The organism is Pseudomonas sp. D1-1, from assembly GCF_051132225.1.
In the GTDB taxonomy this organism is placed as follows: Bacteria; Pseudomonadota; Gammaproteobacteria; order Pseudomonadales; family Pseudomonadaceae; genus Aquipseudomonas.
This window is the reverse complement of sequence record NZ_CP071676.1, coordinates 3642182-3698881: the sequence shown is the minus strand read 5'-3', so window position 1 is coordinate 3698881 and position 56700 is coordinate 3642182. Positions and strand designations below refer to the sequence as shown.

At 62.9% G+C, this 56700-nt stretch carries 52 protein-coding genes, 1 pseudogene and 1 riboswitch (1 of these 54 running past the window's edge); of the genes and pseudogenes, 32 read left to right on the top strand and 21 right to left on the bottom strand.

Translation table 11 applies throughout. The annotated features are described in order from the left end of the window. The first annotated feature begins 23 nt into the window (after positions 1 to 23). Entirely contained in the window at positions 24 to 1043 is a 1020-nt protein-coding gene (locus J3P86_RS16535) for a hypothetical protein (protein WP_434698447.1), read from the top strand. A gap of 6 nt (positions 1044 to 1049) precedes the next feature. On the opposite strand, the gene J3P86_RS16530 is transcribed toward J3P86_RS16535, so the two are convergent. Then, positions 1050 to 1244, bottom strand: a complete 195-nt coding sequence (locus J3P86_RS16530) for a hypothetical protein (RefSeq protein ID WP_434573346.1) — start codon at positions 1242 to 1244, stop codon at positions 1050 to 1052. 173 nt (positions 1245 to 1417) lie between these two features. Here J3P86_RS16530 and glsB point away from each other — a divergent pair, with 173 nt between their 5' ends. Then, on the top strand, positions 1418 to 2326 hold the full coding sequence (gene glsB / locus J3P86_RS16525) for a glutaminase B (RefSeq protein ID WP_434573347.1): 909 nt from the start codon (positions 1418 to 1420) through the stop codon (positions 2324 to 2326). Positions 2327 to 2382: 56 nt separating this feature from the next. Here the strand turns inward: glsB and J3P86_RS16520 are convergent, their stop codons facing one another. Then, positions 2383 to 2712 (bottom strand): hypothetical protein, encoded by a 330-nt coding sequence (locus tag J3P86_RS16520; protein WP_305500244.1) that lies wholly within the window; start codon positions 2710 to 2712, stop codon positions 2383 to 2385. Positions 2713 to 3392: 680 nt separating this feature from the next. Continuing rightward, on the bottom strand, positions 3393 to 5345 hold the full coding sequence (locus J3P86_RS16515) for a DNA topoisomerase III (RefSeq protein WP_434630102.1): 1953 nt from the start codon (positions 5343 to 5345) through the stop codon (positions 3393 to 3395). Between the two features lie 241 nt (positions 5346 to 5586). Between J3P86_RS16515 and J3P86_RS16510 the strand changes: the two genes are divergently transcribed. The 4 genes from J3P86_RS16510 to J3P86_RS16495 all read left to right on the top strand — a co-directional run bounded on the left by J3P86_RS16510 (position 5587) and on the right by J3P86_RS16495 (position 10159). Beyond that, complete coding sequence (locus J3P86_RS16510) at positions 5587 to 5994, top strand: response regulator (RefSeq protein WP_305500247.1); 408 nt, start codon at positions 5587 to 5589, stop codon at positions 5992 to 5994. A 105-nt stretch (positions 5995 to 6099) separates the two neighbouring features. Further along, positions 6100 to 6621 (top strand): sigma-70 family RNA polymerase sigma factor, encoded by a 522-nt coding sequence (locus tag J3P86_RS16505; RefSeq protein ID WP_434698446.1) that lies wholly within the window; start codon positions 6100 to 6102, stop codon positions 6619 to 6621. Then, positions 6618 to 7568 (top strand): FecR domain-containing protein, encoded by a 951-nt coding sequence (locus J3P86_RS16500; protein ID WP_434698445.1) that lies wholly within the window; start codon positions 6618 to 6620, stop codon positions 7566 to 7568. The genes J3P86_RS16505 and J3P86_RS16500 overlap by 4 nt, the downstream gene beginning before the upstream one ends. Before the next feature lie 113 nt (positions 7569 to 7681). Next, positions 7682 to 10159, top strand: coding sequence for a TonB-dependent siderophore receptor (locus J3P86_RS16495; RefSeq protein WP_434630108.1), 2478 nt, complete (start codon positions 7682 to 7684; stop codon positions 10157 to 10159). A gap of 41 nt (positions 10160 to 10200) precedes the next feature. Here J3P86_RS16495 and J3P86_RS16490 read toward each other — a convergent pair whose 3' ends face one another. Both J3P86_RS16490 and J3P86_RS16485 read right to left on the bottom strand, forming a co-directional pair. Beyond that, on the bottom strand, positions 10201 to 11823 hold the full coding sequence (locus J3P86_RS16490; RefSeq protein ID WP_434601197.1) for an MFS transporter: 1623 nt from the start codon (positions 11821 to 11823) through the stop codon (positions 10201 to 10203). Positions 11824 to 12030: 207 nt separating this feature from the next. Continuing rightward, entirely contained in the window at positions 12031 to 13674 is a 1644-nt protein-coding gene (locus tag J3P86_RS16485) for a GMC family oxidoreductase (protein WP_434698444.1), read from the bottom strand. A 129-nt stretch (positions 13675 to 13803) separates the two neighbouring features. Here J3P86_RS16485 and J3P86_RS16480 point away from each other — a divergent pair, with 129 nt between their 5' ends. From J3P86_RS16480 to J3P86_RS16410, 15 genes are all read left to right on the top strand, one after another. Continuing rightward, a complete protein-coding gene (locus J3P86_RS16480) occupies positions 13804 to 14688 on the top strand; it encodes a LysR family transcriptional regulator (RefSeq protein WP_434656987.1) in 885 nt (294 codons plus the stop codon). Positions 14689 to 14785: 97 nt separating this feature from the next. Continuing rightward, the gene (locus tag J3P86_RS16475; RefSeq protein ID WP_434697410.1) at positions 14786 to 15538 is read left to right on the top strand and encodes a GntR family transcriptional regulator; all 753 of its coding nucleotides are present in this window, start codon (positions 14786 to 14788) and stop codon (positions 15536 to 15538) included. Then, positions 15535 to 17274: a fumarate reductase/succinate dehydrogenase flavoprotein subunit gene (locus J3P86_RS16470; RefSeq protein WP_434698443.1), complete on the top strand. Its 1740-nt coding sequence runs from the start codon at positions 15535 to 15537 to the stop codon at positions 17272 to 17274. The genes J3P86_RS16475 and J3P86_RS16470 overlap by 4 nt, the downstream gene beginning before the upstream one ends. A 24-nt stretch (positions 17275 to 17298) precedes the next feature. Then, positions 17299 to 17544, top strand: a complete 246-nt coding sequence (locus J3P86_RS16465) for a 4Fe-4S dicluster domain-containing protein (protein ID WP_003180418.1) — start codon at positions 17299 to 17301, stop codon at positions 17542 to 17544. Positions 17545 to 17761: 217 nt separating this feature from the next. Continuing rightward, on the top strand, positions 17762 to 19168 hold the full coding sequence (locus J3P86_RS16460) for an ABC transporter substrate-binding protein (protein ID WP_434630116.1): 1407 nt from the start codon (positions 17762 to 17764) through the stop codon (positions 19166 to 19168). A 140-nt stretch (positions 19169 to 19308) separates the two neighbouring features. Beyond that, the gene (locus J3P86_RS16455) at positions 19309 to 20091 is read left to right on the top strand and encodes an ABC transporter permease (RefSeq protein ID WP_434630118.1); all 783 of its coding nucleotides are present in this window, start codon (positions 19309 to 19311) and stop codon (positions 20089 to 20091) included. After that, positions 20091 to 20939, top strand: coding sequence for an ABC transporter ATP-binding protein (locus J3P86_RS16450; RefSeq protein WP_434698442.1), 849 nt, complete (start codon positions 20091 to 20093; stop codon positions 20937 to 20939). The genes J3P86_RS16455 and J3P86_RS16450 overlap by 1 nt, the downstream gene beginning before the upstream one ends. After that, entirely contained in the window at positions 20936 to 21898 is a 963-nt protein-coding gene (locus J3P86_RS16445) for a HEAT repeat domain-containing protein (RefSeq protein WP_434630122.1), read from the top strand. Before J3P86_RS16450 ends, J3P86_RS16445 begins: the two co-directional genes overlap by 4 nt. Further along, positions 21895 to 22167 carry a DUF971 domain-containing protein gene (locus J3P86_RS16440; protein WP_434630124.1) on the top strand — a complete coding sequence of 91 codons (273 nt, stop codon included), beginning with the start codon at positions 21895 to 21897 and terminating at the stop codon, positions 22165 to 22167. The genes J3P86_RS16445 and J3P86_RS16440 overlap by 4 nt, the downstream gene beginning before the upstream one ends. A 403-nt stretch (positions 22168 to 22570) precedes the next feature. Next, positions 22571 to 23188 (top strand): transcriptional repressor LexA, encoded by a 618-nt coding sequence (gene lexA, locus J3P86_RS16435; protein WP_305500270.1) that lies wholly within the window; start codon positions 22571 to 22573, stop codon positions 23186 to 23188. After that, a complete protein-coding gene (imuA, locus tag J3P86_RS16430; protein WP_434573376.1) occupies positions 23188 to 23811 on the top strand; it encodes a translesion DNA synthesis-associated protein ImuA in 624 nt (207 codons plus the stop codon). The genes lexA and imuA overlap by 1 nt, the downstream gene beginning before the upstream one ends. A gap of 7 nt (positions 23812 to 23818) precedes the next feature. Further along, positions 23819 to 25240, top strand: a complete 1422-nt coding sequence (locus J3P86_RS16425; RefSeq protein ID WP_434698441.1) for a Y-family DNA polymerase — start codon at positions 23819 to 23821, stop codon at positions 25238 to 25240. After that, entirely contained in the window at positions 25237 to 28314 is a 3078-nt protein-coding gene (locus J3P86_RS16420) for an error-prone DNA polymerase (protein WP_434698440.1), read from the top strand. The genes J3P86_RS16425 and J3P86_RS16420 overlap by 4 nt, the downstream gene beginning before the upstream one ends. A 164-nt stretch (positions 28315 to 28478) precedes the next feature. Then, entirely contained in the window at positions 28479 to 30590 is a 2112-nt protein-coding gene (locus J3P86_RS16415; protein ID WP_434698439.1) for an ATP-binding protein, read from the top strand. Between the two features lie 93 nt (positions 30591 to 30683). Further along, positions 30684 to 30950 carry a hypothetical protein gene (locus J3P86_RS16410; protein ID WP_434573395.1) on the top strand — a complete coding sequence of 89 codons (267 nt, stop codon included), beginning with the start codon at positions 30684 to 30686 and terminating at the stop codon, positions 30948 to 30950. A gap of 51 nt (positions 30951 to 31001) precedes the next feature. Here J3P86_RS16410 and J3P86_RS16405 read toward each other — a convergent pair whose 3' ends face one another. Then, positions 31002 to 31523 carry a DUF4142 domain-containing protein gene (locus J3P86_RS16405; RefSeq protein WP_434573397.1) on the bottom strand — a complete coding sequence of 174 codons (522 nt, stop codon included), beginning with the start codon at positions 31521 to 31523 and terminating at the stop codon, positions 31002 to 31004. Between the two features lie 217 nt (positions 31524 to 31740). Here J3P86_RS16405 and J3P86_RS16400 point away from each other — a divergent pair, with 217 nt between their 5' ends. After that, the gene (locus tag J3P86_RS16400) at positions 31741 to 31968 is read left to right on the top strand and encodes a YdcH family protein (protein WP_305500279.1); all 228 of its coding nucleotides are present in this window, start codon (positions 31741 to 31743) and stop codon (positions 31966 to 31968) included. Positions 31969 to 32110: 142 nt separating this feature from the next. Here the strand turns inward: J3P86_RS16400 and J3P86_RS16395 are convergent, their stop codons facing one another. The 3 genes from J3P86_RS16395 to J3P86_RS16385 form a co-directional block, all read right to left on the bottom strand. Continuing rightward, on the bottom strand, positions 32111 to 32974 hold the full coding sequence (locus J3P86_RS16395) for a LysR family transcriptional regulator (protein ID WP_434700652.1): 864 nt from the start codon (positions 32972 to 32974) through the stop codon (positions 32111 to 32113). A 150-nt stretch (positions 32975 to 33124) separates the two neighbouring features. Then, entirely contained in the window at positions 33125 to 33442 is a 318-nt protein-coding gene (locus J3P86_RS16390; RefSeq protein ID WP_434573401.1) for an SCP2 sterol-binding domain-containing protein, read from the bottom strand. Between the two features lie 52 nt (positions 33443 to 33494). Then, positions 33495 to 34205 (bottom strand): histidine phosphatase family protein, encoded by a 711-nt coding sequence (locus J3P86_RS16385; protein WP_434630134.1) that lies wholly within the window; start codon positions 34203 to 34205, stop codon positions 33495 to 33497. A 226-nt stretch (positions 34206 to 34431) separates the two neighbouring features. Between J3P86_RS16385 and sohB the strand changes: the two genes are divergently transcribed. Continuing rightward, positions 34432 to 35463: a protease SohB gene (sohB, locus tag J3P86_RS16380; protein ID WP_434698438.1), complete on the top strand. Its 1032-nt coding sequence runs from the start codon at positions 34432 to 34434 to the stop codon at positions 35461 to 35463. A gap of 194 nt (positions 35464 to 35657) precedes the next feature. On the opposite strand, the gene J3P86_RS16375 is transcribed toward sohB, so the two are convergent. The 4 genes from J3P86_RS16375 to metH all read right to left on the bottom strand — a co-directional run bounded on the left by J3P86_RS16375 (position 35658) and on the right by metH (position 42365). Beyond that, positions 35658 to 36152, bottom strand: coding sequence for a DUF934 domain-containing protein (locus J3P86_RS16375; RefSeq protein WP_305500286.1), 495 nt, complete (start codon positions 36150 to 36152; stop codon positions 35658 to 35660). Next, positions 36136 to 37794 (bottom strand): nitrite/sulfite reductase, encoded by a 1659-nt coding sequence (locus J3P86_RS16370; RefSeq protein ID WP_434698437.1) that lies wholly within the window; start codon positions 37792 to 37794, stop codon positions 36136 to 36138. Before J3P86_RS16370 ends, J3P86_RS16375 begins: the two co-directional genes overlap by 17 nt. A gap of 546 nt (positions 37795 to 38340) precedes the next feature. Continuing rightward, positions 38341 to 38559, bottom strand: a complete 219-nt coding sequence (locus tag J3P86_RS16365; RefSeq protein WP_024781254.1) for a DUF2970 domain-containing protein — start codon at positions 38557 to 38559, stop codon at positions 38341 to 38343. Between the two features lie 95 nt (positions 38560 to 38654). Next, positions 38655 to 42365 carry a methionine synthase gene (gene metH, locus J3P86_RS16360; RefSeq protein WP_305500288.1) on the bottom strand — a complete coding sequence of 1237 codons (3711 nt, stop codon included), beginning with the start codon at positions 42363 to 42365 and terminating at the stop codon, positions 38655 to 38657. A gap of 81 nt (positions 42366 to 42446) precedes the next feature. Here metH and J3P86_RS16355 point away from each other — a divergent pair, with 81 nt between their 5' ends. Then, positions 42447 to 42665, top strand: coding sequence for a hypothetical protein (locus tag J3P86_RS16355; RefSeq protein WP_434698436.1), 219 nt, complete (start codon positions 42447 to 42449; stop codon positions 42663 to 42665). 37 nt (positions 42666 to 42702) lie between these two features. Continuing rightward, positions 42703 to 43287 carry a Fe-S biogenesis protein NfuA gene (gene nfuA / locus J3P86_RS16350; RefSeq protein ID WP_003182850.1) on the top strand — a complete coding sequence of 195 codons (585 nt, stop codon included), beginning with the start codon at positions 42703 to 42705 and terminating at the stop codon, positions 43285 to 43287. A gap of 432 nt (positions 43288 to 43719) precedes the next feature. On the opposite strand, the gene cobM is transcribed toward nfuA, so the two are convergent. The 4 genes from cobM to J3P86_RS16330 all read right to left on the bottom strand — a co-directional run bounded on the left by cobM (position 43720) and on the right by J3P86_RS16330 (position 45830). Then, the gene (gene cobM / locus J3P86_RS16345; RefSeq protein WP_434698435.1) at positions 43720 to 44466 is read right to left on the bottom strand and encodes a precorrin-4 C(11)-methyltransferase; all 747 of its coding nucleotides are present in this window, start codon (positions 44464 to 44466) and stop codon (positions 43720 to 43722) included. A gap of 67 nt (positions 44467 to 44533) precedes the next feature. Next, a complete protein-coding gene (locus J3P86_RS16340; protein WP_434630144.1) occupies positions 44534 to 44938 on the bottom strand; it encodes a cobalamin biosynthesis protein in 405 nt (134 codons plus the stop codon). Further along, positions 44935 to 45630 carry a CbtA family protein gene (locus J3P86_RS16335; RefSeq protein WP_434630146.1) on the bottom strand — a complete coding sequence of 232 codons (696 nt, stop codon included), beginning with the start codon at positions 45628 to 45630 and terminating at the stop codon, positions 44935 to 44937. Before J3P86_RS16335 ends, J3P86_RS16340 begins: the two co-directional genes overlap by 4 nt. A gap of 11 nt (positions 45631 to 45641) precedes the next feature. Continuing rightward, positions 45642 to 45830: a CbtB domain-containing protein gene (locus J3P86_RS16330; RefSeq protein ID WP_420764493.1), complete on the bottom strand. Its 189-nt coding sequence runs from the start codon at positions 45828 to 45830 to the stop codon at positions 45642 to 45644. A gap of 97 nt (positions 45831 to 45927) precedes the next feature. Then, positions 45928 to 46148, bottom strand: a riboswitch (cobalamin riboswitch). A gap of 178 nt (positions 46149 to 46326) precedes the next feature. Between J3P86_RS16330 and J3P86_RS16325 the strand changes: the two are divergent. From J3P86_RS16325 to J3P86_RS16305, 5 genes and pseudogenes are all read left to right on the top strand, one after another. Next, positions 46327 to 47049, top strand: a pseudogene (locus J3P86_RS16325) (MCP four helix bundle domain-containing protein); the annotation flags it as partial. A 39-nt stretch (positions 47050 to 47088) separates the two neighbouring features. Next, positions 47089 to 47952: a methyl-accepting chemotaxis protein gene (locus J3P86_RS16320; RefSeq protein WP_434700651.1), complete on the top strand. Its 864-nt coding sequence runs from the start codon at positions 47089 to 47091 to the stop codon at positions 47950 to 47952. A 41-nt stretch (positions 47953 to 47993) separates the two neighbouring features. Beyond that, positions 47994 to 49178, top strand: coding sequence for a pyridoxal phosphate-dependent aminotransferase (locus tag J3P86_RS16315; protein ID WP_434630148.1), 1185 nt, complete (start codon positions 47994 to 47996; stop codon positions 49176 to 49178). A 217-nt stretch (positions 49179 to 49395) separates the two neighbouring features. Continuing rightward, the gene (locus J3P86_RS16310) at positions 49396 to 50097 is read left to right on the top strand and encodes a response regulator transcription factor (RefSeq protein ID WP_305500301.1); all 702 of its coding nucleotides are present in this window, start codon (positions 49396 to 49398) and stop codon (positions 50095 to 50097) included. Positions 50098 to 50100: 3 nt separating this feature from the next. Then, positions 50101 to 51402: an ATP-binding protein gene (locus J3P86_RS16305; protein WP_434630151.1), complete on the top strand. Its 1302-nt coding sequence runs from the start codon at positions 50101 to 50103 to the stop codon at positions 51400 to 51402. Positions 51403 to 51455: 53 nt separating this feature from the next. On the opposite strand, the gene J3P86_RS16300 is transcribed toward J3P86_RS16305, so the two are convergent. Then, on the bottom strand, positions 51456 to 52097 hold the full coding sequence (locus J3P86_RS16300) for a DUF1345 domain-containing protein (protein WP_305500305.1): 642 nt from the start codon (positions 52095 to 52097) through the stop codon (positions 51456 to 51458). Positions 52098 to 52393: 296 nt separating this feature from the next. On the opposite strand from J3P86_RS16300, the gene J3P86_RS16295 reads away from it, so the two are divergent. Then, on the top strand, positions 52394 to 54472 hold the full coding sequence (locus tag J3P86_RS16295; protein ID WP_434630153.1) for a putative bifunctional diguanylate cyclase/phosphodiesterase: 2079 nt from the start codon (positions 52394 to 52396) through the stop codon (positions 54470 to 54472). Positions 54473 to 54482: 10 nt separating this feature from the next. Here the strand turns inward: J3P86_RS16295 and J3P86_RS16290 are convergent, their stop codons facing one another. Beyond that, complete coding sequence (locus tag J3P86_RS16290) at positions 54483 to 55577, bottom strand: DNA alkylation repair protein (RefSeq protein ID WP_434698434.1); 1095 nt, start codon at positions 55575 to 55577, stop codon at positions 54483 to 54485. Between the two features lie 258 nt (positions 55578 to 55835). Here J3P86_RS16290 and J3P86_RS16285 point away from each other — a divergent pair, with 258 nt between their 5' ends. Beyond that, on the top strand, positions 55836 to 56144 hold the full coding sequence (locus tag J3P86_RS16285; RefSeq protein ID WP_434573428.1) for an RcnB family protein: 309 nt from the start codon (positions 55836 to 55838) through the stop codon (positions 56142 to 56144). 4 nt (positions 56145 to 56148) lie between these two features. Here the strand turns inward: J3P86_RS16285 and J3P86_RS16280 are convergent, their stop codons facing one another. Continuing rightward, positions 56149 to 56472 (bottom strand): protealysin inhibitor emfourin, encoded by a 324-nt coding sequence (locus tag J3P86_RS16280; protein WP_305500309.1) that lies wholly within the window; start codon positions 56470 to 56472, stop codon positions 56149 to 56151. Further along, a protein-coding gene (locus tag J3P86_RS16275) for a M4 family metallopeptidase (RefSeq protein WP_434630158.1) crosses the window boundary here: on the bottom strand, positions 56469 to 56700 show its end. The gene runs 833 nt beyond the window's last position; only the last 232 of its 1065 coding nucleotides appear in the window; its start codon lies off the right edge, out of view; it ends in the stop codon at positions 56469 to 56471. The genes J3P86_RS16280 and J3P86_RS16275 overlap by 4 nt, the downstream gene beginning before the upstream one ends.

Sequence of the window (56700 nt, the reverse complement as noted above, 5' to 3'; positions counted from 1 at the left end):
GAAAAATCCAAGGTGGCGCAATCGTGCGGCGTTCGCTGATGCTGGCCGTGATGCTCGTTCTGGCGGGGTGCGCCACGTCGCAGCGCGGCCAACAGGTCGCCCCGGTGGTGATTGCGCCGGACACCTGGCGGCAGGCGGACCGGCAGATCATCGCCGCGTCGAAAAGCGCCACCGAGCAAGCCGAACTCTATGCGCGCGGATCGATGGAACATTGGCGAGTGCTGGTCTACGAGCGCACCGAGGCTGCATTCATCCCCTGGTTCAGTAGCTACTGGACCCAGGAGTGGCTGGCAGTGAAGGTCAGTTGGTATTCGGCAAGCGCCAAGGGCGATGCGGACTCGTCGTCCAGGCGCCTGGCGGGTTACCTGCAGGAGCAATATCGCGAGCAAGTGCTGGAGCCGGTGGCGGTGGAAATCGATCCCGAGGCGATCCGGGCCAACGCGACGGGGTATTACCTGCGCCTGCTCAACCAACAGGTCCAGGTCATTGCGCAACGGCACCGAATCCCGACCGAACTGATGAATCGACGTCTGCACGCGATTACGGCCGTCAACCTGGGACCGCCAGCGACGCGCAACGCAACGTTGTACGAAATGGTCCACACCGAACCGCTCAATACACTGCCGGCCTATGCGGCGCTGATCGATCATGTCGACAAAGCCGCCGACACCGGTTCCGGTCCGTCGGACGCCGTGATTGCCACGGTGGCGCAACGTACCAGTGAAAAAATCGAGGCGCAGTTCGCCACGCGAGGAGCGACCGGTGCGGCGGCGGCCGTCGCCGGGAAGGCGGCAGGGGCGCTGATTTCGGTAGGCGTGGCGGGCATCCGGGCGATCATCCATGAGGGCGAACGGCCGGAAATGGAAGCGCAGATCCGTAAAAGCCTGAGTGCGGCGTTCGACGAAGCGTGGTTCAAGTCGCTCAGGCATCCCCTCAGCGGCGTCATGGCGGCGGTCTACTACCTGGCCGGGCAAATCGACGATAGCCTGGTGGCGGCAGACCTGAGCAACCGACCGGTGTTCCTGCCTGTCATCGAACCATGAGCGCGGTCACTCGGACCCGAGCGTGACCCGGCAGCCTTTGCGCTGACGGATCTGTTCGTCCGTGGGGCGCTCCTTGATGAACTCGAAACGCGGCTCGCCTTCGCTGTAGACCACCAGCCAGCCCCATTCCAATTCACTTTCATCCTGCCCAGGCCGGGGCGGCGCGGCCCACCAGGGTTCCTTTTGCATGATCTGGCGCATCGGTTACCTCCTGCGGGTTGATCCTTGACTATAGACCGCAGGATTTCACGACAAGCGCCCACGCTCCTGGCCACGGTTTTTTTCGGGCAACTCAGTGTGCTCTGACCCCACCCACCAGCGTCTAGCGTCTGTATCCCCGCACTCGAACGGGGAATGACCGGACCCCTGCGCACATGCAAGCACTGTTGAACGAGATCCTCGATGCGGTTCGCCCCCTGATTGGTCAGGGCAAGGTGGCCGACTATATTCCTGCCCTCGGCACCGTGGCGGCCAATCAACTCGGCATTGCCGTGTACAGCAACGATGGCGAGATCTATTGCGCGGGCGATGCCGAGACGCCGTTCTCGGTGCAGAGTATTTCCAAGGTTTTCAGCCTGGTGCAGGCCATCGAGCATTCCGGCGAAGCCATCTGGGAGCGCTTGGGCCATGAGCCCTCTGGCCAGCCCTTCAATTCCCTGGTGCAACTGGAATTCGAGCGCGGCCGGCCGCGTAATCCGTTCATCAACGCCGGTGCCTTGGTGATTTGCGATATCAACCAGTCACGCTTCGCCGCTCCGGCGTTGTCGATGCGCGATTTCGTCCGACGGTTGTCGGGCAATCCCCAGGTGATGGTAGACGGCAAGGTTGCCGAGTCGGAATACCAGCACCGCGCGCGCAACGCGGCGATGGCTTATCTGATGCAGTCCTTCGGCAATTTCCATAACGACGTGGAAGCGGTATTGCGCAGCTATTTTAGCCATTGCGCGCTGCGAATGAACTGCATCGACCTGGCCCGCGCGTTCTGCTTCCTGGCCAACGATGGTTTTTGCAAGCACAGCGGTGAGCAGATCCTTAGCGCTCGCCAGACCCAGCAAGTCAACTCCATCATGGCCACCAGCGGCTTGTACGATGAGGCCGGCAACTTCGCCTATCGCGTTGGCCTGCCTGGCAAGAGCGGCGTGGGCGGCGGGATTGTGGCGGTGGTGCCCGGGCAGTTCAGCGTCTGCGTCTGGTCGCCGGAACTCAATACCGCCGGCAACTCCCTGGCTGGCATGGCCGCGCTGGAACTGCTCAGCCAACGGATCGGCTGGTCGGTTTTCTAGAAGCCAAAAAAGGCCCGCTCCTGACGCAGGAGCGGGCCCTTTGTATTTGTGGAATGTCAGCAGAGGCGGTCGATGACCCGGACCTCGGCAGAGTTCTGCACCGACTGCCAGGCCTGGGTCAGCGTTTGCAGCACGCGGCCCATGAAATCCTTGTCAGCGGCGGCTTTCTTGCCGACGTAGCCCTGGCCGCGACGGTACATCTTCAGCCGGGCACACAGGTCTTCCTGGCTTTTCTCGAATTCTTCTTCCTGGGTGAAAGGCGAGAGGCAGTCCATATGGACCTGGCCAGTCTTGCTGATCCACAGGATATGGCTATCCAGGGTGTCCTTGTGTGCTGCGAACATGCGAGCCAGTTCATCAATAGATGGTTGATTATTCAGATTCATGTGTAAGCCCCTTGACCATTTGGTTGATCTGTCTGGTGGTTCGCAAAACTTCGCTGTTCGGTAATTGCCTGCCTGCTACCGAAAGCAGGTCGTCAGCGCTCGTCCGTCGAATCCGACGGGGTCGTGCATCGGTTGTGTAGTGTTATCGAAGGGCTGCTACGCAAATGCGCTACAACGATGAGAAACAGCGAAGAATCTTCAGGTCAGTGTCGACTTTCGACAGTCGAGCCCATGCGTCATGAGGATTGATCGCCAGCGTTTCTCGTCCTTGTTACCGGACGGTCTTGCCAGGTCAGCACCTTCAATCTGCCTTGTGGGCAGTCCCTTATCGAAAAAAACAGCTCGGCGGTCAGACGAGCTTGCTCAAACATTTACCGTACTCCCGATCGGGGAGACGTCTGCATCATGCAAGGGCAAATCGGAGGCGTCAACGGTTTTGTAGTGATTATTTTTAGTCACTACATATTGTCGGACAAAATGGTTTGGGTATGAAAAACCAGCGAAAAGGAATCATGCATCTTTAGGATGAGGGGGTTCTTTGTGGCGAGGGAATTTATCCCCGCTGGGTCGCGAAGCGGCCCCGGGCATTCCTGCGCAAGCACGGCGGTGGTAGATATTTCTGGGGGCGCTTCGCACCCCAGCGGGGATAAATCCCCTCGCCACGAAGGGACTCAGTGGGTTCAGGTGGCCTTGGCCTTGGCCTTGCCCGCTTTGCGCGGTGCGCCGTCGGCCTTGCGCTTGGCCGGCTTGCGTTTTTTCTTCCACGGCGCCGCGCCACGTCCGGCGGGGCTGGCCGTGCCGTTGATGGTCAGGCTCATGCCTTGGCAGCGGGCGACGTGCTTGCTCATCCAGGCGGCTTGTCGCGTGACGAATTCTTCCAGGCTCATCTCACCGCTCTGCACCATGTCCAGGGCCTGTTCCCAGATGGCGGTGGTGCCGGGGTCGGCGATCGCCCGAGGCACCGCGTCGATCAGGCTGAACGCCGCTGGAGTGGCGGACAGGGCCTTGCCGTTTTTCACCAGGTAACCACGATCGAGCAGACCCTGGATGATCGAGGCTCGGGTTGCTTCGGTGCCGATGCCGGTGGTGTCCTTGAGCTTCTGCTTGAGCAGCGGGTCCTCCACCAGCTTGGCGACATTTTTCATCGCCTTGATCAGGTCGCCCTCGGTAAACGGCTTGGGCGGCTGGGTCCACAGGTCCTTGGGGATCACCTCGTCCACATTGCAATCGCGGCCTTCGGCGAGCGGCGGCAGGGTTTGTGGCGCGGGGGCTTCGCGGCCGCGTGTGGGTGCCAGTGCTTCGGGCAGGGCGCGTTTCCAGCCGGGTTCGATGATCTGCTTGCCGACGGCCCGCAGGGCCTGGCCGGCACAATCGAAGTCGGCCTGGGTCCGGTCGTATTCATGGTTGGGCAGGAATTGCGCCAGGTAGCGCGCGCGAATCAGCGTATAGACGGCCCGTTGCTTGCCGGCGAGCTTGTCGAGGTTCTTCGCCGCGGCCGTGGGAATGATGCCGTGGTGCGCGCTGACCTTGGCGTCGTTCCAGGCGCGGGATTTGCGTTGCGGTTGCAGGTGCTCGCGCAGCGGCGCAAGGCCCGGGTCGGCCTGGGCGAGGGCGGCGAGAATGGCGGGTGCTTCGCCGTGCTGGCTCAAGGGCAGGAAACCGCAATCGCTGCGCGGATAGGTGATGAGCTTGTAGGTTTCGTAGAGCGACTGGGCAATGTCCAGGGTTTCCTGGGCGCCAAGGCCGAGCTTCTTCGAGCAGACCTCCTGCAGCGTGCCCAGGTCGAACGGCAGCGGCGCGGCCTCACGCAGCCGTTCGGTGCGGACCTTGATCACCCTGGCGGTAGCGGCACTGCCCATGGCTTTTGCCGCATCGCGGGCGAGGGCCTGGTTCAGGCAGCGCTCCTGGTCGTCGCAGGCATCCGGATCGGCGCGCCACTGGGCGGTGAAGGCCGTGCCGGCGTGGCTCAGTCGCACGTCGATGGCCCAGTAGGCGACCGGGACGAAATCGGCAATGCTACGGTCGCGGTCTACCACCAGCCGCAAAGTCGGTGTCTGCACGCGGCCTACCGGCAGCACGCCCTGATAGCCGGACTGACGCCCAAGGAGCGTGAACAGGCGACTCATGTTCATGCCGATCAGCCAGTCGGCCCGAGAGCGGCCCAGGGCCGAGTGGTAGAGGTTGAAGGTTTCCGCTCCGGGCTTGAGGGCGGCCAGGGCCTTGCGGATCGATGCTTCGTCCAGCGCCGACAGCCATAGGCGCTGGATGGGCCCGCGATAGCGGCAATGCTCGACCAGTTCGCGGGCGATCATTTCGCCCTCGCGGTCGGCGTCGGTGGCGATGATCAGTTCCGTTGCCTCGCCCAGCAAGCGCTTGACCGCTTTGTACTGGCCGGCGGTTTTCGGTTTGACGGTCATCTTCCATTGCGCCGGCACGATGGGCAGGTCGGCCAGCACCCAGCGCTTGTAGCGGGCATCGTAGGCGTCGGGCGGGGCCGTCTCCAGGAGGTGACCGATGCACCAGGTGACCGTGACGTTTGCGCCCAGCCAGCAGCCGTCGCCGCGTCGCGTGGCGCCCAGCACCGCGGCGATATCCTTGGCCTGGGACGGTTTTTCACACAGGTACAGCCGCATAACGCCTCTTCCTAAGCAGGTTTCATGGGGCGCTAGCATGGTCAGGGATCGGCGTCGCGGCAAGCTTTATCTGTATGGATATACAGATAAAACGTTGCGCTGCGTTGCAACGGGCCGTTTGGCGCAACGCCCGGCGGTTGTCTGCACAAGCAGAATGAATTTCTCGCAAGGGCGTCGCTCATAACTTGCAGAGCGGCTGAAACCGCAAAGCAAGCTAATGGAATCAAGGAGAGTCACTTTCATGAATTCGATGCCGAAGGGCAACGGACAGGCGACCACACGTTTGATTCTCGTCGTTGAGGATGATCCGACCATCCTGGAGTTTCTGTGCGAAATCCTGGAAGAGGAAGGGTTTGTCGTCGAGCCTCGGGAAAGCGCAGATTCGGCGCTGACATTCTTGGAGGAGAGCGCCGACTATGTGGACCTGCTGCTGACCGATATCACCATGCCCGGGGCGATGGACGGAGCGGACCTGGCCAACCTGACCGGGGACCGCTGGCCGCAGATACCGCTGCTGATCATGTCGGGCTTCGAGACGCCGGAAAGCGCGGGGATCAAGCACCAGGCCTCGTTCATCGCCAAGCCATGGGCGCTGGGACAGATGCTCGATCTGGTGGAGAGCACGGTGAAAAGCCATTCGGTTCACTGATCAGGCTGAAGCCACGGCAGGTTTTTTCGCTCTCATCCGGTTGCAATACGGCGGTCGCTACGATGACAATGCGAGTCATTATCAGTCGCGAATTATTCCATTGTCATGTCCGCCCACGATCTGTCCCTACGCAGCGCCGTCAACGATCTGTATTGCGACCATCATGGTTGGCTTCAGGGGTGGCTGCGCAAGCGCCTCGGCAATACCTTCGATGCGGCGGACCTGGCCCAGGATACCTTCGTTCGGGTGATCAAGGCGCGCTCGGCACTGGATATCCGCGAGCCGCGGCCCTATCTGTCGATGATCGCCAAAGGGCTGCTGGTCGATCTCTTTCGCCGCCGTTCCCTTGAGCAGTCGTACCTCGAAGCGCTGGCCGCGATGCCTGAAGCGCAGCAGCCATCGCTGGAAGAGCAGGCGATCCTGTTCCAGGCCCTGATGGAAATCGATCGGCTGCTGCAAGGCCTGGGCCCCAAGGTCAAGCAAGCATTCATCCTCTCGCAGTTCAACGGCTTGACCTACCCGCAGATCGCCGAGCGCCTCGGCATTAGCGTACGTACGGTCAACAACCACATGGCCAAGGCCATGGAACACTGCTGTCTGATGCAAATCCAGTTGCAGCTCGAATGAACGTGTCGCCCGAGCAATTGCAGGCCATCCGTGTCGCGGCGCAATGGTATGCCCGGCTTCACTCCGGCACCACAACTGACGCGGAGCGCGAAGGGTGGTGGGCCTGGCTGGCCGCGGATCCGCTGAACGAGCAGGCCTGGCAACGCATGGCGGCGGTGTCGGAACAGATGGCCAGCGTGCCGGGCGCATTGGCTGCGCCAACCTTGAGTGCCCACCCTGGCCGACCTCGTCGAGAGGTGCTGCGCAGCGCCTTGCTGCTGACCTCCGCCGGCTGCCTGGGATGGCTGGGCTGGCGCAGCGAGACCGCGCAGAACCTACTTTGCGATTACCGGACCGGCGTGGGCGAGCGGCGTGAGTTCCAGTTGGTGGACGGCAGCACGCTGCTGCTCAACACCGACACCTCGGTAAACGTCCGTTTCGATGGCCGCCAGCGGACATTGACGCTGTTGTGGGGCGAAATTCTCGTAACGACCGGGGTCGATCCCTTGCAGCGGCCATTCAAGGTCGTCACTGGCCAAGTCGAAGTGCTGGCCCTGGGGACGCGATTCATCGTCCGCGCTCAGGACGACGGCGGTGAGGTGGCGGTGCTGGAGAAGGCCGTGCAAGTCAGTTTGCGCAGCGGCGGGCCAGCCCAGCGGGTCGACGCGGGTGATCGCCTGGGCTTCACCGGTCGGTCGCTGGGTGCGTTGCGCGCCAATGATGTATCGGTGGGTGCCTGGCAACAGGGCAGCATCATCGCCATCGACCGCCCGCTGTCGGCCTTGCTGGTGGAGCTTTCCCGCTATCGCACGGGAATATTGCGCTGCGACCCGGCCATCGGCGACTTGAAAGTCTCCGGCGTTTTTCCCATCGACAATACCGATCTTGCCCTGGCGGCACTCGAAACCGGTTTCTCGTTGCGCGTGACTCGCTACAGCCGGTTCTGGGTCCAGGTGTCGCGTGCCTGACAAGGCCGACGCGCTCCCGTTGGTCCGGTTGAAAATGTTTTTGCACTTTTCCTCGGCATCGTTCGGCTCATCCCTCAGTGAGTTTTCTTGACTGTTTTGGGGGGAGGGGACACATGTCTCGCGTGAACACGCCAGGTCGTCTGGCAATCGCAATGAAAATCGGTTTTCTGGCCGCCACGTCTTTCGGCGCCTGGGCGGCGTACGCCAGTCCGGTTGCGCAGGCTTCGGTGCCACAACACTCGGCGCAGGCCTACGATATCGGCGCTGGCACCCTGGTGGATGTGCTGACGCGTTTCTCCAGCCTCGCCGGCGTCGCGATTTCGTTCGATGCCGCACAAATGCAGGGGATGCGGTCGCCAGGCTTGAAAGGCTCCTTTGGCGTGGCCGAAGGTTTCGCGCGCATCCTCGGCAGTAACGGCCTGCAAGCCGAACCCCAGGCCAACGGGACCTACCGGCTGCGTACCGCACCTGCGCCCGGCTCGGCGCTGGAGCTCGGCACCACGACCATCGACGGCCAACTGCTCACGGCAACCACCGAAAACAGCGGGTCCTATACCACTGGGGCGGTGACCATCGGCAAAGGCGAGCATTCGCTGCGCGAAACGCCGCAATCGGTCACCGTGATCACCCGCAAGATGCTCGACGATCAGAACCTGAACACCATCGAGCAGGTGATGGAAAAGACCCCGGGTATCACCGTCTACGACTCGACCATGGGCGGCAAGTATTTCTATTCCCGCGGGTTCCGGATGTCCGGCCAATACCAGTACGACGGCGTGCCGCTGGACATGGGCAACAGCTATGTCCAGGCCGACAGCTTCAGCAGTGACATGGCCTATTACGACCGGGTCGAAGTCCTGCGCGGCGCTGCCGGCATGATGAAGGGATCCGGCGGTACGTCCGGTGGCGTCAATTTCGTCCGCAAGCGCGGCCAGGCTACGGCGCAGACTGAACTCAGCCTCTCGGGCGGCACCTGGAACAACTATCGCGGGCAGGTCGATACCGGTGGCCCGTTGAACGACGCCGGCACCGTGCGGGGCAGGGCGGTGATCGCCGAGCAGAGCCGGCGCTATTTCTACGACGATGCCCGGCGTACGGATCAGGTCTATTACGGCGCCCTGGATATGGACCTTGCACCCGACACCACGCTCGGCCTGGGCGTGGCGTACGAGGATGTCGACGCGAGCCCTTGCTGGGGCGGGCTGCCACGCTACCGCAATGGCAGCGACCTGAAACTCGGCCGTTCCACTTGCCTGGACCCGTCGTGGAACACCTGGCGCAGCCAACGGACCACGGTCTTCGGCGACCTTCGACATCAGCTCAACGATGACTGGGCCGTGAAAGTCGCAGGCGTCTATACAAAAAACACCCAGGACACCAAATACGCGTTTGCATCGGGTGCGGTGACGCCGGGGGGCTCTACCACCAACCTGTTGGGCAGCCTGTATGACTACGATCAGGTCGACTACGGCCTCGACGCCTACCTGGACGGCAAGTTCGAAGCCTTCGGCCAGCAACATGAAATGATCTTCGGGGCCAACGCCAGTCGTTCGGACAAGGATGATTTCTATTCGGTCGCTTTGTTGCCGCAGAAGCAGAACGTCTTCGACCCGGATCGGCACATCCCGGAGCCGGACGACAGCTACTTCATTGATAACTCGACCCGCGGCGGGCCGGTCAAGACCCTCACCGAACAGCAGGGCGTGTATTCCACGTTGCGCCTGAAACTGGCGGATCCGTTGACCTTCGTTGTCGGCAGCCGGGTGAGCTGGTACAGCTCCAAGAGCGACTCGGTATTTCTCACCGGCGGTACGGAACACGCCAGGAGCACCGAGACCGGCCAGGTCACGCCATTTGCCGGCGTGTTGCTCGACCTCAACGAACACCTGACCGCCTACGCCAGTTACTCGGACATCTTCACGCCCCAAGGCAACTACCGCTCGCAAAGCGGCTCGGCGCTCAAGCCGCTGGTGGGCGAAAGTTATGAACTGGGGATCAAGGGCGAGTGGTTCGAAGGGCGCCTGAACACGGCATTCAACCTGTTTCGCACCGTGCAGAAGGATCAGGCTCAGACGGATTACAACTCCACCTGCGCCTCATCGGACGGCTACTGCTACGAGAACGCTGGCAAGGTCCGCGCCCAGGGCTTCGAGGCCGAGATCAGCGGCGAAGTCATCGAGCGCCTGCAACTGCTCGCCGGATATACCTACACCCAGACCAAGACCCTGGACGACATTGACAGCAGCCTCAATGGCGGTTCGTTCAACAGCTATGTGCCGCGCCACGTGCTGCGCCTTTGGGGCGATTACGCCCTCGGTGGCGCCTTCGAGCGGTTCAGCGTCGGCGCCGGGGTCAATGCGCAGAGCGATAATTTCCGCGTATCGCCGCTTAGCGGTGAAAAGATCACCCAGGCCGGTTATGCGGTGTGGAACGGTCGGATCGGCTACCGCATAGATGACACCTGGTCGGTGGCGCTCAACGGCAACAACCTGTTCGACAAGCGCTACTACACCACCATCGGCACCGAAAGCTTCGGTAACTATTACGGTGAGCCGCGCAATTTCACCGCGACGGTGAAGGCGCGCTTCTGAGTGCCGTGGCGAGGGGGTCTGCCCCTCGCCACGGGCGGTTTTCAGTTGGTATCCAGATCGACGTTGCGGGTTTCCCGCAGGCAGATCATCCCCACCACCAGGCTCACGCCCGTGATCACCACCGGGTACCACAAGCCGTAGAAAATATCCCCGGTGTAGACCACCAGGGCGAACGACACGGTTGGCAGGAAACCGCCGAACCAGCCGTTGCCGATGTGGTACGGAAGGGACATGGAGGTGTAGCGAATGCGGGTCGGAAACAGTTCGACCATCAGCGCCGCCAGCGGGCCGTAGCACATCGCCGAAATGATGATCAGCGCCACGATCAGGGCGACGATCATCGGCCGGTTGATCTGCTGGGCATCGGCTTGTTGCGGGTAGCCCGCCAGGGTCACCGCGCCGCGCAGGGCGGCTTCGTCGTAGCCTTCAAGTTTCACGTCGCCGACGCTGACCTGCACGGTGCTGCCGGCCGGTGCCGCGACGCTGGTGTAGGGCAGGCCTTGCTTGACCAGGAAGGTCTTGACCTTGTCGCAAGGGCTGTCGAAACGCGCCTTGCCCACCGGGTCGAACTGGAAGGTGCAGGTGGCCGGGTCGGCGACGACAGTGATCGGCGCCTGGCGGCTCGCCAGGTCGATGGCCGGGTTGGCGTAATGAGCGAGCGTCTTGAAGATCGGAAAGTACAACGCCGTCGCCAGCAGCAGGCCGATCATCAGCACCGGTTTGCGCCCGACCTTGTCCGACAGCCAGCCAAAGAAGATGAAGAACGGCGCGCCGATCACCACGCTGACAATCAACAGGCTATTGGCAAGGGCCGGGTCCATCTTGAGGAACTGGGTGAGGAAGAACAGCACGTAGAATTGCGCGGCATAGAAGGTCACCGCTTGCCCGGCATTGATGCTGAACAGGGCGATCAGCACCACCTTCAGGTTTTCCCACTTGCCGAAGGACTCGCGGATCGGCGCCTTGCAGCACTTGCCTTCTTCTTTCATTTTCAGGAAGGCCGGCGACTCGTGCAGGCTCAGGCGGATCCAGGTGGAGATGCCCAGCAGCAGGATCGACAGCAGGAACGGAATGCGCCAGCCCCAGACTTCGAACTGGTCACCGGTGAAGTAACGGCAACCGAGCACCACCAGTAGCGAGAGCAACAGGCCCAGTGTCGCGGTGGACTGAATCCAGCTGGTATGAAAGCCGCGCTTGCCCATCGGTGCATGCTCGGCCACATAGGTCGCCGCGCCACCGTATTCACCGCCCAGGGCCAAGCCCTGGAGCATGCGCAATACCACCAGGATGATGGGCGCGGCGATGCCGATGCTCGCGTAGTTGGGCAGCAGGCCGACGCAGAAGGTCGCCAGGCCCATGAGCACGATGGTTGCCAGGAACGTGTACTTGCGCCCGATCATGTCCCCCAGCCGCCCAAACACCAGCGCCCCGAAGGGCCGCACGATGAAACCGGCGGCGAAAGCCATCAGGGCGAAAATGAACGCCGTGGTGTCGTTCACCCCGGCGAAGAATTGCTTGCTGATCACCGCCGCGAGGGCGCCGTAGAGGAAAAAGTCGTACCACTCGAACACCGTCCCCAAGGACGAGGCGAAGATGACTTTCTGGGTTTCCTGGCTGGTGCCTGCGCTGCGCGTGGCTTCCAGGGGCTGAACATGTTCAGACATAGCGGTATCCCTCACAGTGATTGTTTTTGTTGTTCCACTGTCGACGCCGGGTTGGGGCGTCTCCTGATTTGTCACACTTCCTTGGATCACACTCCTTTCAACCTGTGGGAGCGAGCCTGCTCGCGAAGGCGGTGTATCAGTCAATATTGTTCAACTGACATAACGCCTTCGCGAGCAGGCTCGCTCCCACAGAGAGACTTGGCGATTTCAGACCGTGGCAGGCTCCTTCTGCAGCGTAGCGCCCACGGTGGCCGGCTCAAGCATCATCCGCGCGGCCTTCTCGGCGATCATCAGTGTCGGCGAGCAGGTGTTGCCGGAGGTGATGCGCGGCATGATCGAGGCGTCGGCGATGCGCAGGCCCTTGATGCCGTGGACGCGCAGTTGCGCATCGACCACCGCATCGCCGTCCTGGCCCATGCGACAGGTGCCCACCGGATGAAAAATTGTCGTGCCGATGCGGGCGGCGGCCTGGTGCAGTTCTTCCTCGGTCTGCAGGCTTGGGCCTGGCAGGTATTCCACCGGTTTGAAAGCACTCAGGGCTGGCGCGGCGACGATCCGTCGAGTCAGGCGGATGGCGTCGGCGGCGACCCGCAGGTCCTCGGGATGGCTCAGGTAATTGGGTTGGATCGACGGCGCCTCATGAGGATCGGCCGAGCGGATGTCCACGCGACCACGGCTCATCGGGCGCAGGTCACACACCGACGCGGTGAACGCCGAGAAGCTGTGCAGCGGTTCGCCGAAACGTTCCAGGGACAACGGTTGTACGTGGTATTCGAGGTTGGCGGAGGCCTGTTCCGGCCCCGAGCGGGCGAACGCGCCGAGTTGGCTGGGGGCCATGGACAGCGGGCCACTGCGGTCGTACAGGTAACGCAGGCCCATGCCCATCTTGCCCCACAGGGTGCCGGCGATCTGGTTCAGGGTGCGGGCGTTTTCCAGCTGATAGATCAGCCGCAGTTGCAAGTGGTCCTGCAAGTTGCCACCGACGCCGGGCAGTTCATGCAGCACGCCGATGCCCAGACGCTGCAACAGGTTGCGCGGGCCGATCCCGGAGCGCTGCAAGATGCCCGGCGAGCCGACGGCGCCGGCGCACAGGACGATTTCCTTGCGCGCCCTGAAGCTCATGTTCTTGCCCTGCCAGCGGGCGCTGACGGCGTCGGCGCGGTTGTCACGCAGCAACACCCGATCAACCTCGACGTCGGTCAGCACCGTCAGGTTGGGGCGATTGCCAATCGGTTTGAGGAAGGCCTTGGCCGCGTTCCAGCGCACCCCGGCTTTCTGGTTGACCTGGAAGTAGCCGCAACCTTCATTGTCGCCACCGTTGAAATCCTCGACGCTGGGGATGCCGCTCTGTTCGGCGGCGGTGCGGAAGGCATCGAGAATCGGCCATGACAGGCGCTGGCGTTCGACTCGCCATTCCCCGGCTGCGCCGTGAAGCTCGGAATCCCCCGCGAAGTGATTTTCGCTCTGCCGGAACAGCGGCAACACATCCTTCCAGCCCCAGCCGACATTGCCTTCGGCGGCCCAGCCGTCGTAGTCCGCCGCCTGGCCACGCATGTAGATCATGCCGTTGATGGACGAACAGCCGCCCAACACCTTGCCGCGCGGATAACTCAAGGCGCGCCCTTGCAGGCCGGGTTGCGCTTCGGTCTTGAAGCACCAGTCGGTGCGTGGGTTACCGATGCAGAACAGGTAGCCGACCGGGATGTGGATCCACGGATAATTGTCCCGCCCGCCGGCTTCGAGCAGCAGCACGCGGTGTTGCGGATTGGCCGAAAGCCGGTTCGCCAGCAGGCAGCCGGCAGGGCCGGCGCCCACGATCACGTAATCGTATTCATCGACGACAGGTTGCATTCGCGACCTCATTTTTTGTTCTTGTGGGACTCATCCTAGTTGTTAGTTTTCGTCAAAAGAATGTTAGTTTTTGCGCAGCGGCTGTGCGTTTATGAACAGCCATGACTTCAGGCGATTCAAGGATGGCTCATGTTCGACTGGAATGACCTGCGCTATTTCCTCGAACTGCAACGCAGCGGCCGCCTGCTGACGGCCGCGCGACGGCTCAACACCACCCATGCCACGGTGGCGCGGCACATCGAGGCGATCGAGAAAAGCCTCGGCACTGCGTTGTTCGTCCAGCACGCCCAAGGGTATGAATTGACCCCGGCAGGCGAAGCGCTGCTCAAGCATGCCGAGGCCATGGAGAATGTCGCGTTGCTGGCCCAGGAAGACATCACCCAATCCAGCGCGCCGCTGGGCAAGATCCGCCTCGGCGTGACGGAAGGGCTGGGCATCATGTTCCTCGCCAGTCGCATGGACGGCTTGTTCCAGCGCTATCCGGGGCTTGAAGTGGAACTGGTGGCCGTGCCGCGATTTGTCAGCATCCTCAACCGCGAGGCGGAAATCAGCATTCACCTCGAACGCCCGGCGGCCGACCTGCTGGTGACGCGCAAGCTCACCGACTACAGCCTGGCGCTCTACGCCAGCCAGGCTTACCTGGACCGTTCGCCATCGTTACGCAGTCGCGAGGATCTGGCCCGCCATGCCTGGATCGGCTACGTCGATGACCTGCTGTTCAGCCAGGAGCTGATGTTCCTCAACAGCTTTTGCCGAAACCCTCGCGTGGTGTTCCACAGCACCAGCGTCATTGCCCAGCAACAGGCCGCGCGCTCGGGCCTGGGGATCGCCGTGCTCCCGTGCTACATGGCCAGCAGCGACCCGACCCTGGTGCCGCTGCTGCCGGACGAAACCATCCGCCGCAGTTATTGGATCAGCACCCGCCGGGAGCTGCACAAGTCCGTCCGGTTGCGGGTGTTGTGGGATTACGTGGTGCAGTTGTGCGAGCGCGAGCAAGGGCTGCTGTTGCCCTGACCCGGCTCTAAGGTTATGTCCAAACGGTATTTCTCAAGCATCGAGTGCTTTCCCTAAGATCACGTCATAACTCGTTATGACAAGTGACTTGCGACCCATGCCCGACAACCTTCTTTCCCTCAGCAGCGTGCCGCTGCACACCCAACTGCGCGACGTGCTGCGCGCGCGCATTCTTGACGGTGAATACCCGCAAGGCAGCCAGATGCCTTCGGAAAGCGAGCTGGGCGCGCTGTTTCGCGTCAGCCGCATCACCGTGCGCCAGGCCTTGGGCGATCTGCAAAAGGAAGGGCTGATTTTCAAGATCCACGGCAAAGGCACGTTCGTCGCCAAACCCAAGACCTTCCAGAACGTCAGCACGCTGCAGGGCCTGGCCGAGTCCATGACCGGTCGTGGCTACGAGGTGATCAACCGCCTGCGCAGTTTCAAGTTCATCCCGGCGGACAAGTCGGTGGCCGAGCGCCTGAAACTGGCGGAAGGCGACGTGGTTACGCAGATCAAGCGGGTGCGGCTGATCAACCGCGAGCCGGTTTCCCTGGAAATCACCTACCTGCCCAAGGCCCTCGGCGAGCGCCTGGAAAAAGCCGACCTGGTGACCCGCGACATCTTCCTGATCCTCGAAAACGATTGTGGCCTGGCCCTCGGTCACGCCGACCTTGCCATCGATGCGGTGCTGGCCGACAGCGACTTGTGCCAGGCACTCGACGTCGAGCCCGGCTCGCCGGTCATGCGCATCGAACGGCTGACCCATGACGCCGGCGGCGAGCCGCTGGACTTCGAATACCTCTACTACCGTGGCGATGCCTTCCAGTATCGCTTGCGGATCGACCGGCAAAAAGGGACGCAGGCATGACCCAGAGCTCCAGGAATATCCTCGAACAGGAATATGACATCGTCGTCATCGGCGGCGGCACCGCCGGCCCCATGGCGGCGATCAAGGCCAAGGAGCGCAACCGCGACCTGCGCGTGTTGCTGGTCGACAAGGCCAATGTCAAGCGCAGCGGCGCCATCAGCATGGGCATGGACGGGCTCAACAACGCGATTATCCCGGGCCATTCGACGCCCGAGCAGTACACCAAGGAAATCACCATCGCCAACGACGGCATCGTCAACCAGGCGGCGGTGTACGCCTACGCCACCCACAGCTTCGAAACGATCGAGCAACTGGACCGCTGGGGCGTGAAGTTCGAGAAGGACGAAACAGGCGATTACGCGGTGAAAAAGGTTCACCACATGGGCGCTTATGTGCTGCCGATGCCGGAAGGTCACGACATCAAGAAAGTCCTCTATCGCCAGTTGAAACGGGCGCGAGTCAGCATCACCAACCGGCTGGTCTGCACCCGGTTGCTGACCGACGGGGAGGGCGCGGTGAACGGTGTGATGGGTTTTGACTGCCGCACCGCCGACTTCCATGTGATCAAGGCCAAGGCCGTCATCCTCTGCTGCGGCGCGGCGGGGCGCCTGGGGTTGCCGGCCTCCGGCTACCTGATGGGCACCTATGAGAACCCGACCAATGCCGGCGACGGTTATGCGATGGCCTATCACGCCGGGGCCGAGCTGGCGAACCTGGAGTGCTTCCAGATCAACCCGTTGATCAAGGATTACAACGGCCCGGCGTGCGCCTACGTCACCGGCCCGCTGGGCGGCTACACCGCCAACAACAAGGGCGAGCGCTTTATCGAATGCGACTACTGGAGCGGGCAGATGATGTGGGAGTTCCACCAGGAGCTCGAAGGCGGCAACGGTCCGGTGTTCCTCAAGCTCGATCACCTGGCCGAGGAAACCATCCAGAACATCGAGGAAATCCTGCACAGCAACGAGCGCCCCAGTCGCGGGCAGTTCCACGCCAACCGGGGCACCGATTACCGCACGCAGATGGTGGAGATGCACATTTCCGAGATCGGCTTCTGCAGCGGTCATTCGGCTTCTGGAGTGTGGGTCAACGAGCGGGCCGAGACCTCGGTCAAGGGTTTGTACTCGGCGGGCGACATGGCGGCAGTGCCGCACAACTACATGCTCGGCGCGTTCACCTACGGCTGGTTTGCCGGCCAGAACGCGGCGGACTTTGTCGCTGGCAAGGACTTTTCGGCACTGGATGCTCAGCAGATCGAGCAGGAGCAAAACCGCGTCTACGCGCCGCTCGACCGTGCGCATGGCCTGCCGCCGGCCCAGGTGGAATACAAGCTGCGCCGCTTCGTCAACGATTACCTGCAACCGCCGAAGGTCAGCAAAAAAATGCAGATCGGCCTGCAACGCTTCAGCGATATCCAGCGCGACCTTGATCAGCTCAAGGCCCACAACGCCCACGAATTGATGCGCGCCATGGAAGTCAGCGTGATCCGCGATTGCGCCGAGATGGCCGCTCGCGCCTCGCTGTTTCGCGCCGAAAGCCGTTGGGGGTTGTACCACTACCGGGTCGATCATCCGCAACGCAACGACAGCGACTGGTTCTGCCATTGCCATTTGAAGAAAGGCGAGGACGGCGCGATGACCTCGTTCAAGAAAGCCGTCGAGCCCTACATCATCGCCCTCGATGCCGACGAACTGCAGGCCTACGACCGGCTTCGGCTCGGTGCCGACGCGGCGTGAGCCCTACACCAAGAGAGAATGCCCATGGCCTATCAACCCCAGGAAATCTTCTTCCGCTCCAATGCCCCTGTCACCGTGGACGAGGACAAATGCATCGCCCACAAGGGCTGCACGGTCTGCGTCGATGTCTGCCCGATGGACCTGTTGGCGATCAACCCGGCCACCCAGAAGGCCTACATGGCGTTCGATGAATGCTGGTATTGCATGCCCTGTGAAAAGGACTGCCCGACGGGGGCGGTGAAAGTGGAGATTCCGTATCTGTTGCGGTGACTGAGTAGACGCCTCGCGAGCAGGCTCGCTCCCACAGTTTTTCAGCGGCGACTCGGTCCGATGTGGGAGCGAGCCTGCTCGCGAAGAGGCCACCATAGCCCCCAAAAAAAGCCATCCGGCCACTCCGGACGCTAAAACCGGAACACCCCTCGTTTCCCACCGCGCCCTGATCGTGGCGGAGACGAACATCCAATCAATGATTCGAGGGGACACACCCATGTTATTGCGTGCAGCGCTGGCCGGTCTGGTACTGGCTTCATTGACCTTGCCTGCCCAGGCAGAAACCATCCGCATTGCCATCGGCACCCAGGACACCACCATCAACTGCGCCGCTGGCGGGTTGCTGATCCGCGAGCTCGGCCTGCTGGACAAATACCTGCCCCACGACGGCGCGTACAAGGACGCCGAGTACGACATCCAGTGGAAAAACTTCACCAGCGGCGCGCCGCTGACCAACGAGATGGTTGCTGGCAAACTCGACTTCGGCGCCATGGCCGACTTCCCCGGGGCTTTCAACGGCGTGGCGTTCGAGACCGCCGGCAAGCACAGCCTGTTCATCAGCGTGTTGTCGGGCAGCACCCAGGGCAGCGGCAACGGCATTGTCGTGCCCAGCGCCTCGGGCGTGCAGTCCCTCGCCGAGCTCAAGGGCAAGACGATTTCCGTGCCGTTTGCTTCCACCGCCCATGGCATGTTGCTGCGAGCCGTCGCGGCCCAGGGCTGGGATCCGCTCAAGGACGTGAACATCATCGCCCAGCCGCCGGAGGTCGCCGGCTCGGCGCTGCAAGCTGGCAAGATCGACGCCCATGCCGATTTCGTACCGTTCGCCGAACTGTTCCCCAGCCGCGGTTTCGCCCGCAAGATCTACGACGGTGCCCAGGCCAGGACGCCGACTTTCCACGGCGCGCTGGTGGACCAGGCCTATGCCAGAAAGTACCCGGAAATCGTCGTCGCTTATTTGCGCGCGACCATCGAGGCCAATCAATTGCTGGCCGCCGAGCCTGAGAAATACAGCGAGCTGATCGCCAAGGTCACCGGGGTGGATGCCGAGGTCAATTACCTGTTCCACGGGCCGCTGGGCGTACAGACTCGCGACCTGACCTGGAAACCCGAATACCGGCAAGCCGTCGGCACCGCGATCGACACCCTCAAATTGCTGAAGAAGGCTGATCGCGGCCTGGACCTCAACACCTTCATCGACGATCAGTACATCCGCGCCGCGTTCAAGGCGTCGAACCTCGATTACGCCGCGCAACTGGGCAACTACGCCCAGACGCCCCTTGGCAACCCCGATGCCTTGACCGGCCAGCCCATCACCGATCCCCGCCATGTGGCGCAGATCTGGGTACGCGGCGAGCCGACAGTGCGCCATTACGCCTCGGCGCAATCGGCCTTCACCGCGCTGGCGAATCTCAAACAGGAAGGCAAGGGCATCCGCGCCGTCTACGCCCAGGCCAGCGACAGCGGAATCAAGCTGCTGGCCGAGCAGGCGTGGTTCGCCAGCGATGCCAAGGGCCAACTCAGCGCGTTCCTGTTGAAAGGGCAGGCTGAGCAATTTGCCACGGCCGAGGGCGGCAAGGTCCTGGATTTTACCGAAGCCACCACCCAGGCAGTCGCCGCCCGCTGACCTGACTCGACCGAAAGCAAACCTGTGGGAGCGAGCCTGCTCGCGAAGGCGTCAGATCAGTTGAAATTGATTTGATTGATACAGCGGCTTCGCGAGCAGGCTCGCTCCCACAAGGGATCTCCATAACTGAGGGGAAATCAGTGTACCCATCACCCAAACGCTGGCTCCTGCGAGCCGCTTCCTTGTGGCTCTGCCTGCTGTTCTGGCAGCTCGCCGCCAACGGCCACTGGGACCTCGGCCTGGTGACCTTCGCCAACGTCCCGGCCCCGCTGGCAGTGATCGAGGCCGCGCTCGGCCTGGGCGAGTCGGGCAATCTCGTTCGGCACTTGGGCAGCAGCCTGGGCCGGGTCTTCGCCGGGTATGGCGCGGCGTTGCTGGTGGGCGTGGCGCTGGGCCTGGCCATCGGCCGTTCCCGGTGGGCCGAGGACCTGTTGCTGCCACCGCTGGAAGTGCTGCGGCCGATTCCGGCGGTGGCCTGGATTCCGCTGGCGATCCTGATGTTTCCCTCGTCGGAACTGTCGATGGTGTTCATCACCTTCACCGGTGCGCTGTTCCCGATCCTGCTCAACACCGTGCACGGCGTCGAAGGGGTGGACCGGCGCCTGGTCGCATCTGCGAAAAGCCTGGGGGCAGGGCGCCGGGCGATCCTGCTGGAGGTGATCCTGCCGGGCGCGGCGCCGAGCATCATCACCGGCCTCGCCATCGGCATGGGCACGTCCTGGTTCTGCCTGGTGACGGCGGAAATGATCGCCGGCCAGTACGGCATCGGCTACTACACCTGGGCGTCCTACACCGTGCAGAACTACCCCGACATTGTCGTCGGCATGTTGCTGATCGGCGTGCTGGGCATGGGCAGCAGTTTGTTGATCAAGCGCCTGGGCGGGCTGTTCACGCCTTGGCACCGACCCCGAGGAAAAGCCTGATGAGCGCAATACAAACCCCTGAAGGGCGGATCGATATCCGCCAGTTATCCATTGTCCTGGGCCAGGGTGCCCAGGCCTTCGAAGCAGTGCAGGGGCTGGATTGCCAGATCGAGGCCGGCCAGTTCGTCTGCATCCTCGGGCCGTCCGGCTGCGGCAAATCGACGTTGCTCGGCGCGCTTGCCGGGCACCTGCAACCCAGTGCCGGCACGCTGAATGTCGATGCGCTGCCGGTGGCCGGCCCGTCGCCCCAGCGCGGCATGGTGTTCCAGCAGCACACCCTGTTTCCGTGGCGCAGTGTGCGCGACAACGTCGCTTTCGGCTTGAAGATGCGCGGCCAGGGCAAGCTTGAACGATACCGGGCTGCCGATGAAATCCTTGCCCTGGTGGGCCTGGAAGGTTTCGCCGGGCACTGGCCGGACCAACTGTCCGGCGGCATGCAGCAACGGGTGGAGATCGCCCGGGTGCTGGTCAACCGCCCGCGTTTGTTGCTGATGGACGAACCCTTCGGCGCGCTGGATGCATTGACCCGGTTGAACATGCAGGAGCTGCTGCTGGGCATCTGGACGCGCATCCGCACCACCGTTGTCTTCGTCACTCACGACATCGACGAGGCGTTATTCCTCGCTGATCGCTTGCTGGTGATGAGCCCGCGCCCGGGCCGGATCATCGAGGACCTGCGCCTGGATTTCCCGCGGCCACGAACCACCGACCTGGTCACCCGCCCTGAATTTTCCCGATTGAAACGCTATTGCCTCGAGCTGCTGCGCCATGAAGATGGCCGGCAATTGCCGCGCCTCAATCCCCTCGGGCTTCCTCCTGAAACCTCCTTGCCGCGATTTGCCCTATGACTTCTCTATTCGAAAACACCGATAACGATGACATTCTTGCCCTGCAACCACGCCTGACGGACGACGACGCCGGGGTGCGCCGCATCGCCCTGATCGAACTGGCTGACCTGGAAGAACCCGAAGGCCTGCTGTGGCTTGTCGACCGTCTGGCCCGGGATCCCAGCGCCGAGGTGCGGGCCGAAGCCGCGCGCTTGCTCGAAGCCTGGGAGGACGCGCCGGTGGTCGCGGCCCTGTGCCAGGCCCTGACCGATACCGCCCCGACCGTGCAGGCCGCGGCTGCCCAGAGCCTGAGCCTGCTCAAGAGCGAGGCGGCGGGGGAGGTGATATTGCCTTGGACCACCCACGCGGATGCCAGCGTGCGCATCGCTGCGTTCCGGGCCTTGCGCGAGTTGCGCCTGGGCGCTGCCGCACCGGCTGCGATCGCGGCCCTGGTCGACGCCGATGCCGGCGTGCGTCGCGAGGCGGTTGGCGTGCTGGGCTGGCTCAAGCAGCTTGAGGCTCTGCCGGCCCTGGCCCGGCTCGCCAGCGCCGACCCGGACAGCGAAGTGCGCCGCGCGGCCACCGGCGCCCTGGGCCTGGCTGCGGATGCGCAAGTCTTGCCGGCGCTGCGCCAGGCCCTGCGCGACCCGGCCTGGACGGTGCGTGAAGAGGCCGCCACCACGCTGGGCAAAGTGGGTCACGCCGACGCCGGCCCGGCCCTGATCGATGCCCTGGATGATGATTACTGGCAAGTGCGCCTGCGCGCCACCCGCAGTCTTGGCCGCTTGCGTTATGTCCAGGCATTGCCGGCACTGATCGAAACCCTGGGCCATCGAATCAGCAATCTGCGCAAGGAAGCGGCGTTGGCGTTGGGCGAGTTGGACGATCCGGGAGCGATCCCCGCCTTGCAGGCAGCCCGGGACGATGGCGACCCTGAAGTGCGCAAGGCCGTGCGCATCGCCTTGGGCCAGTTGCAATGAGTCCGTTGACGATCGGCAATTCCCGGGACAAGGGCCAATTGCGGCTGAGTTGGCCCGATGGTCGCGAGCAACGGCTGGACCATGTCGAGCTACGCAGGCAATGTCCATGTTCCCAATGCCGGGCGTTTCGCCTGCAAGGGTTGACGGTTCAGGTCGATGCCCGGGTGCGTGTGGTTGAGGTCAATGCCCAGGGGTATGGGGTTCAGCTGGTGTTCAGTGATGGGCATCAGCGGGGGATTTTTCCCTGGGCTTATCTGGCGGGTTTTTAGTTGAATCCAACTGTTCACAGATTTTTTGTAGGAGATTCGTTGTGGGAGCGAGCCTGCTCGCGAAGGCGGTCTGATTGGGTACATATTCCATTTTTTGGTAACGGCCGCGTATGGTTCCGCTCTTACAGCGGGTCACTTTTAGAAGAGCGCCAAAAGTAACCAAAACGCTCTGCCCCACCACTTGGTGCCTCGCTAAGGCTCGGCATGCCCTCACTCCGAGCCCAGGCGAGGTGCCGAGTGGTGGGGCAAAAGCGTTTTGGTTACTTTTACGCTTCATAAAAGTGACCCGCCGTAAGGGCGGAACCATACGCGGCCGTTACCAAAAAAATGGATATACACCCCAACAAGGCCACCCCATGAACTGACTGGCGGCGCTTGTCAGGCAAAACCGACAGGAGTACAAATGTACTCCATGACGACTCTCACTCCCCGCCGTACCGCCATCCTGACCTTCATCCGCGAACGCATCGCCGAGCAGGGCCAGCCTCCCAGCCTCGCTGAAATCAGCGAGGCGTTCGGTTTTGCCTCCCGCAGCGTGGCGCGCAAGCATGTGCTGGCGCTGACCGAAGCCGGTTTCATCGAAGTCAATCCGCACCAGGCCCGAGGCATCCGGCTGTTGAACCAGCCGCCGCGCCCCGAGCTGCTGGACGTGCCGGTGTTGGGTCGGGTGGCCGCCGGCCTGCCGATTGGCGCCGATGCCGAGGTCCACAGCCGCTTGTTGCTGGACCCGGCGATTTTCACCAAGGCGCCGGATTACCTGTTGCGGGTCCAGGGCGATTCGATGATCGAGGACGGTATCCTCGATGGCGATCTGGTCGGTGTACAACGTACGCCCCAGGCCGCCAACGGGCAGATCGTCGTGGCACGCCTGGACGGTGAAGTGACCATCAAGCGCTTCGAGCGAGTCGGCGAGCGCGTGCGCCTGTTGCCACGCAACCCGGCCTACCAGCCGATCATCGTCGAAGCCGACCAGGACCTGGCGATCGAAGGCGTGTTCTGTGGCCTGGTGAGACAAGGCTGATGGGCGCCGTCGTTGCGCTGGACACGCTGTTCAATGGCGGCCAGGTCTGGAGGGGCCGGCCTGCGCCGCCGGCCGCCAGCCCGCAGCCCACCGGTCATGCTGCATTGGACGCGGCATTGCCCAGTGGTGGCTGGCCGGACGCGGCGTTGACGGAAATCCTCATCGGCGCGCCGGGCGTGGGCGAGTTGCAACTGGTGTGGCCGACCCTGGCGCGGCTGTCGGCGGCGGGGGAGCGCATCGTGCTGGTGGCGCCGCCGTTCGTGCCCTATCCCCAGGCCTGGCGAAATGCCGGGGTGGACCTGCGCCAGTTGTCGATCATCCAGGCCGACCCACGAGATGCCTTGTGGGCCACTGAGCAATGCCTGCGTTCGGGCAGTTGCGGCGCGGTGCTGTGCTGGCCCCGCCAAGCGGATGATCGGGCCTTGCGCCGCCTGCAGGTCGCGGCGGAAACCGGCCAGACCCTGGCGTTCGCCTGGCGCTCGATCCAGGAAGCGATCAACCCATCCCCGGCGGCCTTGCGCATCGCCATCGATGCTCGCCCCGCACAATTGCGGGTGCTCAAGTCCCGGGGTGGCCTGGCCCGTTCGGCGCCGATTGCGTTCACCACGCACACGGGGCATTGAGGTTGCAATGCGCTGGGTCTGTATCCTCTTCCCGCAATTGGCGCTGGACGCCGCGCTGCGCCAGCGCCCCGATCCCGACGAGCCCCTGGCGCTGTTGACCGGTCCGGCCCAGCGCCGGGTGTTGCAAGCGGTCAATGAGCCGGCGCGCGCCCTGGGCTTGCGGCCCGGCCAGACCATGACCGCCGCCCAGGCCCTGAACAAAGGGTTCGCCACGGCCGAATACGACGCGGCGCAGATCGAGCACTGGCAACAATTCCTGGCGGCCTGGGCCTACCGCTTCAGTTCCCAGGTCAGCGTGCATTACCCGCGCACTGTGCTGTTCGAGATCGAATCGAGCCTGGGGCTGTTCGGGCCCTGGCCGGTGTTCGAGGCTCGGTTGCGGGCCGAGCTGACTGAACTGGGTTTCCGTCATCGCATCGTCGCCGCCCCCAACCCAGTGGCGGCGCGGATGTTGGCCAATGCCCATGACGCCCTGGTCGTGCCCGATGGCGAAACCTTGCAAGCGTACCTGGCGCAAATGCCGGTGGACCGCATCGGCCTGGCCGCCGACGTCGCCACGGCACTGTCGCGCATGGGCCTGCGCCGCCTGGATCAGATCCGGGCCTTGCCTCGGCACACCCTGGCGCGGCGCTTCGAGGCCGATGTGCTCAAGCACCTCGACGCGCTGACGGGCAGTCGTACCCTGGCGCTGTCGTTCTACCTGCCTCCGGACCGTTTTGATGTGCGCATCGAACTCAATTACGACGTGCAGTCCCATCAGGCACTGCTGTTTCCGCTGCGCCGGTTGACCGGTGACCTGTCGGCTTTCCTGTGTGGGCGCGACAGCGGTGTGCAGCGTTTCGACTTGCATCTGGAACACGCCGGTCTGCCGGACACGGTGATCAAGGTCGGCCTGCTCAGCGCCGAGCGAGAGCCTTCGATGCTGTTCGAACTGGCCCGTGGTCGTCTTGAACAGGTACAGGTCGAGGCGCCAGTGCGCGGATTTCGCTTGTGTGCCGACAACCTGCCGAGCTTCGTGCCCCAGCGCCTGGAGTTGTTCGACGAGCGTCCTCAACAGTCCTTGCCCTGGGAACAACTGCGCGAACGGCTGCGGGCGCGCCTGGGGGATGACGCCGTGCTGGGGCTGGGATTCGGTGACGATCATCGACCCGAGTGCGCCTGGCAGATGACTCCCCAGCCGCGACAACAGGCATGCCCGCTGCGCGAGGAAGTCCAGCGTCCCGGCTGGCTGCTCGGCGAGCCCCAGGCGTTACCCGATGGCCAGGCGCGCATCCTCATGGGGCCGGAGCGCATCGAGTCCGGCTGGTGGGACGGAGCCGACGTGCGTCGCGATTATTACCTGATCGAAACCCGCGCCGGGCAACGCGGCTGGGCCTACCGACCGGTGGGCGAGGGCGGGCCGTTGTGGCTGCAGGGTTGGTTCGCATGAGCATCGAATACGCCGAGCTGCATTGCCTGTCGAACTTCAGTTTCCAGCGCGGCGCCTCCAGCGCCCTGGAATTGTGTCGCCGCGCCAAGGAGCAGGGTTATGCGGCCCTGGCGATTACCGATGAATGCACCCTGGCCGGGATCGTCCGGGCCTGGCAGGCGGCCAGGGAGCTTGGACTGCAACTGATTGTCGGCAGCGAAATCCAGGTCGAGGACGGCCCGAAACTGGTGCTGCTGGTGGAGAACCTCGAGGGCTACCAGACCTTGTGCCGGCTGATCACCCGCGCCCGGCGGCGTAGCGAGAAAGGCTATTATCGCATCGTTCGGGAAGACTTCGACGAACCTCTGCCGGGTTTGCTGGCGCTGTGGATCCCCGAAGGCAAGGCGCCCGAGGAGCAGGGGCGCTGGCTCCAACAGGTTTTCAACAGGCGATTATGGCTGGCCGTGCAGTTGCATTGCGGCCAGGACGATCGCCAGCGGCTGGCGGACTTGCTCGCGTTGGCCGGACACCTGGGCCTTCCCGCTATCGCCACGGGGGATGTGCACATGCATGTGCGTGGTCGGCGTGCCTTGCAAGACACCATGACCGCCATCCGTCACCACGTCAGCGTGGCCGAGGCCGGCCAGCGCCTGCACCCCAACGGCGAACGCCATCTGCGCAGCTTGCAGGCCCTGGCCGATCTCTACCCGCGGGCCTTGCTCGATGAAACCCTGAAGATCGCCCGGCGTTGTACGTTCGACCTCGGCCAGTTGCGCTACGAATACCCCCGCGAGCTGGTGCCTGATGGCCACGATCCGGCGTCCTGGCTGCGGGAATTGACCGAGCGCGGCCTGCGCGAGCGCTGGGTGAACGGCGTGACAGACAAGGTGCGCCTGCAGATCGACAAGGAATTGAAGCTGATCGCCGAACTGGGCTACGACAGCTACTTCCTCACCGTGCAGGACATCGTCAGTTTCGCCCGCAGCCGCCACATTCTCTGCCAGGGTCGAGGCTCGGCGGCCAACTCGGCGGTGTGCTACGCCCTGGGCATCACCGAAATCGATCCGAGCCGGACGGACATGTTGTTCGAACGCTTCCTGTCCCGCGAGCGCAATGAGCCGCCGGACATCGATGTCGATTTCGAACACGAGCGCCGCGAAGAAGTCTTGCAGTATGTGTTCCAGCGTTACGGCCGGCATCGCGCGGCGTTGACGGCGGTGGTCAGCAGTTACCACGGCGCCGGGGCGGTGCGCGATGTGGCCAAGGCCTTGGGCCTGCCGCCGGATCAGGTCAATGCGCTGGCCGATTGCTGCGGGCGCTGGAGCGATGAAGCGCCGCCCCTGGACCGCTTGCGCGAAGGTGGTTTCGACCCGGACAGCCCGGTGTTGCGCCGGGTGCTGGGCCTGACCCGGCAACTGATCGGCTTCCCCCGGCACCTGTCCCAACACCCAGGCGGTTTCGTGATTTCCCAGCAACCGCTGGACACTCTGGTGCCGGTGGAAAACGCCGCGATGGCTGAGCGCACCATTATCCAGTGGGACAAGGACGACCTCGATGCGGTCGGTTTGCTCAAGGTGGACATCCTCGCCCTGGGCATGCTCAGCGCGATCCGCCGCTGTTTCGACCTGATCGCGCATTACCGGGGTGTGCGGCATACATTGGCGTCGTTGCCCAAGGACGATCGAGCGACGTTCGAGATGATCAGCCGCGCCGACACCATCGGCGTGTTCCAGATCGAATCCCGGGCGCAGATGGCGATGTTGCCCCGGCTCAAGCCCAAGGAGTATTACGACCTGGTGATCGAGGTGGCGATCGTACGGCCGGGACCGATCCAGGGCGGCATGGTGCATCCGTATCTACGGCGACGAAATGGCGAAGAGCCCGTCACTTATCCTTCGGAAAAACTGAAAAAAGTACTGGGTCGCACCTTGGGCATTCCGTTGTTCCAGGAACAGGTAATGCAGATCGCCATTGTCGCGGCGGACTACACGCCCGGCGAGGCGGACCAGTTGCGTCGCTCGATGGCCGCGTGGAAACGCCACGGCGGCCTTGAGCCGCATCGCGAGCGCCTGGCGGAAGGTATGAAGAACAACGGCTACACGCCCGAGTTCGCCGCGCAGATCTTCGAGCAGATCAAGGGCTTCGGCAACTATGGCTTTCCGGAATCCCATGCCGCCAGTTTCGCCTTGCTGACCTACGCCAGCAGTTGGCTCAAATGTCACGAACCGGCGGCGTTCGCCTGCGCCCTGATCAACAGTTGGCCCATGGGTTTCTATAGCCCGGACCAGATCCTCCAGGATGCACGTCGGCATCACTTGCAGATCCGTGCGACGGACGTGCGCGCCAGCGACTGGGAATCCAGCCTCGAACCCCTGGAGGGTCGGCAGCCGGCGATCCGCATGGGCTTGCGCCTGATCAAGGGCTTTCGTGAAGACGATGCCCGCCGTATCGAGACGGCTCGCAGGCAGCGGCCTTTCAGCGATGTGGCGGACCTTGCCGAACGGGCTCGACTCGATGCCCGGGCCATGGAGCAACTGGCCGACGCCGGCGCGTTACGCGGTATGGCCGGCGATCGTCACCGTGCCCGCTGGGAAATTGCCGGGGTGCAAAAACAACTGGGCCTGTTCGCAGGTTTGCCCAGCGAGGAGGAACCGCCCGTGGTCTTGCCGACGCCCACGGTGGGGGAGAACCTGTTCGCCGACTACGCCACGTTGGGCACCACGCTGGGGCCGCATCCGCTGGCCTTGTTGCGTCCCGAATTGCGCGCCCGGCGCTGCCGCAGTTCGCGGGAATTGCAAGCGGTGGAACACGGTCGCAACGTCAGCGTCGCCGGGCTGGTCACCGGCCGCCAGCGCCCGGGCACGGCCAGCGGCGTGACCTTCGTCACTCTGGAAGATGAATTCGGCAACCTCAACGTGGTGGTCTGGCGCGACCTGGCCGAGCGTCAACGCAAGGTTCTGGTGGGTTCGCAATTGCTTCGGGTGGACGGGCGCTGGGAGAGTGTCGGCGAGGTCCGGCACCTGATCGCCGGGCGCCTGAGCGACCTGACTGGATTGCTGGCGGGCATCAATGTGCGCAGCCGCGATTTCCGCTGAACACCCACACCCTTGCCGACAGTGTTCACCCTGTCCCCGGACCAGACAGGACCGGCGCAAAGGCTTCTGCATGAACCAATTGCCAACCCCGCGCTCGAAGCACTAGCACAAGGGACTTGTGGTATGCCGCTTCCCTGCTGGTAGTTTGAGGTGAGAGTCGTTCCATGAAGTTCTTATCCCAGAGTAACGGGTGTCCCGGTTGGGACGGTGAGATGGCCCGACGTATCCGGGCCTACGATTGGAGTCGCACCGATCTGGGCGCAATCGAGCACTGGTCCGCCAGCCTGCGCAGCGCTGTCCAGTTGATGCTGGCTTCGCCCTTGCCGATGGTCATGTTGTGGGGTCGCCAGGGCTTCATGATTTATAACGATGCCTATGCCGAGTTTGCCGGCGGCCGTCACCCGTACCTGTTGGGGCGCGCGGTGGAGCTGGGTTGGCCGGAAGTCGCTGAATTCAATCGCCATGTACTCGACGTGTGCCTGGCTGGCGGCACCTTGTCCTACCGCAGCAAGGAACTGGTATTGCTGCGCGACGGCAAGCCCGAAGACGTCTGGATGGACCTCTATTACAGCCCGGTGCCCGACGATGATCATTCGCCGGCTGGCGTCCTGGCGATCGTCGTGGAAACCACCGAACTGGTGCTCAGCGAGCGGGCCCGACAAGAGGCGGAACGCAGCTACCGTGCGGTCAACGAGCGTATTCAGTTGGCGCTTTCGGCCGGGCCGTTGCTGGGCTCGTTTGTCTGGGATATCCCGGCCGACACCCTGTCCGGCGACGAGCGTTTCGCCCGTACGTTCGGCTATCCGCCCGAATGTTCGTTGGATGCACTGCCCATCGAGATCGCTCGCCAGCGCATCCATCCGGATGATCTTGCCGACGTGGAGCAACGTGTCGACCTGACGGTGCGCACGGGCGCGCCCTACAGCGCTGAATACCGTGTGCGCCGTGGCGAGGACGAATACCTCTGGGTGCTGGCCAGCGGCCGCTGCGAGTTCGATGCGTTGGGCAAGCCCCTGCGTTTTCCCGGTGTGCTGATCGACATCAATGAGCGCAAGACTGCCGAAGCGTCGTTGCTCAAGTTCACCCGCGATCTGGAACAACGGGTCGCCGATGAAGTACAGGCGCGGCTGGCGGCTGAAGAACAGTTGCGCCAATCGCAGAAGCTCGAGGCCATCGGCGGGCTTACGGGGGGCGTGGCCCACGACTTCAACAATCTGCTCCAGGTGATCGGTGGAAACCTGCATTTGCTGGCTCGCCACGAACCCGACAATCCCAACGTGCAACGGCGGGTCGGGGCGTCCATCGAAGCCGTGGAGCGAGGCGCCAAGCTGTCATCGCAACTATTGGCTTTTGCCCGGCGCCAGCCCTTGTCCCCGGCCGTCTACAACCCCCGGCGCATCTACGATGGCCTGGGCGAGTTGTTGCAACGGGCACTGGGGGAAACCATCCGGATCGACGTGGCGTTGCCGGATGAGCCTTGGTGCATCCATGTCGACCGCAACCAATTGGAAAACGCCCTGTTGAACCTGGCGATCAACGCCCGCGATGCCATGGGCGGCGAAGGGACCATCTGCCTGATCGGCGAGAACATCGCACTGGATGAGTCATCATGCGCCGGTAAAGGTGTTGCGGCTGGCGATTACGTACGGCTGTCGGTGACCGATTGTGGCGCGGGCATGGCGCCTGAAGTCCTCAAACAGGTTTTCGAGCCGTTCTTTACCACCAAGACCGACGGCCACGGTACCGGACTCGGCTTGAGCATGGTGTTCGGGTTCGTCAAGCAGAGCGGCGGCCATATCGAGATTTCCAGTCATCCGGGAGAAGGCACCCAGGTGCACATGTACTTCCCGCGCAGCCATAGGCCCGAGTCGGAGGAGCAGACGCACCACCGCACGAATCAGCCGGGCTTGCAGGAAACTGTCCTGGTGGTCGAGGACAACGATGACGTGCGCGGAGCCTCGGTGGAATTGCTCGAGCTGTCGGGTTATCGGACCCTGACCGCGGCGAATGGCGACGAAGCCATGAAGCTGTTGCTGGAGGGCACCTCGGTCGACCTGATCTTCACCGACGTGGTCATGCCCGGGCTGATCAAGAGTTCCGACCTGGCCGCCTGGGCCAAGGTCCAGTCCCCGCCGGTGCCAGTGTTGTTCACGTCGGGGCACACCCGCGACATCATCTCGCGCAATCATCAGTTGAGCCCGGACACCCATCTGCTGAGCAAACCCTATAGCCCGGATGCGCTGACCCGGATGGTCAGGTCGGTACTGGGCGGCTGAGCATGCTGCAAAAGAATGGAACCCAGCCGCCTTGCCACCTTCGAATAACCAAGGCCGTCGATTGAACCGGCCCTGTCATGAACGAGGTGTCCAATGAGCGATCCTGCAAATACCCAGCAACAAGGCCAGACGCAGACCCAGTCTTCGCGTAACGATCCGGCCGTCGATCCCCAAGCGCCGGGCAACCCGCCCGCCGGTCCGGCTGGAACGCACCAGGCTCACAGCGCTGCCAGCGAGGTCGATCAGAAACAACATCACCAGGACAACGACAACACCTACAGCCCTGGCTTCAAGCCAGAGCCGGATCGACCTGGCCCCGGCGACAAGACCGACGCCGACATCGATACCGCCGACAGCTAGCCAACAAAAAGCCCGACTCGAGAGTCGGGCTTTTTCATGCATTGCTTTGAGTTATTTACTAGGATGCGCGGCCTGGAGCTTCTTGGCCATTTCCAAGTGGTGCTGCAGGTCGGGCAGCATTTTCTGGGCAAACGCCTTGAGTTCGGTATTGCCGGGCTTCTTGTCGTCGGTGACGGTCTCGGCTTCCTTCTTGAACAGAGCGATGGTTTCTTCATGGGCCATCACCTGGTTGTTGGCGAAGGCTGGATCGAAGGACTCGTCACGCACATCGAGAATCTTGGCCTTGGCCTTTTTCATCAGCGTGGTGTCATCCGGTACTTCGATGTCGTGTTTTTGCGCCAGCGCCTTCAGCTCTTCGTTGGCTTTGGTGTGGTCGGTGATCATCTTGTTGGCGAACTCCTTGATGTCCGCCGATTGGCTTTTTTGCAGCGCCAGCTTGCTGGTTTCGATTTCCGCTATGCCATTGGCCGCCGCGTTATCGACAAAGTCGTTGGACGTCGCGGCCCATGCCATGCCCATGCTGGTACTCAAGGCAACTGCCAGGCCGAGTTGACGCAGGGTAAATCTGTCCATAGGTAAGTCTCCACACAGGTTGTACAAGTGTTCTTGTGGTCACTGTTCAATGGAGAGCGGGAAGGGGCCGAAGGTTTGATCGGAGCGCGGCGCGGCACGACGAACGGTCACCGCTGGTCGGATTGGCGGTCGACAGAAGCCGACCGGCAAGGCCATGCTGGTGACAGGCAGTGCCATGAAAAGCACTCGCCACCGAACCAACCAAAGGAGGTGCTCCATGCCGGTGTCCCATGATCTTTGCCAGGATCTTGATTGCACAAAAGACCACATCCAGCAGAAGCGTAGCGAGGATCCGACGCTCGACGAATTGCTCAAGAAATATGCGCGAATCGACGCCGAGGTCGTGAATGCCGAGAAGCCGCCCGTCACGCTGTCCGATCCTGCTTTGGAGACACTCAAGAAAGAACGCTTGCAGACCAAGGACAAGATCGCCGCGCGGATATAGAAGGCGCATAGCGATCAGCTAGGAACCGTTATGGCGAGGGGATTTATCCCCGTTGGGTCGCGAAGCGGCCCCATTTGAAGGTTGCGAGGGACTGCTGCGCAGCCCAACGGGGATAAATCCCCTCGCCACAGATAACCGGGCATCAGCCCAGCGGATCCCAACGCTGGGACCAGTCGCTGCCAGCCTTGACGATCCCCCGCAGCACCTCGAACGCCTGCTGCAATGCCGCCGAATCGCGGTCCCTGGAATACACCAGGTAGGTCGGGTAGTTGAACTCCGGCGCCTTGGGCACCCGCTCCAGAATGCCGCTGTCCAGGTAGCTCTGCACGACCCGGGTGCGGAAGTAGCCGCTACCGCCGTTTTCCAGAATATATTGCAACGCCAGTGGACCGAGATTGAAGGTCGCGGCGGCCTTGGCCTTGTCCGGAAGCGCCGTGTCGTGCTGGCGTCGGAAGTCCGCGCTCCAGTCGATGTACACGTAGGGCTCGGGGCGAGCGACCAGGCGCACCAGGATGAGTTTTTCCTCCAGCAACTGCTCCACCTGCAATCGCGGCCAGTACTCAGGCTGATAGACCACCGCCGCATCCAGCAGACCCAGCTCCAGTTGCTGCAAGAGTTTTTCACCGTCGCGGATGTCCATGCGCAGGGCATGGCCGGGGATTTTCTGGCGCAGCTCCCCCGCCCAGGCAAGCATAAGGGGATTGCACAAACTGACCTCGCCACCGAGATGCAAGACATTGCGATAACCCTCGGGCAGCGGCAGGTCCCGGCGGGCGGCCTCCCACGTCTGTACGAGCTGGTTGGCGTAGACCACGAAGGCTTCGCCATCGGCGGTCAGTCGCGCGCCGGCACGGTTACGCACGAACAGCGCGCAGCCGAGCTGGCTTTCGAGCTTTTGGACCCGGGCGGTTATTGCCGTCTGGGTGACGTGCAGTTTTTGCGCCGCAGCGGCGAGGCTGCCGTGGCGGACGATTTCCAGGAAGGTACGGGCGAGGTCGATGTCCATGGTCGGGCCGAAGCGGGTGGAGCGGGCATTGTAAGAGCTGGCCCAGCTATCCGATACCATCCACATCCCTGTGGGAGCGAGCCTGCTCGCGAAAAACAAAAATCCCGCCACAAGGGCGGGATCTGGTTACAGCCAGGGCGCGACCCGATCTCAGGACGGGAACAGCTCGGACAGTTTCATCGACAGCATCATGTCGCCTTCAACGCGCAGCTTGCCGCCCATGAAGGCTTGCATGCCGTCGGTTTCGCCGCTGACGATGTCCTTGAGGGTTTGGCTATCCAGGACCAGCGTGCAGTTGGCGTCGGGGTTCGCGCCTTCCTGGATATCGCAGGTGCCATCCTTGACGATCAGGGCGTACTGCTTGTCTTCGTCAGTGATATTGAAACCAAATACCAGGTCCAGGCCGGCAGCGGCGGCTGGGTTGAACTTGGCTTGCATGGCTTTTACTGCGTCGGCTACGGAGGTCATTGTTTCGATCCTTATTTGAGTGGTACAGCAAGGGTCTGCAAGTAATCCGGCCTCAGCGGAAGGTGATGAGGTCCGGGGTCTTCAGCAGTTGCAGATGCGCATGACTGTTGAAGGAAGCCAGGGCCACCTCGCGGCCTCTGAATTTCAGTTGGTTGAGCGAGGTGTTGACGATCTGCCAGTTCAGCTCGAAAGCTTGCCGGGCAGGCATCTGGGTGATCAGGTGAAGCAGGGCGGTGATGGTCCCGCCGGAGGTGAACACGGCGATCTTGTGGGTCTTGTCGGCCTTTTCGAGGATGCGGTGCAGGCCGGCCTGGACCCGCTCGACAAAACCCAGCCAGCTCTCCAGCCCGGGCGGGTCATACTGGCCGCTGAGCCAGCGTTCGACGATCAAGGCAAAAATGCGCTGGAACTCTCCGCGGTTCTGCGCCGCGTTGCGCAAGATATGCAGCGCTTCGGGCTCCTGGGGCAGCATGTCCGGGAGCAGCGCGCGGATCACCGCGTCGGCATCGAATTCGTTGAACGCCGCGTCGATTTCCACCTCGGGAACCGGCAGCCCGACAGCGGACATCGCGCCCAGCGTGCCGATAGCGGTGTCCTGCTGGCGACGCAGGTCGCCCGAGAGGCAGCGATCGAACACGACGCCGAGCTCCGCCAGGTGGCCGCCGAGCACTTGGGCCTGACGTATGCCATTGGGCGAAAGGACATCGTAGTCATCCGCACCAAAGGAGGCCTGGCCATGTCGTATCAGATAAATGCTGCCCACGTCCGCGTCATCCCGGTACGTTGAAGGTTTGGCGAGGTTATGAGGATGGCGGAGGGCTGTCAACGAAAAAACATACGCTCGTTTGAAATGACCGTTACAGGCCCGTCCGGACTCACCCGCGTTACGGTAACAGCAGGTTTCATGGCTGGCAGCGGGGCAGGCGCATGGGTATGCTGGGACCGTTACGCGCCTGCGTTCAGTGGCGCATTGCATTTAAGGAGTCGCTGTGGAGTTTTTTGTCGAATACGCCGGTTTTCTGGCCAAGACGGTGACGCTGGTGATCGCCATTCTGGTGGTCATGGCCAGTTTTGCTGCGTTGCGCAGCAAGGGACGGCGCAAGTCGGCCGGGCAGTTGCAAGTCAGCAAGCTCAACGATTTCTACAAGGGCTTGCGTGAGCGTCTGGAGCAGACGCTGCTGGACAAGGACCAGCTCAAGGCACTGCGCAAGAGCGAAGGCAAGGCTGAAAAAGCCGGGAAGAAACAGAAAGACAAACCGGCGGCCAAGCCCCGGGTATTCGTGCTGGACTTCGATGGCGATATCAAGGCTTCCGCCACCGAGAGCCTGCGTCACGAAATTACCGCGCTGCTGACCCTGGCGACCCCGAAGGACGAAGTGGTCCTGCGCCTGGAAAGCGGTGGCGGCATGGTCCACAGCTACGGCCTGGCCTCGTCGCAACTGGCGCGGATCCGTCAGGCCGGCGTGCCGCTGACGGTGTGCATCGACAAGGTTGCAGCCAGCGGCGGCTACATGATGGCGTGCATCGGCGAGAAGATCATCAGCGCCCCGTTCGCGATCCTCGGCTCCATCGGCGTCGTGGCCCAATTGCCCAACGTCAATCGCCTGCTGAAGAAGCACGACATCGATTTCGAAGTGCTGACCGCCGGCGAGTACAAACGCACATTGACGGTGTTTGGTGAGAATACCGAGAAGGGCCGGGAAAAATTCCAGGAAGACCTGGACATCACCCATGAGTTGTTCAAGAACTTCGTGTCCAACTACCGCCCGCAGCTGGCTATCGATGAAGTGGCAACCGGCGAGGTCTGGCTCGGTGTCGCCGCGCTGGAGAAACGCCTGGTGGACGAGCTCAAGACCAGCGATGAATACCTGGCCGAACGGGCCAAGGGTGCCGAGCTCTATCACCTGCACTATGCCGAACGCAAAAGCCTGCAGGAGCGCATCGGCATGGCGGCCAGCGGTTCGGTGGACCGGGTGCTGCTGAACTGGTGGAGCCGCCTGACGCAGCAGCGGTTCTGGTAGTCCACTGAAGTCGCTCCAACATTGTCTCCTGTGGGAGCGAGCCTGCTCGCGAAGACGGCGGTGCATTCGCCATGGATGCAAGCTGATCCACCGCTTTCGCGAGCAGGCTCGCTCCCACAGAGGTTTCGAGTCGAGACCAACAAAAAAGCCCTGACCCGGTACACCCGGATCAGGGCTTTTTCATACTTCAACTATCAGCGGCGGCGAAACAGTGGCAACGGTTCGTCAGTGGCCGCCTGGTAGGTCACCGAAAAGTCCTTGAGGCTTTCGAGGGCTTCATAGGGGTCTTTGTCGGCACGCAGGGCAAAGGCGTCAAAACCGCAGCGGCGCATGTAGAACAACTGGTCGCGCAGCACATCGCCAATGGCGCGCAATTCGCCCTTGAAGCCATACCGTTCGCGCAACAGGCGCGCGTTGGAGTAGCTGCGCCCGTCGGTGAAGGCCGGGAAGTTCAGTGCGATGACCTGGAGCTGATTGGCGTCATCGCCGATTTCTTCCGCTTCTTCGTCGGCATCCAGCCACACGCCCAGGCCGCCATCACGGGCTTTGAGCGCATGGGCATGGTCGCGCCAAAGGGCGAGGGGCACGATCAGGTCGTCGCAGTTGGAAATGCCATCGAAGGTCGCGTCCTTGGGCAGCAAGTGCCAGGTTTCGTCGATGACCTCGTTGTTCTTAATGATTCGCTGCATAGACGCGTTCCTTGAAGAGGTCGATGCCGATACGTTGATAAGTGTCGATGAAACGCTCGTCTTCGGTACGTTGTTCGATGTACACGTCGATCAGCTTCTCGATCACATCCGGCATGTCATCCTGGGCAAACGACGGGCCGAGGATCTTGCCCAGGCTGGCGTCACGGCTGCCGCTGCCACCGAGGGAGACTTGGTAAAACTCCTCGCCTTTCTTGTCCACGCCGAGGATGCCGATGTGACCGACGTGGTGGTGACCGCAGGCATTCATGCAGCCGGAAATGTTCAGGTCCAGCTCGCCGATGTCGAACAGGTAGTCGAGGTCGTCGAAGCGGCGCTGGATCGACTCGGCGATCGGAATCGACTTGGCGTTCGCCAGCGAGCAGAAATCCCCGCCCGGGCAGCAGATCATGTCGGTCAGCAGGCCGATGTTCGGCGTGGCGAAGCCTTGCTCGCGCAGCTCGCCCCACAGGGTGAACAACTGGCTCTGTTCAACGTCCGCCAGGATGATGTTCTGCTCGTGGGACGTGCGCAGCTGGCCAAAGCTGTAGCGGTCGGCCAGGTCGGCCACGGCGTCCATCTGCTTGTCGGTGATATCGCCCGGTGCGACACCGGTCGGCTTCAGCGACAGGGTCACTGCGACGTAGCCCGGTTTCTTGTGCTTGAGGGTGTTGCGTGTCCGCCAGCGCGCGAAGCCCGGGTGTTCCTTGTCGAGGGCGGCCAGTTCGGCGTCCTGGTTGTCCAGGGCCTTGTAGGCCGGGTCGACGAAATGCTTGGCCACGCGATGGACTTCGGCTTCGGTCAGGGTGGTCTGGCCGCCACGCAGGTGGACCATTTCGGCCTCGACCTTTTCGGCGAACACTTCAGGCGTCAGGGCCTTGACCAGGATCTTGATCCGCGCCTTGTATTTGTTGTCGCGACGCCCGTAGCGGTTGTACACCCGCAGGATGGCGTCGAGGTAGCTCAGCAGGTCCTGCCATGGCAGGAACTCGTTGATGAACGCGCCGACCACCGGCGTACGGCCCAGGCCGCCGCCCACCAGCACGCGGAAGCCCAGCTCGCCGGCGGCGTTGTAGACCGCTTCGAGGCCGATGTCATGGACTTCGATGGCCGCGCGGTCCGAGGTCGAGCCATTGATGGCGATCTTGAACTTGCGCGGCAGGTAGGCGAATTCCGGGTGGAACGTGGTCCATTGGCGAACGATCTCGCACCATGGGCGCGGGTCGATCAGTTCGTCGGCCGCGACGCCGGCAAACTGGTCGGTGGTCACGTTGCGCAGGCAGTTGCCGCTGGTCTGGATCGCGTGCATCTGCACGGTGGCCAGTTCCGCCAGGATCTCGGGCACGTCTTCCAGGGCAGGCCAGTTGTACTGGACGTTCTGCCGGGTACTGATGTGGGCGTAGCCCTTGTCATAGTCGCGGGCAATCTGGGCCAGCTTGCGAGCCTGGCGCGCGGTCAGTTGGCCATAAGGCACCGCCACGCGCAGCATCGGGGCGAAGCGCTGGATATACAGGCCATTCTGCAAGCGCAGAGGGCGGAATTCTTCTTCGCTCAGCTCGCCTGCCAGATAGCGTCGGGTCTGATCACGGAACTGCTTGACGCGGTCCTCGATGATCCGCTGATCGTACTCGTCATATACGTACATATAAGTCTCGTTCTCAGGCTTGGGCCGATCAGAAACAGCTGCAGGTTGGCTCGCTGAAATCGGGTTCTGCCTCGGCAATTCTGCGCGCACGGCCGCGCACTCCTAGAGGAGCCGGTGCAAGATACCTGTTTTGAGTTATGCGCAAAAGTGATGTTTGAGTATATGTAAAGAACCAAATCGACTAATGCCTTCGATTATTGGCTAACCCACATTTGTCGTACGGGCAATCATCGTCTTAACTGTGGTCGAGTCCCTATGCAATCACCTACAAAACCGACAAGAGGCGATGCAATGAGTAATCCGACCAAAGCAAGGAAAAGCGACAGTACCGTTGATGCCTGGGCCATCCTGTTCCTGATTATCCTGGTGGTGGGCACGGCGGTGTTCTGGGTCAGTCATCAATAACCTCCCAATCCACGCATAACCCATTGTGGGAGCGAGCCTGCTCGCGAAAGCGATGTGTCAGTCGACATCATCATCGACTGGACTATCGTTTTCGCGAGCAGGCTCGCTCCCACAGGGGTATGTGTGTGATGTTGGAGGGCGTCACAACCCCGCCAGGTGCACCACCAGCTTGACGATGCCAAACAGGGTCAAGGCGAAGATCACCGTGAACGCGATTCCCAGTATCACGAAGTGACTCGGCTTGCCGTGGGTGAAATCCCGGGCGCGGTTCTTGCCGCTCTGCACGCCGAAAGCGGCGGCCAGCACGCTGTGCATCATCTGCAACAGGGTCGGCGGCTTGTTGTCGACTGGATCGTCCATAAATCCCTCGTCTGCCATGGGTTTGGGACAAGCATAGACAACCCCAGGGAAAAGATCGCAGCGCGCCTCGGCTGCGATCTTTCAGGGGCGCCTGATCAGTTGTCGTAGCCCAGGTTCGGCGCCAGCCAGCGCTCGGTCACGCTCAGGTCCTGGCCCTTGCGCGCGGTGTAGCTCTGGACCTGGTCCTTGTCGATCTTGCCCACGGCGAAATACTGCGCCTGGGGATGGGCGAAGTACCAGCCGCTGACCGCCGCCGCCGGGAACATCGCGTAGTGTTCGGTGAGGAACACGCCGCTGCGTCCGGCTTTCAGTTCGCTGGCCTCGGGGTCGAGCAGGCGGAACAGGGTGGCTTTCTCGGTGTGATCCGGGCAGGCCGGGTAACCGGGGGCAGGGCGGATGCCGGTGTATTGCTCCTTGATCAGCGCCTCGTTGTCCAGGCGCTCATCCTTGGCATAGCCCCAATACTCCTTGCGCACCTGCTGGTGCAGCCATTCGGCGCAAGCTTCGGCCAGGCGGTCGGCCAGGGCCTTGACCATGATCGAGTTGTAGTCGTCGCCGGCGTTCTGGTAGGCCTTGGCGACTTCTTCGGCACCGATGCCGGCGGTGGTGATGAAGCCACCGACGTAGTCGGTCACGCCGCTGTCCTTGGGTGCGACGAAGTCGGCCAGGGAGAAGTTCGGCTTGCCGTCGGTCTTGATGATCTGCTGGCGCAGGTGATGCAGGCGCGCCAGTGGCTTGCCTTGATCATCGTAGACTTCCAGGTCGTCGTCATGCACCTGGTTGGCCGGCCAGAAGCCAAACACCGCGCGAGCGCTGATAAGTTTCTCGTCGATCAGCTTGCGCAGCATCGCCCGGGCATCGGCGTACAGCGCGGTGGCCGCTTCGCCGACCACTTCGTCGGTGAGGATGCGCGGGTATTTGCCGGCCAGGTCCCAGGAAATGAAAAACGGCGTCCAGTCGATGTACTCGGCCAGGACGTTCAGGTCGATATCGTCCAGCACCCGTGCGCCGGTGAAAGTCGGCTTGACCGGCTGGTAGCTGCTCCAGTCGAACTGCGGCTTCTTCGCCACGGCCGCCGGGTAGCTCAGGCGCTCGGTGCGGGCGCTGCGGTTGGAGGTGCGCTCGCGCACGTCTATGTAGTCCAGGCGGGTCTTCTCGACGAACGCCGGCTTGAGCTCCTTGGACAGCAACTGCGTCGCCACGCCCACGGCGCGGGAGGCGTCGGTGACGTAAATCACTGCATCATTGCTGTACTTGGGTTCGATCTTCACGGCGGTGTGGGCCTTGGAGGTCGTGGCGCCACCGATCATCAGCGGCAGGTGGAAGTCCTGGCGCTGCATCTCCCGCGCCACATGCACCATTTCGTCCAGGGACGGTGTGATCAGGCCGGACAGGCCGATGATGTCGCACTTCTCATCTTTGGCCACCTGAAGGATTTTCTCCGCCGGCACCATCACGCCGAGGTCGACCACGTCGTAGCCGTTGCACCCCAGCACCACGCCGACGATGTTCTTGCCGATGTCGTGGACGTCGCCCTTGACCGTCGCCATCAGGATCTTGCCCTTGGCCTCTGGCTTGTCGCCTTTTTCCGCTTCGATGAACGGAATCAGGTGCGCCACGGCCTGCTTCATCACGCGGGCGGACTTGACCACCTGGGGCAGGAACATCTTGCCGGCGCCAAACAGGTCGCCGACGATGTTCATGCCGGCCATCAGCGGGCCTTCGATCACTTCGATCGGGCGGGCGAAAGACAGGCGCGATTCCTCGGTGTCCTCGACGATGTGGGTGGTGATGCCCTTGACCAGCGCGTGCTCCAGGCGCTTGTTCACTTCCCAGCCGCGCCATTCTTCGGTTTCCGCTTCCTTGACGCTGCCGTCGCCCTTGTACTTGTCGGCGATCGCGAGGAGGGCGTCGGTGCCTTCGGGTGTACGGTTGAGGATCACGTCTTCCACCGCGTCGCGCAGTTCCACCGGGATCTGGTCGTAGATCTCCAGTTGGCCGGCGTTGACGATGCCCATGGTCAGGCCCGCGCGGATCGCGTGCAGCAGGAACACCGAGTGGATCGCCTCGCGCACCGGGTTGTTGCCACGGAACGAGAACGACACGTTGGACACGCCACCGGAGGTCAGCGCGTAGGGCAGTTCGTCGCGGATGTAGGCGCAGGCGTTGATGAAGTCCACGGCATAGTTGTTGTGCTCTTCGATACCGGTGGCGACGGCGAAGATGTTCGGGTCGAAGATGATGTCTTCCGGCGGGAAGCCAACCTCGTTGACCAGGATATCGTAGGAGCGCTTGCAGATTTCCTTCTTGCGCGCCTCGGTGTCGGCCTGGCCGGCTTCGTCGAAGGCCATCACCACCACGGCCGCGCCGTAGCGCTTGCACAGCTTGGCGTGATGGATGAACTGCTCGACGCCTTCCTTCATGCTGATGGAGTTGACGATGCCCTTGCCCTGGATGCACTTGAGGCCAGCTTCGATGACTTCCCACTTGGAGGAGTCGATCATGATCGGCACGCGGGAAATATCCGGTTCGCCGGCGATCAGATTGAGGAAGGTCACCATGGCCTTCTTCGAATCGAGCATGCCCTCGTCCATGTTGATGTCGATCACCTGGGCGCCGGCCTCGACCTGTTGCAGCGCCACTTCCAGGGCTTCGGTGTAGTTGTCTTCGCGGATCAGCCGGGCGAATTTGGCGGAGCCGGTGATGTTGGTCCGCTCGCCGACGTTGACGAACAACGAGCTGCGATCGATGGTGAACGGTTCCAGGCCCGACAGGCGGCACGCCCGGGGAATCTCGGGAATCTGCCGCGGAGCATAGCCAGCGACGGCCTTGGCGATAGCTTCGATGTGTGCCGGGGTGGTGCCGCAGCAACCGCCGACGATATTGAGGAAGCCGCTCTGGGCAAATTCTTCAATGACCTTGGCGGTGTCCACCGGCAGCTCGTCGTATTCGCCGAATTCGTTGGGCAGGCCGGCGTTGGGGTGCGCCGACACATGGGTGCTGGCCTTGTTCGACAGTTCTTCCAGGTACGGGCGCAGTTCGCTGGCGCCGAGGGCGCAGTTCAGGCCGACGGAGATCGGCTTGGCGTGGGCCACCGAGTTCCAGAAGGCTTCGGTGGTCTGGCCGGAGAGGGTGCGGCCGGAGGCGTCGGTGATGGTGCCGGAAATCATGATCGGCAACTCGATGCCCAGCTCTTCATAGACGCCTTGCACGGCGAAGATCGCGGCCTTGGCATTGAGCGTGTCGAAAATGGTCTCGATCAGGATCAGGTCGGCGCCGCCTTCGATCAGGCCCTTGGTGGCTTCGGTGTAGTTCTCCACCAGCTCGTCGAAGGTCACGTTGCGGTAGCCGGGGTTGTTCACGTCCGGCGACAGCGAGCAGGTGCGGCTGGTCGGGCCGAGCACGCCGGCGACGAAGCGCGGCTTGTCCGGGGTTTCGAGGGTCTTGGCGTCGGCCACCTTGCGGGCCAGGCGCGCGCCTTCCAGGTTCAGCTCGTAGGCCAGGCCCTGCATGCCGTAGTCGGCCTGGGACACCTGGGTGGCGTTGAAGGTGTTGGTTTCGAGGATGTCGGCGCCGGCATCCAGGTAGGCCTTTTCGATAGCGCCAATCACGTCGGGGCGGGTCAGCACGAGCAAGTCGTTGTTGCCCTTGACGTCGCTCGGCCAGTCGGCGAAGCGTTTGCCACGGTAGTCCTGCTCTTCCAGCTTGTAGCTCTGGATCATCGTGCCCATGCCGCCGTCGAGGATCAGGATGCGTTCCTTGAGGGCCTGCTGGAGAAGATAAAGGCGAGCGCTGCGATCAGACATAGGACTACCTGGAAAAAAGACCATTACGAAGGCCGGAATGATAGCAAACCTGTGCAGGATTTGATCATGGAGGGCTTTTGCATGAATCTAGCTCATGTTTGCAAGCGGTACCGGCCCGATCTATTACCGGCTCTGGCCGGTGCAGGGGGGATCGTGCACAAGACCCACATCACCTATGGCTTGAGCGCAGCGAAGATGGCGCGGATCAAGCGCGACCTCGCCCGGCAGTTGCTGCTTCGCGCCCTTGCGCGGTCGGCTGCTTTCCTGACAAAAATACTGGGACTTTGTCCGGCGCGATGATTGGCGTAAACTGCCGGCAAGCCTGCGAGGAGTTTCCATGACCGCCATTACCATTACCGATGCCGCCCACGATTACCTGGCCGACCTGCTGTCCAAGCAGAACACCCCGGGTATCGGGATCCGCATCTTCATCACCCAGCCCGGCACCCAGTACGCAGAGACGTGCATTGCCTACTGCAAGCCGGGAGAAGAAAAACCCGAAGACACCGCGCTGGGGCTCAAGAGCTTCACCGCGTACATCGACTCGTTCAGCGAAGCTTTCCTGGACGATGCGGTGGTCGACTACGCCACCGACCGCATGGGCGGCCAGCTGACCATCAAGGCGCCGAACGCCAAGGTACCGATGGTCAACGCCGACAGCCCGGTCAACGAGCGCATCAACTATTACCTGCAAACCGAGATCAACCCGGGGCTGGCCAGCCACGGCGGCCAGGTGTCGCTGATCGACGTGGTGGAAGACGGCATCGCCGTGCTCCAGTTCGGCGGCGGTTGCCAGGGCTGCGGCCAGGCTGACGTGACCTTGAAGGAAGGCATCGAGCGCACCTTGCTCGAGCGCATCCCGGAACTCAAGGGCGTGCGCGACGTGACCGACCACACGCAGAAAGAAAACGCCTACTACTGATTGTGGCGCCGGGATTTATGTGTGGTGAGGGGACTTATCTGTGGTGAGGGGATTTATCCCCGTTGGGGCGCGTAGCGCCCCCTTGGAATATGGGGCTGCTGCGCAGCCCAGCGGGGATAAATCCCCTCGCCACAAAAGCTTCTGCGACCAGCATGCCATCTTAGAGGCGCCGCCGATCCCTGTGGGAGCGAGCTTGCTCGCGATAGCGGTGGGTCAGCTTGCGTTGATGTTGAACGTCCCATGGTCATCGCGAGCAAGCTCGCTCCCACAGGATCCGGGTCAGGGTCACGATTCCGGCGGGCACCACCAGTCGTGTGGGAGCGGGCCTGCTCGCGAAGGGGCCGGCACATTCGACATCGTTGCCGGCTGATCCGCCGCTTTCGCGAGCAGGCTCGCTCCCACAAGGGATTCCGGTTGAGCCATATCGACGAGTCAGGGCCTGTACAGATGCACATGGCCGGCGCGATACAGCGATGATTCGCTGAACACATCATTGCCCAACACGCGCCCCACCAGTATCAGCGCCGTACGTCGAAAGCCCTTGGCTTGGACCTTCCCGGCGATATCCTCCAGCGTACCCACCACCCAATCCTGATCCGGCCACGTGGCCCGGTGAATCACCGCGATCGGACAATCCGCGCCGTAGTGGGGCAGCAGTTCAGCGACTATTTTTTCCAGGTGATTGACGCCCAGGTGAATTGCCATGGTTGCGCCATGCCGCGCCAGGCTGGCAAGTTCTTCCCCGGCGGGCATCGCGGTCTTGTCCGCGTAACGGGTCAGGATCACACTCTGGGACACGTCCGGTAGCGTCAGCTCGGCGCCGAGCAGGGCCGCGCAGGCTGAGGTGGCGGTGACGCCCGGAACGATTTCGAAAGGGATGTCCAGCTCCCGGAGGCAGCGGATCTGCTCGCCGATGGCGCCATACAGACTTGGATCGCCGGAGTGCACCCGGGCCACGTCCTGGCCGTTCAAATGCGCGATCCTGATCAATTCGACGATCTGTTCCAGGTGCAGCTCTGCGCTGTTGACCACCTGTTCGGCGCTGTGGCCTTCGAGCACGGCCGCCGGCACCAGGGAGCCGGCGTAGATGATCACCGGGCAACGGCGGATCAGGCGCTGGCCTTTCACGGTGATCAGTTCCGGGTCGCCGGGGCCGGCACCGATGAAGTAAACGGTCATGACCGGTTCCTGTAGAAAAGGGCCTTGCATGAGCAGCGCTCATGATTCCGGCGGCGATTATCGAGGGTTACGAAGCTGCCGCCAATGCCAGGGTGGCTTGCGCACTTTTCTGGCGGGTAATCAGCAGTCTCGCGGGCGAATCGCCCAGTTGATCGGCCAGGGCAAGGGCGGCGCTTTCGGCGACGCCGTGGCAGCCCGTACGCTCGAAGGCGATCCGGGAACGCTGGCTGAGCTGCGTTTGATAACCCGCCAACTGCTCGGCAGTGAAGCAGGTCAGTGGCAGCGCCAATTGCTCGGCCAGCTCCAGCAGGCCCGGTTCGTCGTGCTTGAGATCGATACTGGCCAAGGCCTGTACGTCACCAAGCGCAATGCCGTGGGCCAATAGCGTCTGCTCAAGCAATGCCCGCAACGCACTGGCCGGGCAACCGCGTTGGCAGCCCAGGCCGACCACCAGGAGCGGCCCGCTACTCATGCGTCGTGGCGAGCCTGGGCGCCACGGCGAAACAGCCAGGCGCTGATCAGGCCCAGGGAGAGCCAGAACGCGACATTGGTCAGTTGCGCGGCGATCTTGAACTGGCTTTCCAGCGCCTCGGGAGCCAGCATCGAATGGACTTCAGGCTGCGGCGCGCCGATGACATGAGGAACGACCAAGGTCGCGACACCCAGCAGCTTCAGCAGCCACTGCCGGCCGAAGGCAATCAGGGCTATGCCTACCGCCGTGGACGCCGCCGTGCCAATCCACCACATCTGCCGCTGGGCCAGCTCAGCCGCCGCCGTGCCAGGCAGTTCCGGTGGCAGGCCAAGCGTTGGCGCGAGGACGAAGGTGGCGTAACCGGCCAGTCCCCAAAGCAAGCCCTGGGACGTACGCGTCGGCTCGCGCAAGGTGTACAGGCCCGCCAGCATCAGGGCGAAACCCACCGCGACCACCAGGTTGCCGCCCGTGGTGGCGAGCAGGCGTTGCCAGCCGTCTTGCGGCTCCCAGGCTTCGTCGTCATGGCTGTGGGCAGCGCCCGAAACATGCTCATGGACTTCGCTGGCCGGGGCCTTTTCGTAGGTTTCGGCTTGCTGAATCAACGGCGAGACCCACAGGCTTTGTAGAAGAGTCAACAGCAGGGCGGCCAGCAGCCCACTGAAACCGGCAGTCCGAGCGATACGCTTGATCATGTCGTCAGGTCTCAGTGGCACGGGAACGCGGCGCTATGCCGGGTGTCGTGGGCCGCGTTGTGCACCGCTTCGATGTGGGAGAAACCGGCGAAGTAGACCAGGCCCGCACCGAGGATCGAGGCGAGGACCGCCGCGCTCAGGCGCTGGCTCAGGGTGACAGTGCTGCTGGTGGTACGGGCGGTGCTGCTGATGGTCGACATGGCGCTTCCCTCGGGTTTGTCGGCGGGGAAGCGAGCGCAATGAAAATCCGGGCGAGGGCTCGCCAGAATTCGAACAGCGCCCGCCCACCGCGGGTTTGTTGAGCTTGAGTCATGGGCCGGTCTCCGGGCTCGCGAGGGGCTGGGCCGAAGCCTTGCCTGCAAGCGTCACCTTCCCATGCCAAGGCACAGTGGATTCGACGCTTCGCTCGCTTACCGTTGCGGGGGCAGCACCGGACTGACGTGGCCTTGGAGTAAAGCACACGATTCACCGGTTTCCCGTTTCACCCTGTGAAGGGCACCCGTAACTAGGCCGACAGGAGACCATGGGCGAGGCCGGGGCGTCAATCGCGGCTTCGCGCCGCTGACATCACGGAATATTTTCCATCTCCCCCTGCAAAAGCCTCAAGTCGGGCCGATAACGAGGCAGGCGTACCCACAATTATCCCAAACAATACGCCGGCGGCATGGACGCTCGACCACCATCCGAGGTCTTCCCATGTCCCTACGCAGCTTGAATATCGCCCCCAGAGCCTTTCTCGGCTTCACTGTCATCGCACTGCTTGTCGTCGTCCTCGGCGTGTTCGCCGCCAATCGCATGTCGGTCATCCGCCAGGCTTCGGTGGACATGGAGCAGACCCAGGTGCCCAGCGTCAGCCATCTGGCCAGTGTGATGGAAAGCGTCTTGCGCATGCGCATCCTCTCGTTTCGCATACTGGTGAACCGTGACCCGGCCAGCCTGAACGAGGCCGACGGGCGCATCGGTGTGCTGGTGGAAAAACTGCACAAGGCCAATAACAGCTATGCGGCGCTGCCGGCCACCCCGCAAGAGGCCGAGCTGTACAAGACTTTTTCCGCGACGCTTGCAAAGTATCTCGAGGCCCAGCAGGAAATGCTCCAGCTGTCGCGTCAGGACAAGCTTGATCAACTGCGCGCCCATATCAATACGCGGATCAAGGAAGGCACCGACCTGATGGGCGAACAGCTCAACAAACTCATCGAGTTCAACGTGACCAGCGCCGGCGAAGCATCGGCCAAGGCTGACGGCTACTACAGCAGCGCCATCACCGGCATCATCGTCGTCTCGGTCATCGCCGCGCTGGCGACCGTGTTGCTGGCCTTGCTCCTGACCCGCAGCATTGTGACGCCGCTGAATCGAGCGCTCGAAGCAGCCCGGACCATTGCCAGCGGCAATCTGGTCACCGTCATCGTCGACGACGGCAAGGACGAACCTGCGCGATTGCTCCAGGCCTTGGGCGCCATGCAGGGCAGCCTGCGCCAGACCATCGAGCAGATTGCCGGTTCCGCCACCCAGCTGGGCGCCGCCGCTGAAGAGTTGAGTGCCGTCACCCAGGAGTCTTCCCGTGGCTTGCAACGGCAGCACAGCGAAATCGAGCAGGCGGCCACCGCCGTCAATGAGATGACCGCCGCGGTCGAGGAGGTTGCCCGCAACGCGGTGTCCACTTCCGAAGCCTCGAACCAGTCCACCCAGGCGGCCCGGGAAGGGCGCACGCGAGTGGTGGAGACCGTCGATGCGATCCAGACCATGACCCACGACGTGCAAGCCACCGCCGCGATGATCGAGGGCCTGGCAGTCCAGGGCCGCGACATCGGCAAGGTGCTGGACGTGATCCGCGCCATCGCCGAACAGACCAACCTGCTGGCCCTCAACGCGGCCATCGAAGCCGCCAGGGCCGGGGAGGCCGGACGTGGTTTCGCGGTGGTGGCCGATGAAGTCCGCGCCTTGGCTCATCGCACCGCGCAATCGACCCAGGAAATCGAAAAAATGGTCGCCGGCATCCAGAACGGCACCGGCCAGGCCGTGCAGTCGATGCAGCAAAGCAACCAGCGCACCCAAAGCACCCTGGAACTGGCCCGTGGCGCCGGCGTGGCGCTGGAACAGATCACCCAGTCGATCCACCAGATCAACGAGCGCAACCTGGTCATTGCCAGCGCGTCCGAAGAACAGGCCCAGGTCTCCCGCGAAGTGGACCGCAACCTGATGAACATCCGTGATCTGGCGACCCAATCGGCCAGCGGCGCGCAACAGACCAGCGACGCCACTCACGAACTGTCGCGGCTGGCGGTGGGTTTGAATGCGACGGTGGCGCGCTTCGTTATTTGAGATAGGGTTGAAGCTGGATATCGCGCTAACAGGAGCAATGCATGCGCTTTTCAGCCTTGACCCAACGCATCACCGGCGACGGCGCCGCCGCCTGGCAGATCCATGACCGGGCGCTGGCCATGCGCGAACAGGGCAGGGAGGTGCTGTTGCTGTCAGTGGGCGATCCGGATTTCGACACGCCACCGGCCATTGTCGAGGCCGCCGTCGCCAGCCTGCGGGCGGGGGACACGCATTATTCGGATACCCGTGGCCTGCATGCGTTGCGCGCCAGCATCGCCCGGCGCCACCAGCAACGTTGCGGCCAACCGGTGGGCGCCGGGCACGTTACGGTGCTGCCCGGCGCCCAGTGTGCGGTCTTCGCGGTCGCGCAGTGCCTGCTCGACCCCGGCGACGAGGTGATTGTCGCCGAACCGATGTACGTCACCTACGAAGCGGTCTTTGGCGCCTGCGGGGCGAAAGTGGTCCCGGTGGCGGTACGTCCGGAAAACGCTTTTCGGGTAGAGCCTGCCGACGTGGCCCGGCTGATCACGCCGCGTACCCGCGCGATGCTGCTCAACAGCCCCAACAATCCCTCCGGCGCCAGCCTGCCGCTGGCCACCTGGCAAGCGTTGGCGCAACTGTGCATCGAGCATGACCTGTGGCTGATCAGCGATGAGGTCTACAGCGACTTGCTCTACGACGGCGAACATATCAGCCCGGCCAGCCTGCCGGGCATGGCCGAGCGCACCGCCACCCTCAACAGCCTGTCCAAATCCCACGCCATGACGGGCTGGCGCATCGGCTGGGCCATCGGCCCCGAGTCCCTTGCCGGGCATCTGGCCAACCTGTCGCTGTGCATGCTGTTCGGCCTGCCGGACTTCGTCCAGCGCGCCGCCCAGGTTGCCCTTGAGCGGGATCTGCCTGAAGTGGCGCGGATGCGCGAGGAATATCGCCAGCGCCGTGACCTGGTGTGCGCGGCGCTGGAGGGGCGTGCGGGCCTCAGGCCGGTACGGCCTGATGGCGGGATGTTCGTGATGGTCGACGTGCGCCAGACGGGTCTCGCCGCCCAGGCATTTGCCGAGCGCCTGCTGGACGGCTATGGCGTGTCGGTGCTGGCGGGCGAGGCGTTCGGGCCGAGCGCGGCAGGGCATATCCGGATCGGCCTGGTGGTCGACCAAGTGCAATTGGCGGATGCGTGTCGGCGGATCGTCGAGTGTGCGGCGGCCTTGCTGCAGGTCGATTGGTGAAGTTTTGTAGAAGCTGTGTGAAATTGTGTAAGGGTTTTGCTCGACCACGGGCGCCGGCGTATATCCTTGGTGGCTTGAGATTTCTTGCGCCTGTGGGACCGCCATCGCGAGCAAGCTCGCTCCCACACGGTTTTTGCTGCGTACCGAAACCCCTGTGGGAGCGAGCCTGCTCGCGATGAGTCCCGCCCAGGCGCCACCGTATTTTCTGGACCACCCCATGCCCAACATCCTCCTCGTCGAAGACGACGCCGCCCTTTGCGAACTGATCTCCAGCTACCTGGAGCGCAACGGCTATCAGGTCAGCGTCCTCAACCGTGGCGATCACGTCCGTGAGCGGGCACGGGCCAACCCGCCGGACCTGGTGATCCTCGACCTGATGCTGCCGGGCCTGGATGGCTTGCAGGTCTGCCGTCTGCTGCGCGCCGATTCGGCGACCCTGCCGATCCTGATGCTCACCGCTCGGGATGACAGCCACGACCAGGTGCTGGGCCTGGAAATGGGCGCCGATGACTACGTCACCAAGCCCTGCGAGCCGCGGGTATTGCTGGCGCGGGTACGCACGCTGCTGCGGCGCAGCAGCCTCACTGAACCGCAAACGGTCAACGACCGTATTGTCATGGGCAACCTGTGCATCGATCTGTCCGAGCGCACCGTCACCTGGCGCGGGCAGCCGGTGGAGCTGTCCAGCGGCGAGTACAACCTGCTGGTGGTGCTGGCCCGGCATTCCGGCGAGGTGCTCAGCCGCGACCAGATCTTGCAGCGCTTGCGCGGCATCGAATTCAACGGCACCGATCGTTCGGTGGACGTGGCCATTTCCAAATTGCGGCGCAAATTCGACGACAACGCCGGCGAGGCGCGCAAGATCAAGACCGTGTGGGGCAAGGGTTACCTGTTCAGCCGTTCCGAGTGGGAATGCTGATCGATGTGGAAACTGCTGATTCGTCTGTATCTGGTGACCATCGTCTCCTACAGCGCGGCGATCTACCTGATGCCGGAACTGGTGATCCGCCTGTTCCATGAGCGCTTCCAGACTTACAACCTCGACTATTCCCGTGGCCTGCAAACCTTGATGGCCAAGCAGTTTCGCGCCGTACCCAGCGCGCAATGGCCGGCGCTGGCAGCGCAGATGGACAAGGAGTTCGAGCCGCTGCGCATCGAGCTCGCCGCCACCGATGATGCGGATTTCACCACCGCCGAGCAGGCGCGTCTGCAACGCGGTGAGAATGTGGTGCGCATCGGCGACTGGGGTTGGCGAACCCTGGCGGCCGCGCCGCTGGATGGGCGCACCGCGGTGAAGATGATCGTTCCCCCGGATCCGGCGGATGTCAGCTGGCTGTACTGGAGCATCAACGTGCTGATCGGCGCGACGATGCTCGGCTGTCTGCTGCTCTGGCTGCGGCCGCACTGGCGCGACCTGGAGCGGCTCAAACGCACCGCCGAGCGTTTCGGCAAGGGCCACCTGGGTGAGCGCACGCACATCGCGCCGCGCTCCAACATCGGCAGCCTGGCCCATGTTTTCGACACCATGGCGGGCGATATCGAGAACCTGCTCAATCAGCAGCGCGACCTGCTCAATGCCGTCTCCCATGAACTGCGCACGCCTTTGACCCGGCTTGACTTCGGCTTGGCACTGGCCTTGTCCGAGGATCTGCCGGCGCCCAGCCGCGAGCGTCTGCAAGGGTTGGTGGCGCACATTCGCGAGTTGGATGAGTTGGTGCTGGAGCTGTTGTCCTATAGCCGTCTGCAGAACCCCGAGCGCCTGCCGGAGCGGGTCGAAGTGCCGCTGGACGAGTTCATCGACAGCATCCTCGGCAGCCTCGATGAAGACCTGGCGGCGCCGGAGGTGGTGATCGACGTTTTGCTGCACGGGGCGCTGGAGCGTTTCGAGCTCGACCCGCGCCTCACCGCCCGGGCCTTGCAGAACCTGCTGCGCAATGCGATGCGCTATTGCGAAAAACGCATCCAGGTGGGGGTGCTGGTCAGCGAGCAAGGCTGCGAAATCTGGGTCGACGATGACGGCATCGGCATTCCTGACAGCGAGCGTGAGCGGGTATTCGAGCCGTTCTACCGGCTGGACCGCAGCCGTGATCGCGCCACGGGCGGCTTCGGCCTCGGCCTGGCGATCAGCCGCCGCGCCCTGCAAGCCCAGGGCGGCACCCTGACGGTCGAAGCCTCGCCGCTGGGCGGGGCACGCTTCCGGCTCTGGCTACCCCCAACCTGCTGATACCTCCGGTGGCGAGGGAGCTTGCTCCCGCTGGGCCACAAAGTGGCCCCCCTTCAGCCAAACAACCCCGCCGCAATATTGATCGAAAACCCCAGGATCGCGGTGTTGAATACAAACCCGATCAACGACTGCGCCAACACGATCTTGCGCAGCTGCCGCGTCGCAACACCCACGTCCGAAGTCTGCACCGCCACGCCGATGGTGAAAGAGAAGTACAAAAAATCCCAGTAGTTCGGCGTGGTCAGGCCCTCGGCAAAACGCAGGGCGGGCTCCTTGCCGGACCAGGTGTAATAAAGGCGCGCGTAGTGCACGCTGAAAATCACCCCGATCAGTAGCCATGAACCGATCACGGTCAATGCCGTGAAACCGTAATGCAGCAGCTTGCCTGCGGTTTGCAGGTCGCGGCTGCCGGCCAGTTCGAAGGTGATGGTCGCCAGGCTCGCCAAGGCCGCGATGCAGACCATCAGCAGGACCAGCCCGGCGTTCTCGTCTTCGATTTCGGCGATGCGCTTGACGTCAGGTGCCTTGGCTCGCACCGTCAGCCAGAACATCAGCGCCAGGTAGGTCCAGACCCCGACGTTCCAGCCGATCAGGACCTTGCCGATGATCGAATCTGCGGGGATCAGCAGGCCCGCCGCCAGGCCGATGACCGTGGCGCAGGAAAGACGCGGGTGAGTGCGGGTGAGGCGGGGCATGGGAGCTCACTGTGGCGTGGGAATGCCGGGGAGTATGAATCAGATCTTAGCCGAAGCAGTTCAGGCTCGGGTTCTTCATTTGCGGCGACTACCGCCTTCGCGAGCAGGCTCGCTCCCACATGGATTTGTGTATGGACGAGCTTGATCGCGATGGCGAGGTGTCTTTCGTCGCAAATATTCCACCGGTGATGGCTTTTTGATGCTTGGTTCGTGCACCGCCGTACCAATTGTGTACAATCGCCGACTTTTCAACCAGGCATGGAAGCAGTTCGGCCTTTTGGCCACGAGAAAAATCCATGCTCATCGGCAGCTATTCCCCCGCCCTTGTTTCGATTTCCCTGTTTGTCGCGATCCTGGCGTCCTATACCGCGCTGGACCTGACCGGACGCATAACCACTGCCCAGGGTCGGGCCGTGCATTTCTGGATGGCGGGTGGTGCCTTGGCGATGGGGGTGGGCATCTGGTCCATGCATTTCATCGGCATGCTCGCGTTCAGCTTGCCGGTGGAGCTTGGCTACGATGTGGCAATTACTGCGTTGTCGCTGCTGATCGCCATCCTTTCCAGCGGCTTTGCCCTCTGGCTGGTCAGCCAGCCACAACTGCGGACCTGGCAGCTGGTGTTCGGCGCGCTGGTGATGGGCACTGGCATCAGCGCCATGCATTACACCGGTATGGCGGCCCTGCGGATGCAGCCGGGCATCGATTATGACCCGACGCTGTTCGGCGCCTCGTTGGTAATAGCCGTGGTGGCGTGCGCGGCGGCGTTATGGATCGCCTTTCACCTGCGCCAGAACACCCCTCATGTACGTCTCGCTCGCGCCGGTGCCGCCGTGGTGATGGGCGCTGCCATCGTCGGCATGCATTACACCGGCATGGCCGCGGCGCAGTTCAGCGAAGGCAGTTTCTGCGGTTCCCTGGACGGTTTGAGCGGTAAGGGCCTGGATAACCTGGTGCTGATCACCACCTTGGCGGTGCTGGCGATTGCCTTGCTGACTTCGATCCTCGATGCGCGCCTGGAAGCCCGTACCGCGGAACTGGCCAGGTCCTTGACCCAGGCCAATCGCGAACTGACCCAACTGGCCCTGCACGACCCCCTGACCGGCCTGCCCAACCGGGTCTTGCTGGCGGATCGCATCGGCCAGGCGATGCACCGGGTGCAAGAGCAGGGCGGTTGTTTCGCCCTGATGTTCATCGATCTGGACGGCTTCAAACCGGTCAACGATGCCTTTGGCCACCACATGGGTGACTTGTTGCTGCGGGACGTCGCGCTGCGTCTGCGTGAAGACCTGCGCAGCCAGGACACCCTGGCGCGGATCGGTGGTGACGAGTTTGTCCTGCTGGTGCAACTGGCCGAGCCGGACGACGCCTTGCGCCTGGCCGCGCGTCAGGTCGGGCTGATCGGTCGCACGTTCCGGGTCGCCGACCATGACCTGCAGATTTCCGCCAGCGTCGGCATCGCGCTGTACCCTGGCAATGGCCAGAGCGCCGATGAATTGCTGATGAATGCCGACGCGGCGATGTACCACGCCAAGGGTGCCGGCAAGAATGGCTACAGCTTTTTCGACGCCTCGATGAACAGCAACGCCCGCCGGCAACTGCAACTGCTGCAGGATTTGCGCATCGCGGTCGAACAGCGCCAGTTCAGCCTTTATTACCAGCCCAAGTTCGACGCAGCGAAAGGCCGCCCGGTGGGCGCCGAAGCACTGCTGCGCTGGAACCATCCGACCCAGGGCCTGCTGATGCCCGACACTTTCATCGACCTGGCGGAAAAGACCGGGTTGATCATCCCGATCGGCGAATGGGTGCTGAACGAAGCCTGCCGGCAGATGCGCGAATGGTACGTGTTGGGCTACACCGATTGGCGTATCGCGGTGAACCTGTCAGCGTTGCAGTTCTGCCATACGGGCCTGGTGCAGAGCGTGGCCAAGGCATTGGAGACGCACCACCTGCCGGCCAACAGCCTGACCCTGGAAATCACCGAGACCACTGCCATGAGCGACGCGGACGCGAGCATGACGGTACTGCAACAGCTCTCGGACATGGGCGTGGACCTGTCCATCGACGACTTCGGCACCGGTTATTCGAGCCTGATGTACCTCAAGCGCCTGCCGGCCAACGAGCTGAAGATCGACCGTGGTTTCGTGCGAGACCTTGAGCACGACAGTGACGACGCGGCCATCGTCTCGGCCATCGTCGCCCTCGGCCAGGCCTTGGGCCTGCGGATCGTTGCCGAAGGCGTGGAGACCGATGTGCAACAGGACTTCCTCACCCAGTTGGGCTGCGATTCGCTGCAGGGGTATCTGCTCGGGCACCCGCAGCCGGCCGAACACTTCCTGAAGAACATCCGCCAGGCGCGACGCGTCGAAATGGCCTGAGGCGATTTACTCAGGGAACGATCTCGAACGCGGTACTGCCCAGCCGTTCGCCATTGATCAGCAGATGGACCGCATGCCGGCCCGCGTAGTGCCGGCGGGTGGTCAGCTCGCGAATCTGCTGGGAACGGCTGAGGCTGGCAGAAGCCAGGGCGGGCAGGTCGAAGGTCTTCAGCTTGAACACTTTGGCTGACGTGCCGCCGGACGCTTTCACGTAGTCGATCGCGTAATCGATCACCAGGCGCTGGCCTTGTCCGGACGTGGACCGCACCTTGAACGACAAGGTGATGGGCTCGCCCAGGCGAATCACCGCTGGCGTCACTTGCAGCTCGGAAACTTCCACCTGCGCCCTGGCGCCCGCGCCGATAACCGCCAGCGCCCGCAGATTGCCTTGCTTGATCAGGCTACGCAGCGCGTGTCGGGCAATCCATGCGCTATGGCGATCGTGCAATGGCCAGCCTTCGATCCGCTCCAGGACCCAATCGGGATGCTGCTTGGTCACGTCGTTCAGGTGATTGGCGACGGATTTGCGCACGTACAGGCTGTCGTCGGCCTTGAGCGCATCAAGGATTCCGGCGGCGAGTTCCGGGTTGGCCTGGATCGGCTCCAGGTGAAACGACCAAGGCAAGCGCGGCCGGCTGCCTTCGCTGGCCAGGCGGCGGACGTGCTCGTTGGCGTCCAGCGCCCAGTCATGCATGACCCCGAGGGTGCGCGTCAGGTCGTCACGCAAAAAATGCCGCACGGCAAACTCAGCGGAGCCAAACCGGGTGAAATACTTGAGCGCGTCCATCGACAGCTCGAAGGTGTGCCGACCGTAGGAGGCGACATAGTGCGGCAGGAACAGGCTGACGAACATGCTGTTCACACGCGGGGCCACGGCCCGCAGCACCTCCAGCGAGGCTTCGTAACTCAGCGGCAGGACCTCATGCAGGCACTCGCTGACCCGAGCCATGCGCTGCATGACCGACAATTCGGCCAATCCGTCGTTGGCCAGGTTCAAGAACGCCTTGGCATCGAAGGCCGGGTACACCGCGCGCATTTCGCTGGCGATGTGTTCAAGGCGCGCGGCGTTGAAGATTTCCTTGAGGGCGGGGGAAGAAGAGGTCATGGCGAGGTCCGTGGTCCAGGAGTTCGCCACTATGCCATGGCGGACCCGTGGCGAGGGAGCTTGCTCCCGCTCGGCTGCGCAGCAGTCGTAAGCGCGGTAAATGCAATGTCATTGAACGACCGCGCCGTCTGGATTGGGGCTGCTACGCAACCCAGCGGGAGCAAGCTCCCTCGCCACGGGGATGCGGTTCATGGAAAAAGGAATGATTCGCCGCCAGTGCAGTCCCAGATTCAGTACCTTGAATAACTGGAGTTTTTTATGCGTAAACCAACCTTGATCGCCAGTCTGGTCCTGATCGCCGGCCTCGGAGCCTTTGGGCCCGTTGCGCAAGCGGTCGAGAAAACCGGAGACGCCCTTGAGCATTCGCCGAGCAATGGCCGCCGGCTGGTGGAAAATGACCGGGTACCGGCAGACTATCAGCGCGCGGACAGGGCCATGAAGGACTGGAAGCAGAAGAAACTCGAGCAGCCGACCGACGAGCAGCAATGGGTGCAGATCGACGACAAGTACCTGCTGATCGAAACCGTGTCCGGCGCCATCGTCAAGATCGTTCCCGCCACACGCTAGACCCTCAAAGCACTTCGCCCTTGTCCCACAAGTGGACCAGCTCGCCAGGTGCCCGGTCCTCGGGCACCTGCAGCACCATCTCGTCATCCTGATCGTTCGCCCGATAACGCACCTCGATCTGGAAATACCTTTGGTCGCCCCGACCCGGCGTGGAGGACGTGAGCGGCAGGCAGCCCTCCAGCACCGAGCAGATACGTGAGCGCTGGTTGATATCGCACTGGGCGAATTCTATTTCCCGGGGGCGGGTCAGGGCATGGATGGCCGCCACGCCACCTTGGCGTGACAGCTTGACCACGGCTTTATCGTCAAGGTCTGGAAGGGTTTTCATCCGTTCTCCTCGTTCAGGTCGACGCCCACCTGCGCCCAGCCATCCTGCACCGCTTGCACTTCCTGCTCACCGAAACGCTGGCGGGCATGCTCGACGGTCAGGCGGGCGAACGCACTGAAGGAGGCGTCGTTGGCCAGTTGTCTGTCGCACAAGGTGTCATACCAGATTCGCCCGGCCTTTTCCCAGGCAAATCCGCCCAGGGTTGTTGCCACCAGATAAAAGGCCCGG

Bases quoted from the DNA above. Each gene is read 5' to 3' on its own strand.
- J3P86_RS16305 (WP_434630151.1), top strand. From the start codon at position 50,101: ATGTGGAAACTGCTGATTCGTCTGTATCTGGTGACCATCGTCTCCTAC.
- J3P86_RS16505 (WP_434698446.1), top strand. From the start codon at position 6,100: ATGTCCGCCCACGATCTGTCCCTACGCAGCGCCGTCAACGATCTGTAT.
- J3P86_RS16415 (WP_434698439.1), top strand. From the start codon at position 28,479: ATGAAGTTCTTATCCCAGAGTAACGGGTGTCCCGGTTGGGACGGTGAG.
- J3P86_RS16410 (WP_434573395.1), top strand. From the start codon at position 30,684: ATGAGCGATCCTGCAAATACCCAGCAACAAGGCCAGACGCAGACCCAG.
- glsB (WP_434573347.1), top strand. From the start codon at position 1,418: ATGCAAGCACTGTTGAACGAGATCCTCGATGCGGTTCGCCCCCTGATT.
- J3P86_RS16490 (WP_434601197.1), bottom strand. From the start codon at position 11,823: ATGTCTGAACATGTTCAGCCCCTGGAAGCCACGCGCAGCGCAGGCACC.
- J3P86_RS16285 (WP_434573428.1), top strand. From the start codon at position 55,836: ATGCGTAAACCAACCTTGATCGCCAGTCTGGTCCTGATCGCCGGCCTC.
- J3P86_RS16315 (WP_434630148.1), top strand. From the start codon at position 47,994: ATGCGCTTTTCAGCCTTGACCCAACGCATCACCGGCGACGGCGCCGCC.
- J3P86_RS16390 (WP_434573401.1), bottom strand. From the start codon at position 33,442: ATGACCTCCGTAGCCGACGCAGTAAAAGCCATGCAAGCCAAGTTCAAC.
- J3P86_RS16355 (WP_434698436.1), top strand. From the start codon at position 42,447: ATGAATCTAGCTCATGTTTGCAAGCGGTACCGGCCCGATCTATTACCG.
- cobM (WP_434698435.1), bottom strand. From the start codon at position 44,466: ATGACCGTTTACTTCATCGGTGCCGGCCCCGGCGACCCGGAACTGATC.
- imuA (WP_434573376.1), top strand. From the start codon at position 23,188: ATGGGCGCCGTCGTTGCGCTGGACACGCTGTTCAATGGCGGCCAGGTC.
- J3P86_RS16405 (WP_434573397.1), bottom strand. From the start codon at position 31,523: ATGGACAGATTTACCCTGCGTCAACTCGGCCTGGCAGTTGCCTTGAGT.
- J3P86_RS16475 (WP_434697410.1), top strand. From the start codon at position 14,786: ATGCCCGACAACCTTCTTTCCCTCAGCAGCGTGCCGCTGCACACCCAA.
- J3P86_RS16330 (WP_420764493.1), bottom strand. From the start codon at position 45,830: ATGTCGACCATCAGCAGCACCGCCCGTACCACCAGCAGCACTGTCACC.
- J3P86_RS16375 (WP_305500286.1), bottom strand. From the start codon at position 36,152: ATGCAGCGAATCATTAAGAACAACGAGGTCATCGACGAAACCTGGCAC.
- J3P86_RS16295 (WP_434630153.1), top strand. From the start codon at position 52,394: ATGCTCATCGGCAGCTATTCCCCCGCCCTTGTTTCGATTTCCCTGTTT.
- J3P86_RS16485 (WP_434698444.1), bottom strand. From the start codon at position 13,674: ATGCAACCTGTCGTCGATGAATACGATTACGTGATCGTGGGCGCCGGC.
- J3P86_RS16480 (WP_434656987.1), top strand. From the start codon at position 13,804: ATGTTCGACTGGAATGACCTGCGCTATTTCCTCGAACTGCAACGCAGC.
- J3P86_RS16495 (WP_434630108.1), top strand. From the start codon at position 7,682: ATGTCTCGCGTGAACACGCCAGGTCGTCTGGCAATCGCAATGAAAATC.
- J3P86_RS16450 (WP_434698442.1), top strand. From the start codon at position 20,091: ATGAGCGCAATACAAACCCCTGAAGGGCGGATCGATATCCGCCAGTTA.
- J3P86_RS16370 (WP_434698437.1), bottom strand. From the start codon at position 37,794: ATGTACGTATATGACGAGTACGATCAGCGGATCATCGAGGACCGCGTC.
- J3P86_RS16425 (WP_434698441.1), top strand. From the start codon at position 23,819: ATGCGCTGGGTCTGTATCCTCTTCCCGCAATTGGCGCTGGACGCCGCG.
- J3P86_RS16465 (WP_003180418.1), top strand. From the start codon at position 17,299: ATGGCCTATCAACCCCAGGAAATCTTCTTCCGCTCCAATGCCCCTGTC.
- J3P86_RS16510 (WP_305500247.1), top strand. From the start codon at position 5,587: ATGAATTCGATGCCGAAGGGCAACGGACAGGCGACCACACGTTTGATT.
- J3P86_RS16310 (WP_305500301.1), top strand. From the start codon at position 49,396: ATGCCCAACATCCTCCTCGTCGAAGACGACGCCGCCCTTTGCGAACTG.
- J3P86_RS16500 (WP_434698445.1), top strand. From the start codon at position 6,618: ATGAACGTGTCGCCCGAGCAATTGCAGGCCATCCGTGTCGCGGCGCAA.
- J3P86_RS16365 (WP_024781254.1), bottom strand. From the start codon at position 38,559: ATGGACGATCCAGTCGACAACAAGCCGCCGACCCTGTTGCAGATGATG.
- J3P86_RS16340 (WP_434630144.1), bottom strand. From the start codon at position 44,938: ATGAGTAGCGGGCCGCTCCTGGTGGTCGGCCTGGGCTGCCAACGCGGT.
- J3P86_RS16290 (WP_434698434.1), bottom strand. From the start codon at position 55,577: ATGACCTCTTCTTCCCCCGCCCTCAAGGAAATCTTCAACGCCGCGCGC.
- J3P86_RS16300 (WP_305500305.1), bottom strand. From the start codon at position 52,097: ATGCCCCGCCTCACCCGCACTCACCCGCGTCTTTCCTGCGCCACGGTC.
- J3P86_RS16395 (WP_434700652.1), bottom strand. From the start codon at position 32,974: ATGGACATCGACCTCGCCCGTACCTTCCTGGAAATCGTCCGCCACGGC.
- J3P86_RS16280 (WP_305500309.1), bottom strand. From the start codon at position 56,472: ATGAAAACCCTTCCAGACCTTGACGATAAAGCCGTGGTCAAGCTGTCA.
- nfuA (WP_003182850.1), top strand. From the start codon at position 42,703: ATGACCGCCATTACCATTACCGATGCCGCCCACGATTACCTGGCCGAC.
- J3P86_RS16335 (WP_434630146.1), bottom strand. From the start codon at position 45,630: ATGATCAAGCGTATCGCTCGGACTGCCGGTTTCAGTGGGCTGCTGGCC.
- J3P86_RS16440 (WP_434630124.1), top strand. From the start codon at position 21,895: ATGAGTCCGTTGACGATCGGCAATTCCCGGGACAAGGGCCAATTGCGG.
- J3P86_RS16515 (WP_434630102.1), bottom strand. From the start codon at position 5,345: ATGCGGCTGTACCTGTGTGAAAAACCGTCCCAGGCCAAGGATATCGCC.
- lexA (WP_305500270.1), top strand. From the start codon at position 22,571: ATGTACTCCATGACGACTCTCACTCCCCGCCGTACCGCCATCCTGACC.
- J3P86_RS16470 (WP_434698443.1), top strand. From the start codon at position 15,535: ATGACCCAGAGCTCCAGGAATATCCTCGAACAGGAATATGACATCGTC.
- J3P86_RS16520 (WP_305500244.1), bottom strand. From the start codon at position 2,712: ATGAATCTGAATAATCAACCATCTATTGATGAACTGGCTCGCATGTTC.
- J3P86_RS16445 (WP_434630122.1), top strand. From the start codon at position 20,936: ATGACTTCTCTATTCGAAAACACCGATAACGATGACATTCTTGCCCTG.
- J3P86_RS16320 (WP_434700651.1), top strand. From the start codon at position 47,089: ATGCAGGGCAGCCTGCGCCAGACCATCGAGCAGATTGCCGGTTCCGCC.
- J3P86_RS16460 (WP_434630116.1), top strand. From the start codon at position 17,762: ATGTTATTGCGTGCAGCGCTGGCCGGTCTGGTACTGGCTTCATTGACC.
- metH (WP_305500288.1), bottom strand. From the start codon at position 42,365: ATGTCTGATCGCAGCGCTCGCCTTTATCTTCTCCAGCAGGCCCTCAAG.
- J3P86_RS16420 (WP_434698440.1), top strand. From the start codon at position 25,237: ATGAGCATCGAATACGCCGAGCTGCATTGCCTGTCGAACTTCAGTTTC.
- J3P86_RS16400 (WP_305500279.1), top strand. From the start codon at position 31,741: ATGCCGGTGTCCCATGATCTTTGCCAGGATCTTGATTGCACAAAAGAC.
- J3P86_RS16530 (WP_434573346.1), bottom strand. From the start codon at position 1,244: ATGCGCCAGATCATGCAAAAGGAACCCTGGTGGGCCGCGCCGCCCCGG.